The 56,399-nt window shown below is 65.2% G+C and carries 49 protein-coding genes and 2 pseudogenes (1 of these 51 running past the window's edge); 21 read left to right on the top strand and 30 right to left on the bottom strand.

Annotated elements, in window-relative coordinates; translation table 11 throughout:
- Positions 1-682, bottom strand: the 5' portion of a protein-coding gene (locus tag AC0QTX_RS16715; RefSeq protein WP_474604943.1) for an N-formylglutamate amidohydrolase. 107 nt of this gene lie to the left of the window's left edge; the window shows 682 of its 789 coding nt (coding positions 1-682); its start codon is at positions 680-682; its stop codon lies off the left edge, out of view.
- Between the two features lie 125 nt (positions 683-807).
- Between AC0QTX_RS16715 and AC0QTX_RS16710 the strand changes: the two genes are divergently transcribed.
- Positions 808-1,695: a MurR/RpiR family transcriptional regulator gene (locus tag AC0QTX_RS16710; RefSeq protein ID WP_474604942.1), complete on the top strand. Its 888-nt coding sequence runs from the start codon at positions 808-810 to the stop codon at positions 1,693-1,695.
- Positions 1,696-1,698: 3 nt separating this feature from the next.
- Here the strand turns inward: AC0QTX_RS16710 and AC0QTX_RS16705 are convergent, their stop codons facing one another.
- The 5 genes from AC0QTX_RS16705 to AC0QTX_RS16685 form a co-directional block, all read right to left on the bottom strand.
- A complete protein-coding gene (locus AC0QTX_RS16705; RefSeq protein WP_474604941.1) occupies positions 1,699-2,763 on the bottom strand; it encodes an AbrB family transcriptional regulator in 1,065 nt (354 codons plus the stop codon).
- A 248-nt stretch (positions 2,764-3,011) separates the two neighbouring features.
- The gene (locus tag AC0QTX_RS16700) at positions 3,012-4,214 is read right to left on the bottom strand and encodes a pyridoxal phosphate-dependent aminotransferase (RefSeq protein ID WP_474604940.1); all 1,203 of its coding nucleotides are present in this window, start codon (positions 4,212-4,214) and stop codon (positions 3,012-3,014) included.
- Between the two features lie 115 nt (positions 4,215-4,329).
- On the bottom strand, positions 4,330-4,764 hold the full coding sequence (mscL, locus tag AC0QTX_RS16695; RefSeq protein ID WP_474604939.1) for a large conductance mechanosensitive channel protein MscL: 435 nt from the start codon (positions 4,762-4,764) through the stop codon (positions 4,330-4,332).
- A 58-nt stretch (positions 4,765-4,822) separates the two neighbouring features.
- A complete protein-coding gene (locus tag AC0QTX_RS16690; RefSeq protein ID WP_474604938.1) occupies positions 4,823-5,350 on the bottom strand; it encodes a VOC family protein in 528 nt (175 codons plus the stop codon).
- A gap of 11 nt (positions 5,351-5,361) precedes the next feature.
- On the bottom strand, positions 5,362-5,796 hold the full coding sequence (locus tag AC0QTX_RS16685) for a DoxX family protein (RefSeq protein ID WP_474604937.1): 435 nt from the start codon (positions 5,794-5,796) through the stop codon (positions 5,362-5,364).
- A gap of 101 nt (positions 5,797-5,897) precedes the next feature.
- Between AC0QTX_RS16685 and AC0QTX_RS16680 the strand changes: the two genes are divergently transcribed.
- A complete protein-coding gene (locus AC0QTX_RS16680) occupies positions 5,898-6,812 on the top strand; it encodes a LysR family transcriptional regulator (protein WP_474604936.1) in 915 nt (304 codons plus the stop codon).
- A gap of 80 nt (positions 6,813-6,892) precedes the next feature.
- The gene (locus AC0QTX_RS16675) at positions 6,893-10,402 is read left to right on the top strand and encodes a PAS domain-containing hybrid sensor histidine kinase/response regulator (RefSeq protein ID WP_474604935.1); all 3,510 of its coding nucleotides are present in this window, start codon (positions 6,893-6,895) and stop codon (positions 10,400-10,402) included.
- 106 nt (positions 10,403-10,508) lie between these two features.
- Here AC0QTX_RS16675 and AC0QTX_RS16670 read toward each other — a convergent pair whose 3' ends face one another.
- The 8 genes and pseudogenes from AC0QTX_RS16670 to AC0QTX_RS16635 form a co-directional block, all read right to left on the bottom strand.
- Complete coding sequence (locus AC0QTX_RS16670) at positions 10,509-11,207, bottom strand: aspartate/glutamate racemase family protein (protein WP_474604934.1); 699 nt, start codon at positions 11,205-11,207, stop codon at positions 10,509-10,511.
- A gap of 7 nt (positions 11,208-11,214) precedes the next feature.
- The gene (locus AC0QTX_RS16665; RefSeq protein WP_474604933.1) at positions 11,215-11,838 is read right to left on the bottom strand and encodes a DsbA family protein; all 624 of its coding nucleotides are present in this window, start codon (positions 11,836-11,838) and stop codon (positions 11,215-11,217) included.
- A gap of 52 nt (positions 11,839-11,890) precedes the next feature.
- Entirely contained in the window at positions 11,891-12,439 is a 549-nt protein-coding gene (locus AC0QTX_RS16660; protein ID WP_474604932.1) for an acyl-CoA thioesterase, read from the bottom strand.
- Positions 12,436-12,945, bottom strand: a complete 510-nt coding sequence (locus AC0QTX_RS16655) for a DinB family protein (RefSeq protein WP_474604931.1) — start codon at positions 12,943-12,945, stop codon at positions 12,436-12,438. The genes AC0QTX_RS16660 and AC0QTX_RS16655 overlap by 4 nt, the downstream gene beginning before the upstream one ends.
- 48 nt (positions 12,946-12,993) lie before the next feature.
- Positions 12,994-15,201: an FAD-dependent oxidoreductase gene (locus AC0QTX_RS16650; RefSeq protein ID WP_474604930.1), complete on the bottom strand. Its 2,208-nt coding sequence runs from the start codon at positions 15,199-15,201 to the stop codon at positions 12,994-12,996.
- A gap of 145 nt (positions 15,202-15,346) precedes the next feature.
- Entirely contained in the window at positions 15,347-16,555 is a 1,209-nt protein-coding gene (locus AC0QTX_RS16645) for an acetyl-CoA C-acetyltransferase (RefSeq protein ID WP_474604929.1), read from the bottom strand.
- A 129-nt stretch (positions 16,556-16,684) separates the two neighbouring features.
- Positions 16,685-18,478, bottom strand: a complete 1,794-nt coding sequence (locus AC0QTX_RS16640) for an acyl-CoA dehydrogenase C-terminal domain-containing protein (protein ID WP_474604966.1) — start codon at positions 18,476-18,478, stop codon at positions 16,685-16,687.
- A 292-nt stretch (positions 18,479-18,770) separates the two neighbouring features.
- Positions 18,771-19,180, bottom strand: a pseudogene (locus tag AC0QTX_RS16635) (MerR family transcriptional regulator).
- Between the two features lie 360 nt (positions 19,181-19,540).
- On the opposite strand from AC0QTX_RS16635, the gene AC0QTX_RS16630 reads away from it, so the two are divergent.
- The 4 genes from AC0QTX_RS16630 (at position 19,541) to AC0QTX_RS16615 (ending at position 25,584) form a co-directional block, all read left to right on the top strand.
- Positions 19,541-22,735, top strand: coding sequence for a hypothetical protein (locus tag AC0QTX_RS16630; protein WP_474604928.1), 3,195 nt, complete (start codon positions 19,541-19,543; stop codon positions 22,733-22,735).
- 102 nt (positions 22,736-22,837) lie between these two features.
- Complete coding sequence (locus tag AC0QTX_RS16625) at positions 22,838-23,767, top strand: sulfite exporter TauE/SafE family protein (protein ID WP_474604927.1); 930 nt, start codon at positions 22,838-22,840, stop codon at positions 23,765-23,767.
- On the top strand, positions 23,764-24,525 hold the full coding sequence (locus AC0QTX_RS16620; protein WP_474604926.1) for a TIGR02186 family protein: 762 nt from the start codon (positions 23,764-23,766) through the stop codon (positions 24,523-24,525). The genes AC0QTX_RS16625 and AC0QTX_RS16620 overlap by 4 nt, the downstream gene beginning before the upstream one ends.
- Positions 24,526-24,606: 81 nt before the next feature.
- Positions 24,607-25,584: a nitrilase family protein gene (locus tag AC0QTX_RS16615; RefSeq protein ID WP_474604925.1), complete on the top strand. Its 978-nt coding sequence runs from the start codon at positions 24,607-24,609 to the stop codon at positions 25,582-25,584.
- A gap of 203 nt (positions 25,585-25,787) precedes the next feature.
- Here AC0QTX_RS16615 and pdeM read toward each other — a convergent pair whose 3' ends face one another.
- Positions 25,788-26,489 carry a ligase-associated DNA damage response endonuclease PdeM gene (pdeM, locus tag AC0QTX_RS16610; RefSeq protein ID WP_474604924.1) on the bottom strand — a complete coding sequence of 234 codons (702 nt, stop codon included), beginning with the start codon at positions 26,487-26,489 and terminating at the stop codon, positions 25,788-25,790.
- Complete coding sequence (locus AC0QTX_RS16605; protein ID WP_474604923.1) at positions 26,486-29,161, bottom strand: ligase-associated DNA damage response DEXH box helicase; 2,676 nt, start codon at positions 29,159-29,161, stop codon at positions 26,486-26,488. The genes pdeM and AC0QTX_RS16605 overlap by 4 nt, the downstream gene beginning before the upstream one ends.
- 284 nt (positions 29,162-29,445) lie before the next feature.
- Between AC0QTX_RS16605 and AC0QTX_RS16600 the strand changes: the two genes are divergently transcribed.
- Positions 29,446-30,264, top strand: a complete 819-nt coding sequence (locus tag AC0QTX_RS16600) for an SDR family oxidoreductase (RefSeq protein ID WP_474604922.1) — start codon at positions 29,446-29,448, stop codon at positions 30,262-30,264.
- A gap of 182 nt (positions 30,265-30,446) precedes the next feature.
- Here the strand turns inward: AC0QTX_RS16600 and AC0QTX_RS16595 are convergent, their stop codons facing one another.
- On the bottom strand, positions 30,447-31,376 hold the full coding sequence (locus AC0QTX_RS16595; RefSeq protein WP_474604921.1) for a class I SAM-dependent DNA methyltransferase: 930 nt from the start codon (positions 31,374-31,376) through the stop codon (positions 30,447-30,449).
- Between the two features lie 685 nt (positions 31,377-32,061).
- Between AC0QTX_RS16595 and AC0QTX_RS16590 the strand changes: the two genes are divergently transcribed.
- The 4 genes from AC0QTX_RS16590 to AC0QTX_RS16575 all read left to right on the top strand — a co-directional run bounded on the left by AC0QTX_RS16590 (position 32,062) and on the right by AC0QTX_RS16575 (position 36,201).
- Positions 32,062-33,117, top strand: coding sequence for a ligase-associated DNA damage response exonuclease (locus AC0QTX_RS16590; RefSeq protein ID WP_474604920.1), 1,056 nt, complete (start codon positions 32,062-32,064; stop codon positions 33,115-33,117).
- Positions 33,114-34,832 (top strand): cisplatin damage response ATP-dependent DNA ligase, encoded by a 1,719-nt coding sequence (locus AC0QTX_RS16585; protein ID WP_474604919.1) that lies wholly within the window; start codon positions 33,114-33,116, stop codon positions 34,830-34,832. The genes AC0QTX_RS16590 and AC0QTX_RS16585 overlap by 4 nt, the downstream gene beginning before the upstream one ends.
- Before the next feature lie 2 nt (positions 34,833-34,834).
- Positions 34,835-35,287 (top strand): secondary thiamine-phosphate synthase enzyme YjbQ, encoded by a 453-nt coding sequence (locus tag AC0QTX_RS16580; protein WP_474604918.1) that lies wholly within the window; start codon positions 34,835-34,837, stop codon positions 35,285-35,287.
- Positions 35,288-35,529: 242 nt separating this feature from the next.
- The gene (locus AC0QTX_RS16575; RefSeq protein WP_474604917.1) at positions 35,530-36,201 is read left to right on the top strand and encodes a response regulator; all 672 of its coding nucleotides are present in this window, start codon (positions 35,530-35,532) and stop codon (positions 36,199-36,201) included.
- Here the strand turns inward: AC0QTX_RS16575 and AC0QTX_RS16570 are convergent.
- A complete protein-coding gene (locus tag AC0QTX_RS16570; protein WP_474604965.1) occupies positions 36,198-37,139 on the bottom strand; it encodes an alpha/beta hydrolase in 942 nt (313 codons plus the stop codon). The two genes, AC0QTX_RS16575 and AC0QTX_RS16570, sit on opposite strands and share 4 nt — an antisense overlap.
- Positions 37,140-37,234: 95 nt before the next feature.
- Here AC0QTX_RS16570 and AC0QTX_RS16565 point away from each other — a divergent pair, with 95 nt between their 5' ends.
- Together AC0QTX_RS16565 and AC0QTX_RS16560 are read left to right on the top strand one after the other, a co-directional pair.
- Positions 37,235-37,498 carry a DUF6460 domain-containing protein gene (locus AC0QTX_RS16565; RefSeq protein WP_474604916.1) on the top strand — a complete coding sequence of 88 codons (264 nt, stop codon included), beginning with the start codon at positions 37,235-37,237 and terminating at the stop codon, positions 37,496-37,498.
- An 8-nt stretch (positions 37,499-37,506) separates the two neighbouring features.
- A complete protein-coding gene (locus tag AC0QTX_RS16560; RefSeq protein WP_474604915.1) occupies positions 37,507-38,844 on the top strand; it encodes an MATE family efflux transporter in 1,338 nt (445 codons plus the stop codon).
- A 9-nt stretch (positions 38,845-38,853) separates the two neighbouring features.
- Here the strand turns inward: AC0QTX_RS16560 and AC0QTX_RS16555 are convergent, their stop codons facing one another.
- Together AC0QTX_RS16555 and AC0QTX_RS16550 are read right to left on the bottom strand one after the other, a co-directional pair.
- Complete coding sequence (locus tag AC0QTX_RS16555; protein WP_474604914.1) at positions 38,854-39,939, bottom strand: quinone-dependent dihydroorotate dehydrogenase; 1,086 nt, start codon at positions 39,937-39,939, stop codon at positions 38,854-38,856.
- Entirely contained in the window at positions 39,936-40,280 is a 345-nt protein-coding gene (locus AC0QTX_RS16550; RefSeq protein WP_474604913.1) for a DUF952 domain-containing protein, read from the bottom strand. The genes AC0QTX_RS16555 and AC0QTX_RS16550 overlap by 4 nt, the downstream gene beginning before the upstream one ends.
- 155 nt (positions 40,281-40,435) lie before the next feature.
- Here AC0QTX_RS16550 and AC0QTX_RS16545 point away from each other — a divergent pair, with 155 nt between their 5' ends.
- The gene (locus AC0QTX_RS16545; RefSeq protein WP_474604912.1) at positions 40,436-41,068 is read left to right on the top strand and encodes a S24 family peptidase; all 633 of its coding nucleotides are present in this window, start codon (positions 40,436-40,438) and stop codon (positions 41,066-41,068) included.
- 3 nt (positions 41,069-41,071) lie between these two features.
- Here AC0QTX_RS16545 and AC0QTX_RS16540 read toward each other — a convergent pair whose 3' ends face one another.
- On the bottom strand, positions 41,072-42,793 hold the full coding sequence (locus tag AC0QTX_RS16540; protein WP_474604911.1) for a lysine--tRNA ligase: 1,722 nt from the start codon (positions 42,791-42,793) through the stop codon (positions 41,072-41,074).
- A gap of 178 nt (positions 42,794-42,971) precedes the next feature.
- Entirely contained in the window at positions 42,972-43,787 is an 816-nt protein-coding gene (locus AC0QTX_RS16535; protein WP_474604964.1) for a transporter substrate-binding domain-containing protein, read from the bottom strand.
- Positions 43,788-43,924: 137 nt separating this feature from the next.
- Between AC0QTX_RS16535 and AC0QTX_RS16530 the strand changes: the two genes are divergently transcribed.
- The gene (locus AC0QTX_RS16530; RefSeq protein WP_474604910.1) at positions 43,925-45,808 is read left to right on the top strand and encodes a glycosyltransferase family 2 protein; all 1,884 of its coding nucleotides are present in this window, start codon (positions 43,925-43,927) and stop codon (positions 45,806-45,808) included.
- Here AC0QTX_RS16530 and AC0QTX_RS16525 read toward each other — a convergent pair.
- From AC0QTX_RS16525 to AC0QTX_RS16515, 3 genes are all read right to left on the bottom strand, one after another.
- On the bottom strand, positions 45,751-45,918 hold the full coding sequence (locus tag AC0QTX_RS16525) for a hypothetical protein (protein ID WP_474604909.1): 168 nt from the start codon (positions 45,916-45,918) through the stop codon (positions 45,751-45,753). The genes AC0QTX_RS16530 and AC0QTX_RS16525 overlap by 58 nt on opposite strands.
- Positions 45,919-45,983: 65 nt before the next feature.
- Positions 45,984-48,173 (bottom strand): SF1B family DNA helicase RecD2, encoded by a 2,190-nt coding sequence (gene recD2, locus AC0QTX_RS16520; protein ID WP_474604908.1) that lies wholly within the window; start codon positions 48,171-48,173, stop codon positions 45,984-45,986.
- A gap of 93 nt (positions 48,174-48,266) precedes the next feature.
- Positions 48,267-48,938, bottom strand: coding sequence for a trna delta -isopentenylpyrophosphate transferase (locus tag AC0QTX_RS16515; protein WP_474604907.1), 672 nt, complete (start codon positions 48,936-48,938; stop codon positions 48,267-48,269).
- A 362-nt stretch (positions 48,939-49,300) separates the two neighbouring features.
- On the opposite strand from AC0QTX_RS16515, the gene AC0QTX_RS16510 reads away from it, so the two are divergent.
- Positions 49,301-49,951, top strand: coding sequence for a hypothetical protein (locus AC0QTX_RS16510; RefSeq protein WP_474604906.1), 651 nt, complete (start codon positions 49,301-49,303; stop codon positions 49,949-49,951).
- Between the two features lie 58 nt (positions 49,952-50,009).
- Here AC0QTX_RS16510 and AC0QTX_RS16505 read toward each other — a convergent pair whose 3' ends face one another.
- The 4 genes from AC0QTX_RS16505 to AC0QTX_RS16490 all read right to left on the bottom strand — a co-directional run bounded on the left by AC0QTX_RS16505 (position 50,010) and on the right by AC0QTX_RS16490 (position 53,636).
- Positions 50,010-50,402 (bottom strand): GFA family protein, encoded by a 393-nt coding sequence (locus AC0QTX_RS16505; protein ID WP_474604905.1) that lies wholly within the window; start codon positions 50,400-50,402, stop codon positions 50,010-50,012.
- Positions 50,403-50,518: 116 nt separating this feature from the next.
- A complete protein-coding gene (locus tag AC0QTX_RS16500) occupies positions 50,519-51,520 on the bottom strand; it encodes a metallophosphoesterase family protein (protein ID WP_474604904.1) in 1,002 nt (333 codons plus the stop codon).
- On the bottom strand, positions 51,517-53,343 hold the full coding sequence (locus AC0QTX_RS16495; RefSeq protein ID WP_474604903.1) for an AAA family ATPase: 1,827 nt from the start codon (positions 53,341-53,343) through the stop codon (positions 51,517-51,519). The genes AC0QTX_RS16500 and AC0QTX_RS16495 overlap by 4 nt, the downstream gene beginning before the upstream one ends.
- Positions 53,340-53,636 (bottom strand): hypothetical protein, encoded by a 297-nt coding sequence (locus AC0QTX_RS16490; RefSeq protein ID WP_474604902.1) that lies wholly within the window; start codon positions 53,634-53,636, stop codon positions 53,340-53,342. The genes AC0QTX_RS16495 and AC0QTX_RS16490 overlap by 4 nt, the downstream gene beginning before the upstream one ends.
- A gap of 292 nt (positions 53,637-53,928) precedes the next feature.
- Between AC0QTX_RS16490 and AC0QTX_RS16485 the strand changes: the two genes are divergently transcribed.
- From AC0QTX_RS16485 to AC0QTX_RS16475, 3 genes are read left to right on the top strand one after another with little or no spacing between them, the layout of a single operon-like run.
- Positions 53,929-54,531 (top strand): hypothetical protein, encoded by a 603-nt coding sequence (locus tag AC0QTX_RS16485; RefSeq protein WP_474604901.1) that lies wholly within the window; start codon positions 53,929-53,931, stop codon positions 54,529-54,531.
- Between the two features lie 5 nt (positions 54,532-54,536).
- Positions 54,537-54,950, top strand: coding sequence for a hypothetical protein (locus AC0QTX_RS16480; protein WP_474604900.1), 414 nt, complete (start codon positions 54,537-54,539; stop codon positions 54,948-54,950).
- A 29-nt stretch (positions 54,951-54,979) separates the two neighbouring features.
- Positions 54,980-55,255 (top strand): hypothetical protein, encoded by a 276-nt coding sequence (locus AC0QTX_RS16475; RefSeq protein WP_474604899.1) that lies wholly within the window; start codon positions 54,980-54,982, stop codon positions 55,253-55,255.
- A gap of 54 nt (positions 55,256-55,309) precedes the next feature.
- On the opposite strand, the gene AC0QTX_RS16470 is transcribed toward AC0QTX_RS16475, so the two are convergent.
- Positions 55,310-56,119 (bottom strand): class I SAM-dependent methyltransferase, encoded by an 810-nt coding sequence (locus tag AC0QTX_RS16470; protein WP_474604898.1) that lies wholly within the window; start codon positions 56,117-56,119, stop codon positions 55,310-55,312.
- Positions 56,120-56,334: 215 nt separating this feature from the next.
- Between AC0QTX_RS16470 and AC0QTX_RS16465 the strand changes: the two are divergent.
- Positions 56,335-56,399, top strand: a pseudogene (locus AC0QTX_RS16465) (single-stranded DNA-binding protein); the annotation flags it as partial.

The raw sequence follows: 56,399 nt of genomic DNA, 5'->3' as shown, positions 1-56,399 counted from the left end.
GAGGCAGGCCACGCTTCTCGGCGTGGCGCTCCAGGGTGTGGAACACCCGGTCCGCCGGCGAATAGGGTTCGTTCATGCCGACGGTGAGCGTCGGATCCTGCTTCAGGCCGTCCTCCACATGGCGGGCATAACGCTCGTCGCGGTTGAAGATGAGGCCGATCTGCCAGGGCCGCTTCACATCCCGATACACGGGGGTGAAGGAATGGATGGACACGACGGCGGCGAGCTGGCCTGCCGCCATGCGCGGATTCGCGTAAGCATCTACCGCATCGTGGAAGGCATCGTAGACCTCGCGCACGCGGATTGCCCGCTCCGCCTCGTCGAGGTCGAGATTGCCGGGGATCGTGGTGCGCTCGCTCAGGGTCCAGATCGAATCCGGCGCGGATGGATCGCGGTTGAGGTCGAGCACGAGACGCGAGACGGTGGCGTGGATCAGTGGCGCATCGAGCAGCCGCGAGAGTTCCCGGGCAACGCCGAGCGCGCCGGGGTCCCAGGCGATGTGGCTTTCAAGCTCCGACGGTCCCAGCCCCAGGGCGCCGTAGCGGGCGGGAAGATGATTTGACGCATGTTCGCAGATGAGCAGAATCGGCGAGCGCCCCTGCGGGTTCTCGATGGCGGCAACCGGCTGCCCTGCCGTTGCGGCAGAGGATCGATCGGCTGCGGCCCGACTCGCCTGCGTCATGCGGTTCTCCGTCAACCTGCCCTAAAGCAGGGATTGCCCCCGATTGAACGCTTGATACGTTTCTTGTGGAATTATCAGGTTCTGAAATTTCTGATACAGGTTTTGAGAAGCGTCAAGGAGGGGGTGTGAATCAATCCGGTATGCGTGGCGACCGTCGCCTCCCTCCAGCAGACCCGCCGAGCCTTGCCGAACGCATCAGGCTCGAGATGGAATCCTTCACGCCCAGCGAGAAGCGCGCGGCCCACCTGCTCCTGAGCCATTACCCCTTCGCAGGCCTCGATACGGTGGCGGAATTCGCCTCGCGGGCCGGCATCTCCGCCCCATCCGTGCTGCGCTTCGTCACCCGGCTCGGCTTCAGCGGATTCCCGGATTTTCAGAAGCACCTGCGGGAGGAGCTGGAGGCCCAGCTGCTCTCGCCCCTCGCCAAGGCCGGCCCGTCCGACAAAGGCCAGGGCGCCCCGGCTCTTGCGTCATTCGCGGAAGCGGTGATCGGGAACCTGAAGGCGACTGTAGAGAACATCGCGCCGGCCGAGTTCGACGCGGTCGTGGCCCTCCTCTCCGATCCGCGCCGGCACGTCCATTTCACCGGCGGGCGCTTCACCGGCGCGCTCGCGCGCTACGCGGAAAGCCATTTCCGCATCGTGCGCAGCCATGTGGACTTCATCGAGGGCCAGCCTGCCCTCTGGCGCGACCGGATGATCGAGATCGGCCGGAAGGACGTGATCGTCGCCTACGACATCCGCCGCTACCAGGGGGATGTCACGGCGTTCTGCGAAACGGCCGCACGGCAGGGCGCGACGGTGGTCCTGCTCACCGATCCCTGGCTCTCCCCGATCGCCCGCGTGGCGCGGCACGTGCTGCCCGCCCACATCGTCGCTCCATCCAACTGGGATTCCTCGGCGGGCCTTCTGCTGCTGACGGAGGCTCTCGTCGCGGCCGTCACCAAGCGCCTGTGGGACACCGCCAAGCCGCGCATGGAGGCGGTGGAGCGGCTTAGAAACGAGAGATCCTAGGTCTTATTCCGCAGCCGCGGCCTTGTCCCGCTGCAGCCAGCCGATCAGGAACGGCAGCACCAGGCCGATGCCGAGGAACCGGACGAGGTGGTGGATGCCCACATAGAGCGGATCGAGCCCGAGGACGAGGGCGAGCACGGTCATGGCTTCGAGCCCGCCCGGCGCGAAGGCGATCAGGCTGTTGGCGAAGCTCACGCCTGCCAGCCAGGCGGCCAGGCCTGCGAAGATCGTCGCGACCACCATGGCGACGGCGAAGGAGCCGAGCGCCGCCAGGAGGGACTTCTTTAAGGTCGAGCGCTGGATGTTGCGGAACCGTTCGGCGATGAAGAGGCCGATCAGCAGGAGACCGCCCGTTGCGATGACCGGAGGAACGACCCCGGTCACGAACCCGGTGCCGTGGCTCACCGAACTCATGATCGTCGCGCCCAAGAGGACCGGAGCCGCCACCTTCAGCTGTTTGAAGACGGCGCCGAGGACGAGACCTCCCAGGAGAATGACGGCCATGCCTCTCGGGCTCTGGATCGGGAGCCCCTCCCCGACCAGTGCGTTCGAGTGTTCGACGCCACCGATGAAGACCACGATGCTCGGGAGGAGCGCAATCAGGACGAAGAGCCGAAGGTTCTGCGCGATGGCGATGGAAGCGACGTCCGCCTTCCGGTCGATCGCCACGGCAATGACCGTCGAGAGCGCTCCCGGCGCGGAGGCCAGCAGGGCATCGAGCCTGCGCCAGCCGGAGACGCGAACGAGCCAGAAGGAGGAGGCATAGGAGATCGCAAAAACCGCGATCACCAGCACGATCAGGCTGCCGGGATAGCGCCCCATGGCCGAGATGGCGGCAGGCGTCACGGCCGCGCCCATGGCGGCGCCTGAAATCATCATGGCGGCGTCGGCCAGGGCACGGGGCATGGGCACGGCCCAGCCGGTCAGTCCCCACAGGGCAGCTGCGACGGCAGCCCCCGACAGCCACGCGGCCGGGACGCCGAGCCAATGAAAGACAAGGCCGCCGAGAGCCGCAACCAGAACCTGGGCGAGATGGGCAAGGACGAGACGCATCACGGTTCTGGTCAATGGACGCCCTTTCCCCTGCCGTCAAATGCCGATGGCGTGCACAGGCCATGCGTTCAGCGCCTGTCGATGCACAGGCCATGTTCGAAGACGATGGTGCAGGAAAGCGTGCGGGCCTTAGAGCATCGTGCGGACCCGAAGGGCCGCGTCAGCGAAAAGAGGACCCGCCTTCCGCAAGAACGTTGCTCTCACTTATGGAAGAAGCATCGGATGGGTCCCAAAAGTGCAAATCGACTTTTGGGTCCGATGCTTTAGCCCACGAGCCGCGGCAGCGCTTCGCCGATGCGGCGGACGGCCTCTTCCACATCCTCGGGCTTGCGCAGGTAGCACAGGCGCAGATATCCCTCGCCCGCATCGCCGAAGGCCGAGCCCGGCGCCAAGCCCACATTCGCCTCGTCGATGAGGCGGAAAGCGATGTCCTTGGAGCTGGTGGCGCCTTTGATCTTCAGGAAGGCGTAGAACGCGCCGCTCGGCGGCGGCAGTTCGACGAGACCGGTCTCAGAAAGCCGCGCGACGATCTCCCGGCCACGCCGGGCGCGAACGATCTGATCGGCCAGGAAGCTCTCGCCCTGCTCGATGGCCGCCACGCCCGCACGCTGGATGAAGGTCGGCGTACCCGAGGTCTGATACTGAATCAGATTTTCGATGACCTGGCCGAGGGCAGGCGGAGCCTCCAGCCAGCCGAGCCGCCAGCCTGTCATGGCCCAGTTCTTGGAAAAGGTCTGGACGAAGAGGATCTTGTCCTCGGGCTCCATCAGATCCCGGAAGGACGGCGAGCGTCCGTCGATTGTCAGAGCCGGATCGTGGATGAAGCGGCTGTAGATCTCGTCCGCCACAATCCAGAGGCCGTGACGGCGGGCGAGATCGAGCGCCGCGCGCAGGTCGTCGTGGCTTGCGACCCAGCCCGTGGGGTTCGACGGCGAATTGACGACGAGTACCCTGGTGCGCGGCGTGATCGCCTTCTCGAGACGCTCGAAATCGAGGTGCCAGCCCTTGCTGTCGATGGCCATCGGCACGGGCACGGGACGCGCCCCGGCGATGGTGATGGCGCCGGCAAAGTTCGGCCATGCGGGCGTGGGGACCAGCACCTCGTCGCCGTTGCCCGCGAGCATGCGGAAGGCAAGCTGCATGGCCGGCATGCCGCCGGAGGTGACGAAGAAGCGCTCAGGGTCGAAAGCCTTGCGGTAGACCTGCTCGTGGTAGCGCGCAATGGCTTGGCGCAGCTCAGGAATGCCGCGCTGGTAGGTGTAGAAGGTCTCGCCCTTCGCGAGGGATTGCGCCGCCGCCTCGCAGATGAAGGGCGGCGTCGGCAGATCGCCCTCGCCCACCCAGAGCGGAATGATGCCGGACTTCAGGCGGCCGTAGCTGAACACGTCGACGATGCCGCTTGTCGGCGCCTGCTCCGCCTCGGGGCGCAGGTTGAAAACGGACGGCATCGAGACGGACGCATTCATGGGAGGGTTTCCTTGAGAAGCCGGCGAACAGGGATGGCCCGTTCGGCCCCTCAAGGCAAGCCTCGAATGCGTCGCATGACAAAAGACGAACGATCCGATCGAAACCGGTGATGATTCAGAGCGTCCGCCCTGTCTTCATCAGGTCGCGGATTTCCGTCAGCAGCTTCACGTCGGCGGGAAGTTCCGCAGGCTTGTCGGCCGTGCCGGTCTTGGCATCCTCCTTGCGGCGCAGGCGGTTCATGCCCTTGACCAGGAGGAACAGGATCCAGGCGATGATGAGGAAGTTGATGGCGGCCGTGATGAAGCTGCCCCAGGCGAGCACGGCCCCCTGGTTCTTGGCCTCCGCCAGAGCCGGCGCCGTGACGGCCTCCGACAGGGGCGTGAAGTAGTTTGTGAAGTCGAGACCGCCGGTGACGGCCCCGATGACAGGCATGAAGATGTCGCCGACCAGCGAATCCACGATCTTGCTGAAGGCGGCACCGATGATGATGCCGATGGCCAGATCGACCACGTTGCCGCGAAGCGCAAACTGCTTGAACTCGTTCCACATGGCCGGACCTCCTGCTGCTTGTCTGCCAAGCTTCAGGCTGCCCGAGTTGAGAATTTCGTCAAGCCTCCCGGCTGGCGAGCAGATCCTGCAGGTCGAGCCGCTGCGTGACCATCTGGAGTTCGCCGTCGGGCGTTCTCGGCCACTGGTCCTGAGGGCGATCCACATAGAGCTCGATGCCGTTGCCGTCGGGATCGCTCAGGTACAGCGCCTCGCTCACCCCGTGATCGCTCGCCCCCTGCAGCGGGATGCCGGCCTCCGCGAGGCGGTACAGAGCGTCGCCGAGCGCCGCCCGCGTGGGGTAGAGAATCGCCACGTGATAGAGCCCCGTGGTGCCGGGAGTCGGCGGGGAGCCTCCTTTACTCTCCCAGGTGTTGAGGCCGATGTGGTGGTGATAGCCCCCGGCCGACACGAAGGCGGCCTGGGTGCCGTAGCGCTGCATCAGCTCAAACCCGAGCACGCCGCAATAGAAGGCAAGCGAGCGCTCGAGATCCGCCACCTTGAGATGCACATGGCCGATCCTGACGCCAGGATCGATGGGCCGCGCCACCGGCTGTCCGGTGGCATCATGGGAAGTGGTCTTCAACATGGCTTCGCCTCTCAAGCAGACCGTGTGGACAACGCGGGAGCACCCTTGGCCGATCCGGCCTGAAGGGCAAATGCGCCATTGCCGAGCAGAGCCTGAGCTGCGAGGGCCGCGATCCAGAAGGCGAGGAATTCCCAGCCGCCGTTCGGGTTGCTGAAGAAGAAGCCAGCCGAGCCATGCACGAACACGATGGCGCCGAGCAGGATCGGGATCAGGGCCAGCGACACCCAGCGGGTGAAGAGGCCGAGGATCAGGGCAAAGCCGCCGGCCACTTCGGCCGCGATGGTCAAATAGGCGAGAGCCGGCGGCAGGCCGAGGCTGCCGAAGAACTGGGCGGCGCCGGCAGGCGTGAACACGAAGAGCTTCAAGCCGGCATGGGCCAGGAACAGGACCCCGAGGGTGATGCGCAGGATCAGGGCGGCATAGGGGGCTGTACGGGTATCGATCATCGAAGATTCTCCAGGGTGCGGCCTTCATATGATTTCAAACCAGAGGCATGATAATCTTGATCCTGGAATATCAGTTCACACCCGTAGAGTGAGGCTATCCCATGCTCGACCGCGTCACCAGCATGCAGGTCTTCGTTCGCGTGGCGGCTCTCGGCAGCTTCTCCGCGGCCGCGCGGGCGCTCAACCTTTCGCAGACCATGGTGACGAAGCATGTGAGTGCCCTCGAGGAGAGGCTCGGGGTCAAGCTGCTGAACCGCTCCACCCGCAGGCTCGTGCTGACCGAGGGCGGGCGGAGCTATCTTACGGCCTGCGAGCGCATCCTGGCCGAGATCGAGGAGGCGGAGGCCTCCGCCAGCCTCGACCGGATCGAGCCGCGGGGGACGTTGCGGCTCAATGTGCCCCTCACCTTCGGGATCCGGCACATCGCTCCCGCCCTGCCCGAGTTCAACCGCCTCCACCCGGCCGTATCCTTCGATCTCGGCCTCGCCGATCGCTATGTGGACCTGATCGAGGAGGGGTGGGACCTGGCTGTCCGGATCGGGCGGCTGAAGGATTCGAGCCTTGTCGCCCGGCGCCTTGCCCCCTGCCGCACCGTCGTCTGCGCCGCTCCCTCATACCTGAAGGAGCGCGGCACGCCGGAAGCCCTGGACGATCTGGTTCACCACAACTGCCTCGGCTACACCTTGCCGAGCGCCATCGGGGCGAACCGCTGGACCTTCGGCCCCGATGGCGAGATCATCGTGCCGGTTCAGGGGAATCTTCGCGCCAACAACGGCGATGCGCTGCTGGCGGCGGCCGTCGCCGGACAGGGGCTGATCTATCAGCCCACCTTCATCGTGGGCGAGAGCCTGCGCGACGGGAGCCTCGTGCCGGTGCTCGGCGGCTACCCGACCTACCAGCCGGGCATCCATGCGGTCCTGCCCTCCGGTCGCCAAGCTCCGGCGAAGGTGCGTGCCTTCATCGCGTTCCTGGCGCAGCGCTTTGGACCAGAGCCGGCTTGGGACCGGGGCCTGTGACCGGCTGATGCGCCGGCAGTGGCCTTCGCACCCTTAAAGGGCTAAAGCTGATCGACGTCTGTTTTCGAGGGTTCACGCCTATGGTCGCCACCTGGGCCGTCGTGTTGTCGGCACTGGTCTATCTCTGCTTCCTGTTCACCGTTGCCTATTGGGGCGACAACTGGGGGCGGCGCTTCGTTCAGGGGCCGGCCCGCTCCACCATCGCGGCCCTCGCGCTCGCCGTGTACTGCACCTCCTGGACCTTCTTCGGATCGGTCGGGCTCGCCAGCCGCTCGGGCTTCGACTTCCTTGCCATCTATATCGGCCCCATCCTGGTGATCGGTTTGGGGTTCCCGCTAGTCGCCCGGATCGTGCGGATCGCAAAAACCCAGAACATCTCGTCCATCGCCGACTTCGTGGCCGCCCGCTACGGCAAGAGCGAGCGCGTAGCGGCCCTCGTCAGCCTGATTGCCCTCGTGGGCTCGATTCCCTACATCGCCCTGCAGCTCAAGGCCGTCTCGTCGTCCCTCGACGTGTTCCTGTCCGATGCGGACGGGGCATCCCTGTCGCAGCTGCCGTTCCTCGGCGATCTGGCCCTCGTCGTTGCCCTCGTGCTGGCGGGCTTCGCCGTCGCGTTCGGCACGCGACACACCGATGCCACCGCGCACCAGAATGGCCTGCTAGTCGCCATCTCGCTCGAGTCGCTGGTGAAGCTCATCGCCTTCCTCATCGTCGGCGGCTACATCACCTTCGTGATGTTCGACGGCTATGATGGCATCCTCGAACGGCTCAACGCGCAAGGCACCAGTTCCGACCTGATGGGTCTGACGTCCGGCTTCGGCAGCTACATTACCCTCATCCTGCTCTCGGCCTGCGCCACCATTCTCCTGCCGCGCCAGTTTCATGTGACGGTGGTCGAGAACCACGACATCGCAGATCTGAAGCGTGCCGCCTGGCTGTTCCCGGTCTACCTCCTGCTCATCAATCTCTTCGTCATTCCGGTCGCGCTGGCAGGCCTTGCCACGTTCCCGGAGGGCGCTGTCGACCGGGACATGACGGTGCTTGCCCTGCCCCTGATGGACAAGGCCGGCACCCTGGCCGTGATCGCGTTCCTCGGCGGCTTCTCGGCCGCAACCGCCATGGTCATCGTCGACTCCGTTGCCGTGGCCGTGATGATCTCGAACCACCTGGTGATGCCCATCGTGCTGCGCCGGCGGGCTTTCGCGGGCATCGATCCCGGCAGCTTCGTCATCGGCGTGAGGCGCATCTCCATCGTCGTGGTGATCCTGCTGGGCTATGTCTATTACCGCGCCTCAGGCGACGCGGCGCTCGCAGCCATCGGCCTTCTCTCCTTTGCCGCCATCGCCCAGGTCGCTCCGGCCTTCCTCGGGGGCCTCATCTGGTCCCGCGGCACGGCGCTGGGCGCCAGCGTCGGCCTCGTGGTCGGCTTCACCACCTGGGCTTACACGCTCCTTCTGCCGAGCCTCGTCTGGGACGGGGTGTTCTGGTCGGACGTGGTGGTCACGGGCCCCTTCGGCATCACGGCACTCAAGCCCACCTCCCTGTTCGGGGTCGACCTGCCCCAGCTGACACACGGGGTCGTCTGGAGCCTGACGCTCAACATCCTGAGCTACATCGCCTTCTCCCTGTGGCGGCCGGTCACGGCCATGGAGCAGATCCAGGCCAATGTCTTCCTCGGCGAGGCTGCCGCTTCCGCCACCCCGAGCTTCCGCCTGTTCCGCGCCAGCGTGAGCGTCGGCGAGCTGCGCGCCACCGTCGCCCGCTATCTCGGCGAGGAGCGGACGGCCCGCTCCTTCGAAGGCTTCGCCCACAGCCGCGGACAGAATCTGGAACTGCGCGCCGAGGCGGACATCCACCTCCTGCGCTACGCGGAGCACCTTCTGGCCTCGGCCATCGGCACCGCGTCCTCCCGTCTTGCCCTGTCGCTGCTGCTGCGCCGCCGCACCGTCTCGACGGAAGCGGCCCTCAAGCTCCTCGACGATGCATCGGCCGCGATCCAGCACAGCCGCGACCTTCTCCAGCACGCTCTCAACTACGCCAAGCAGGGCATCACGGTGATCGACGGAGACCTGCGGCTGCTCGCCTGGAACCAGGCTTTTCTCGACCTCTACGACATGCCGCCCAATTTCGTGCAGGTGGGGATCGGCATGGAGCAGATCGTACGGTACAACGCATCGCGCGGCTCCTATGGCCCCGGCAAGATCGAGGATCTCGTGGCGGCCCGCCTCCACTCCTTCAGGCACGATGTGGAGCCTGTGCGCCTTAAGCTCCATCCCTCGGGCAAGGTGATCGAGATCCGCTCGAACCTCCTGCCCGACGGCGGCCACGTGACCACTTACACGGATGTGACCGAAACCGTTCTGGCCGAAGAAGCGAGCCGCCGCGCCAACGAGACCCTGGAGCAGCGTGTTCGCGAGAGAACCGAGGAGCTCACGCGCCTCAACGAAGCCCTCAGGAACGCCAAGGCCGAGGCTGATGAGGCCAACATCTCCAAGACGCGCTTCCTCGCCGCCGCCTCGCACGACATCCTGCAGCCGCTCAACGCGGCCCGCCTTTATGCCACTTCGCTCGTGGAGCGGGACCGCGAGGCAGGCGATGTGACGCTGGCCGAAAACATCGACGCCTCTCTCGATGCGGTCGAGGAAATCCTCACCGCCATTCTCGACATCTCGCGACTCGACACGGGCGCCATGAAGCCGCAATGGTCGAGCTTCCGCATCGATGAAATGTTCCGCCAGCTGCAGCGGGAGTTCGAGCCGATCGCCAAGAATAAGGGCCTGACGCTCACCTTCATCCCCTCCTCCCTGACGGTTCGCTCGGACCGGCGTCTCATGCGGCGCTTGCTGCAGAACCTGATCTCCAACGCGATCAAGTACACGCCCTCTGGACGCGTGCTCGTCGGCAGCCGCCGGCGCGGCGGACATCTCGCGCTCGAGGTATGGGATACGGGTCTCGGCATTCCCGCGTCCAAGCAGCGCGTCGTCTTCCGGGAATTCCAGCGCCTCGACCAGGGGATGAAGGCTGCGCGGGGTCTGGGGCTAGGTCTTTCCATCGTCGAGCGCATCGGCCGCGTGCTGAAGCATCCGATCACGCTGAACTCGGAGGTCGGACGGGGCTCCGTGTTCCGTGTCGAAGTGCCCGTGGTCGCCGCTCTTCCGGCAACGGCCGCAGTTCCCGAGCCGCCGAAGGCCCCTGCGACCGTGCTGTCGGGCCTTCGTGTGCTCGTCATCGACAACGAGCCGGCGATCCTGGAGGGCATGCGCCTTCTGCTCTCGGGATGGGGATGCGAGGTCTGGACGGCCTCCGACCTGGAAAGCGCCCATCAGGCCCTGCGCACGAGCAGGGGCCTGCCCGAGGTCATCATCGCCGATTATCATCTGGACGAAACCGACGGGCTCGAGGTCATCAAGGCCCTGCGCTGGAAGACCCAGGTCGACATGCCGGCCCTCCTCGTTACCGCCGACCGCACGCCTGCCGTACGGGATGCGGCGGCCGCGATGAACATCCACGTCCTCAACAAGCCGCTGAAGCCCGCAGCCCTCCGCGCATTGTTGACGCAGTGGCGCGCCACGAAGGTGGCGGCGGAGTAGAGACCCTCATGTCATCACCGGCCGTGTGCCGGTGATCTCGATCATGTGGAGCGCAGCGCTTCTCCGCATCGGGATGGCCGGGACAAGCCCGGCCATGACGAACGTGTTAAACAGACCTCAACGCACGATCCACAGCCGCGACCGCATGGATCGTCGTGGTGTCGAACAGCGGCACGGCACTGTCTTCATCCTTCACCAGCAGCATGATCTCGGTGCAGCCGAGAATGACGCATTGGGCGCCGCGCTCGATCAGGCGGGCGATAATCGCGCGATAGGCCTGGCGGGATTCCGGCTTGACCTGACCGAGCACGAGCTCCCTGTAGATGATCTCATGGACGATCCGGCGGTCGTCCTCGTCCGGCACCATGACGTCGAGGCCGTGGCGCTGCTGCAGGCGGCCCTTGTAGAAATCCTGCTCCATGGTGAAGGCCGTGCCGAGCAGGCCGACGCGGGTGAAGCCTGCGGCCTTGATCTTTTCGGCCGTGGGATCGGCGATGTGGAGCAGCGGGATACCGACGGCCGCTGTGACCGCATCGGCTAGGCGATGCATGGTGTTGGTACACAGAACGATGAATTCCGCCCCGCCGCGCTCCAGCCGGAGCGCCGCCTCCTTCATCGCCTCGGCCAAGCGCTCCCAGTCGCCTTCGTGCTGAAGCCGCTTGATCTCTTCGAAATCGACGGACCACATCAGGCATTGTGCCGAGTGCACGCCGCCGAGCCGCCGGTTCGCCTCCTGATTGATGACGCGGTAATACTCGGCCGAGCTTTCCCAGCTCATGCCGCCAATGAGACCTATGGTTTGCATGGATGATCTATAGGTTCGATGTGTAAGGGCCGCGGCCGCTCGCCAGCGCGTCGGCGAGAAGATCGAGCCTGTCCTGGCCCCAGAACACCTCGCCGTCGAGTATGTAGGCCGGGGAGCCGAAGACGTCGGCAGCGACCGCGTTCTCCAGATTCAGGGCATAGATGGCCTCGGTTGTGCTGCCGGTGGCCACATCCATCAGCGTGGACGAATCGAAACCGGCCTGCTCCGCCAGTTCCGTGAGAACGAGCGGATCGCCCAGGTTGCGCTCCTCCTCCCAGACCGCCGCGAAGGCCCGGCGCAGGAACGCATCCGGGCTCCTTCCGGTGGCATTGATGGCGATCACGAAGCGATCGGCGAGGTTCACGTCGAAAGGCCAATGCTTCGGGGTGATGTTGAAGGACAGGCCGCGCTTCTCGCGCCAGCGCTGGAGTTCCAGGATCCGGTACCGCTGCCGGGCCGGGTGGCGCTGGGCCAGCGGCAGACCCCCGGTTTCGGCGAAGACGCGGCCCAGGAAGACCGGCTTGTAGTTGACCTCGACCCCATGCCTCTGGACGATGTCCATGAAGGGCGCGTGGCCGATATAGGCCCAGGGGCTCACGAGGGAGAAGTAATAGTCGATGATGCGGGGCATGCGTCCGATTCGCGATTGATGGGCCGGAGCGGCGATGCCCCAGCTTGAACCATCAGGCCGCGCTCTTCAACGTCTCTTCCGCCAGGAGGAAAGCCTCGACCTCCGGCGCCGCCAGCGGTGCCTCTGCCTGAAGGCCGATCTCCTTCAGCAGCCGTCCCATCGACACGAAGCTTCGCTCCTTGCGGTCGTAGAGCCCTGCCCTGACCAGGGCGATGGCATTGAGAATCGTGCTGCCATCCTTGGACCGGGAGACCAGCCTGTGCTCCATCACCACATGAGTGTCGGACCAGGTGAGGATGCGGGTCTCGAGAGTGAAGGTGCGAAACGGCCGGAGCTCCCGCCGGAACCGGATCTGCCCGGCGCCCACCACGGGCACCCACCCATGCTTGAGGATGGGCCGCCACAGACCGGACCTTATCATGATGTCGGTGCGCCCGAGATCCATCAGCGTCCAGTAGCGCCCGTTGTTCAGGTGCAGAGAGGTATCGAGATCATGCGGCCAGACCCGGAAATCCAGGCGCGACACGTCCCGCACCGCATCGAGCTTGGGCCGGACGAAGGAGGCGATGATCAGGTGCAGCAGGCGCAGCCAGAGATTCATGCCCGGCCCATCCCGGTCTGACGCTGGAACAAGACGAGATCGAGAGACGGCGCGTCGAGGCCGAAGCCCGTCAGCAGGCAATGGACCTGCCCGCGGTGGTGGGTCTGATGGTTGAAGAAGTGGATCAGCGCCGGCCCCAGAGGCTGCTCGACATCGGCGGGGTTGACGATCGTCCGATAACGGAAGCGCCCTGCGAGGTCAGTGTCAGACAGGTGGTCGACATAGGAGACGATCCGCTCGTCCTCCTGCTTCCGCGCGGCACGCAGCTCGGTAAAGTTCTCGAAGAGAATGGCATCAAGGCGGTTCGGCGCCTCTCCTTCCCCCGTGAACCGCCGCATCCAGATGCGGTCGGCGACGAGGAGGTGGTTGAGGGTGCCGTGAACCGACTTGAAGAACGCTCCACGATCGGCGCGATAATCAGAATCCGGCAATTGCGCGGCGGCATCGTAGACGCGCTCGTTGCACCAGGCATTGTAGCCCGCCATCATGGCAAAGTGCTGTTTCATGGGAACATCCTTTTCCCTCTCCCCTCTGCGGGGGAGGGTTGAGGCGGCTTACGCCGCCTTCTTCGCCGCGGCGCGCCCGTAGAAGGTCTCGCCGCTGGATGCCATGTCGAGGAGAAGCTTCGGCGGCACGAAGCGGTCGCCGTGCTTCTCCTGCAGATTCTGGCACAATTCCACGAAGGCTTTAGCCCCCATGAAGTCGATATAGGACAACGCACCGCCCGTATAGGGCGCGAAGCCGAAGCCGAGGATCGAGCCCACATCCGCCTCGCGCGGATCGGTCACGACGCCTTCTTCCACAGTACGGGCTGCCTCCAGCGCCTGCGTGACCAGGAGGCGCTGCTTCAACTGGTCCATGTCGATGAGTTCGGCCGCCGCCGGATTCACCTGCAGGTCCTTCAGGCCGGGCCAGAGCCGCTTCTGTCCGCCTTCCGGATAATCGTAGAAGCCTTTGCGGTTCTTGCGCCCAAAGCGACCTTCCTTCTCCACGAGCGTGGTGAGCAGTTCTTCCTGCTCCGGAATGATCGCGGCATCGCCCAGCTGCGCCTTGGTGGCGCGCAGGATCTTGAGGCCGAGATCGACGCCCACCTCATCGTTGAGCGAGAGCGGCCCGACGGGCATGCCCGCCTGCTTGCCGGCCTGCTCGATCATCGTGGCCGGCACGCCCTCGGTGAGCATGAGGTGGCCTTCGAGGATGTAGGCGAGCACGCAGCGATTGGCGAAGAACCCGCGCGAGTCGTTGACGACGATCGGCGTCTTCTTGATCAGGCGCACGTAGTCGAGCGCCGTGGCGAGCGCCTTGTCGCCCGTCTCCTTGCCCATGATGATCTCCACCAGCATCATCTTCTCGACCGGCGAGAAGAAATGGATGCCGATGAACTGCCCAGCATTCTTCGATTGCTTGGCAAGCCCCGTGATCGGCAGGGTCGATGTGTTGGAGGCGAAGATGCAATCGGGACGGATCGCGGCCTCGACTTGTCGGATCACCTCGGCCTTCACCTTGGGATCCTCGAACACAGCCTCGATGACGAGATCGCAGTCCTTCAGGTCGTCGTAGTCGGCCGACGGGGTGATCCGGGCGAGCAGTGCATGGCGGTCCGCCGTCTTGGCGCGTCCCTTCATGACCTGGTCGGACATGAGCTTGTGCGAATGCGCCTTGCCCTTTTCGGCGGCTTCCACATCGCGGTCGATGAGAACGACCTCGAGACCCGCATTGGCCGTGACGTAGGCCACGCTCGCGCCCATGAAGCCCGCGCCGATGACGCCGACCTTCTTCAGGGTTGTCGGCGGCACGTCCTTAGGCCTACGCGCGCCCTTGTTGAGATCCTGCATGGAGATGAAGAGCGTGCGGATCATTGCCGCCGCCTCCTTCGAGCGCAGGATCTTGGCGAACCAGCGCGACTCCACCTTCAAGGCGAGATCCATCGGCAGCTGGAGACCCTGGTAGACGGATTCGAGAATCGCCCGGATCGCCGGGTAATTGTCCTGCGTCTCACGGCGGTAGATGGCGTTCGCCGGCGGCCAGATCTGCATGCCGGCGGCGGAGAAGACCTTGTTGGAAGGCAGCTTGAAGCCCTTCTGGTCCCACGGCGCGACGGCCGATCCGCCGCTCTTGATCCAGTCTTTTGCCGCCTGGACGATTCCATCACGCGGCGCGACGGCGTGGACGAGGCCCATGTTGCGCGCCATCAGGGGGCGGATCTGCTCGCCCTTGAACAGCATCTGCAGGGCATCGCCCGTCTGCATGAGGCGCGCCACGCGCTGCGTGCCGCCGGCGCCGGGGAAGAGCCCCACCTTCACCTCCGGGAGACCGACGCGGGTGGAATCCACATCCGACAGAACGCGGAAATGACAGGAGAGCGCCAGTTCGAAGGCGCCGCCGAGGCACACGCCGTGCACGGCCGCCGCGAACGGCTTGCCGCAGGTCTCGAGGCGGCGATAGAGCAGCGAGAGCTTGCGCGACTCGTCGAAGAAGAACTGCATGGCAGCCTCTTCGCCCTTCTCCTTGGCAAGGCGCGCATATTCCGCGCCGAGCCCCTGGAGCATGGTGAGGTCCGCGCCGCCCGAGAAGGCTTCCTTGCCGGAGGTGATGACGCAGCCCTTGATGGCCTCGTCCGCGGCAACCGTCTCGATGATCCGCTCCAGTTCGCCCATCACCTCGGGCGTAATCACGTTCATGGAGCGGCCGGGCATGTCCCAGGTGGCGAGCGCGATGCCGTCGGCATCGGTTTCGAAGCGGAAATTGGTGAAGTTCGTCATGGTGTCCTCCCAGATCCTTCTCCCCTCCCCCTTGCGGGGAGGGGTCGGGGGTGGGGGTGGTGCAGAAGGCACCGGGGCGCTCGATCCTGCACGACCCCCACCCGACCCCTTCGGGCCACCCTCCCCGCAAGGGGGAGGGCTAAACTCAAACCCGCTCGATGATCGCGGCCGTGCCCATGCCGGCGGCGACGCACAGCGTCACGAGAGCCGTCTGCTTGTTCGTGCGCTCCAGTTCGTCGAGCACCGTGCCGAGGATCATGGCGCCGGTGGCGCCGAGCGGATGGCCCATGGCGATGGCGCCGCCGTTCACGTTGACCTTCGCGGGATCGAGGTCCATGGCCTGGATGTAGCGCAGCACCACGGACGAGAAGGCCTCGTTGATCTCGAAGAGGTCGATGTCATCCTTCGTCATGCCGGCCTTGCGCAGGGCCAGTTCCGACACGTCGATGGGGCCGGTGAGCATGAGGGCGAGATCGGACCCGATGGACGCGAAGCCCTTGATGCGCGCGCGGGGCTTCAAGCCGGCCTTCTCGCCGCCCTCCCTGTTGCCGACGAGCACGGCGGCGGCGCCATCGACAATGCCCGAGGAGTTGCCCGCGTGATGGACGTGGTTGACGAACTCCACGTCCGGGTGCGCGGCGATCGCCACGGCATCGAAGCCGCCCATCTCGCCCATCTGCACGAAGGCGGCCTTGAGCTGGCCGAGCGACTGCATGTCGGTCTGCGGCCGCATGTGCTCGTCACGGTTAAGGATGGTGAGGCCGTTGATGTCCTTCACCGGCACGACCGACTTGGAAAAGCGTCCCTCGTCCCAGGCCTTCGCGGCGCGCTTCTGCGACTCGACCGCATAGGCGTCCACATCGTCGCGCGAGAAGCCGTATTTCGTAGCGATGAGATCCGCCGAGATGCCCTGCGGCAGGAAGTAGTTGTCGATGGCGATGCCGGGATCGACCGGCCATGCGCCGCCCGACGCGCCCATGCCGATGCGGCTCATGGACTCCACGCCGCCGCCGATGGTGATGTCCTTCATGCCCGACATGACCTGCGCGGCGGCGAGCGCCACCGCATCGAGGCCCGAGGCGCAGAAGCGGTTGATCTGGACGCCGGGCACCTCCTTGCCGAAGCCTGCCTTCAGGGCCGCCGCGCGCGCGATGTCGCCGCCCGCCTCGCCCACCGGGTCGACGCAGCCGAGCACCACGTCCTCCACCAGCTTGGGATCGAGATCGTTGCGGCGGCGGATCGCGTCGAGGGTCGTGACGGCGAGGTCCACCGCCGGAACCTCGTGCAGCGAACCATCCGGCTTGCCGCGCCCGCGCGGGGTGCGAACGGCATCGTAGATATAGGCTTCAGCCATGGAGGCCTCCTGGTCGTGCTGTCATCCCGGACGCTGAAAGCGATCCGGGATCGTCATCAGAATAGAGTGCTTTACCCGTCGCGCGATCCCGGCTCTGCGCTGCGCTCCGGCCGGGATGACGATTGTTGCTTAGAATGCCTCAACCGGCATCGCCATGGTCGTGTCGGCGCCCGTTGTGATGAGGGCAAGGCGCGTGGCGGTCTCGGGCATCATGCGCTCCATGAAGAAGCGCCCGGTCAGGAGCTTGGCGTCCATCTTCTCGGCGACGCCGTTGCCTTCGGCCTTCTTCACCTGCGCAGCCTTCGCCATCCTGGCCCACATATAGCCCAGAACCACGAGGCCGAAGAGGTGCATGTAGTCGGTCGCCCCGGCGCCGGCGTTATCGGGCTTGGCCATGGCGTTCTGCATGAACCACATGGTGGCCTGCTGCAGATGGCTTAAACCCTGCTGCAGCGGCGCGATGTAGGCCTTGAGGTTCTCGTCGCCTGCGTTCTCCTGGCAGAAGGTGCCGACCTCGTTGAAGAAGGTCATGACGGCGCGCCCGCCGTCCTTGCCGAGTTTGCGGCCGACGAGGTCCATGGCCTGGATGCCGTTGGCGCCCTCGTAGATCATGGCGATGCGGGCATCGCGCACGAACTGCGACATGCCCCATTCCTCGATATAGCCGTGGCCGCCGAACATCTGCTGCGCCTTGACGGCGTTGTCGAAGCCGAGATCGGTGAGCGCGCCCTTCGCCACGGGGGTCATGAGGCCCATGTAGTCCTCGGCCACCTGGCGCTGCGCCTCGTCGGAGGAGCGGTGCGCGATGTCGCTGTTCAGCCCCGTCCAGACGATGAAGGCGCGGCCTGCCTCGTTGAAGGCCTTGATGGACAGGAGCGTGCGGCGCACGTCCGGATGAACGATGATCGGATCGGCGGGCTTGTCGGGGAACTTCGCGCCGGTGAGCGAGCGGCCCTGGAGCCGGTCCTTGGCGTAAGCAACCGCGTTCTGGTAGGCGACCTCGGACTGGGCCAGCCCCTGCACGCCGACCGCAAGGCGCGCCTCGTTCATCATCACGAACATGGCGTTGAGCCCGCGATTCTCCTGGCCCACGAGCCAGCCCCTGGCGCCGTCGTAGTTCATGACGGCCGTAGCGTTGCCGTGGATGCCCATCTTGTGCTCGAGGGAGCCGCAGGAGACGCCGTTGCGCTCACCCACGGAGCCGTCCTCCTTGACGAGGAACTTCGGCACCACGAAGAGCGAGATGCCCTTGGTGCCCTGAGGAGCGCCCTCGATGCGGGCGAGCACCAGGTGGACGATGTTTTCCGCCATGTCGTGCTCGCCGGCGGAGATGAAGATCTTGGTGCCGGAAATGGCGTAGGAGCCGTCGCCGTTCGGCACGGCCTTGGTCTTGAGCATGCCGAGATCCGTGCCGCAATGGGGCTCGGTCAGGTTCATGGTGCCCGTCCATGTGCCCTCGATCATCTTCGGCAGGTAGATGTTCTTCTGCTCCTCGGTGCCGTGCTCGATGAGCGCCGCGATGGCCCCTTGGGTCAGGCCGGGATACATGCCGAGCGCCAGGTTCGACGCGGAGACGAATTCCTGCATAATCGTGTTGAGGACGGACGGCAGCCCCTGGCCGCCGAATTCCTCCGGCGCGGCAAGCCCCATCCAACCGCCGGCGGAATAAGCCTCATAGGCCTGCTTGAAGCCCTTGGGGGTGGTGACCGATCCGTCCGGATTGCGGGTGCAGCCCTCCTGGTCGCCGGAGAGGTTCAGGGGCGCGAAGACCTCCTCGCAGAGCTTGGCGCCCTCTTCGAGGATCGCCTCCACCGTATCGGGCGTAGCATCGGCAAAGCCGGGCAGGTTGTTGTAGCGCTCAATCGGAAATACGTCTTTCAGGAGGAACATGACGTCTTCGACGGGGGCCTTGTAGACCGGCATTCGGATGTCTCCCAGATCGGTTGCCGGCACGTATCTCTCCATGGGGAAGGGTGCCGGCCAAGCAGATAGTTCACATATAAACTATCTGCACGCATTTGGAAGAGGCAGAGAACTAAATCTTTCGAGGCATCGCCAAAGCCGGGAGTTCAACGGGATGAGGTCCAGGCTGCTCCCGGATCATGGCTCCGCTTTCACGCTTTCCACCCCCAGAAGCAAAAACCCTCCGGCACCGAGGCGCACAGCCCGATGCCGGAGGGTTTGCGTTGGCGGGTCGCGCAGTAAGGCGCGAGGATCAGGCAGCTGCAGCCAGACCGGCGCGGCGGGCCTGGAGTTCGGCCAATGCCTCCTCGATTTCTTTCTTCTGCTGCTCGAGGTGCTGGATCTGGTCCTCGACCTGGTCGAGCGACAGCTTGAGGTTCATGGCCGCCCCGTTGCCGGACCGTTCCTCGGCGAGCATGGCGCGGATCTCGGTTAGGGTGAAGCCGAGCTGCTTGCCCTTCAGAATCACGGAGAGGCGGTCACGGTCGCGAGCGTCGTAGATGCGGGCCGTTCCGTCCCGGCGGGGGACAGAAGGCCCCTGTCCTCGTAGAACCTGAGGGTGCGGAGGGTCACCCCGAACTCCCGCGCCAAGTCTCCGATGGTGTAGAATTTCGCGCCCTCTCCGGTTCCACCGGCACCTGCGCTGACTGCATATTGATCCATAGAATGCCCCGTCGTGTTCCATTCTCAGGTCAGCGCTTGATGCACATCCCCTTAGTAATGAAATGATAGAACATATGCTTCAGCATTTGCAAGAGTATTACAGCCATCATATGCCGCTGGGGCAGATTAACTTCCCTTGAGACGGGTGCCTGAGGGGAAGTTTCCTGCCGGTATCAGCCTATTTGACCCTAAATCCCCTCCGTTTAACGGGTTTTTTACCACGCTCGACGAAAGCTGCACCGTCCGAGGAAGGGTCTGAAGGCGTCGTGATTCGCCTGCTCTCAGCGCCCTTTGCCCGGCAGGCGGCAACGGCACGGGGCCCTGTCCGCCTCTAGGTCCTGCGTACCCCGCGAGCCCAGCATGAGACGACACGTCCTCTCAAGACTTGACGACCTCGACCTCGACGCCCGCGAATTGGCCATGGCCGCGGCGCGCCGGGCAGGCTTGAGCCTTGAGGAATGGGCTGCGGCCATACTTGCCGAGCAGGACCACGAGCCTGCCCCTTCCCTTCGCCCCACCGCCCGACGGACCACGGGCAGCGATCTCGACAACCTGATTGCACGGATGTCCTCCGCGTCCCGCCCGCGACCGAAGACGGACTATGAAACCCTCATGTCCGCCATCGCAGCCGAGAGCGAGCGGCAGGCCCAGGATCAGGCCTCGCGGACGGCCATCGCCCTGGAGTCCATGGCAAGCTGGATCGAGCAGGCCGAGACCCGCCTCGATACCGCCGCCCGCGCCTCCGCGGATCAGCAGGAGCGCATCGCCGCGATCCTGTCCCAGGCACTGTCTTCCCTGAAGGATCGCCTCGACACGGTCGAGCGCCGGGTCGCCACCGAGCGGGCCGCTCCGCCGCGCATCGAATTCCCGATGGAGCAGGCGCTCAAGGCGCTCGCCCCCGTGTCTGAAACCCTGTCCGGCCTGCGGGCCGACATGTCCCGGCTCGCCACTCGCCTGGAGCAGCCGAGCCCGGACTTTGCGCCAGCCGTCGAGACGATCCGCACCGAGATCGACACCCTCCGCTTCGGCATGGAGCATCTGGCGACCCGCAACGAAATTGCTGCTCTCGGCGCATCCCTCGCCTCCATGGCCAAGGATCTCGAGCAGGGGCCGACCGCCAAGGATCTGCACACCCTCGCCGGCTCGATGACCGTTCTCTACGAACAGGTCCAGACACTCTCAGAGCGGGTCAATCATGAGCTGCATCGGCACCTCGGCCTCGGGATCGATCGTATAACGGATAAGATTGATCACATGGCCGAGGCGGGGATCGACCGCTCGGTGATCGACTTCCTCAGCGGCCAGATCGTGGACCTGCGCCAGGATCTGGCGAGCCGGGCCGAGCCGCAGCAGATGGCCCGCCTCTCGGGCGACATGGAAACCCTCGGCCGGCAGATCGCCGAGATCCGCCTCCATCAGGTGAGCAAAAGCGATTTCACCGCCCTGAAGCGGTCCCTCGACGATGTCTGCTCGGCTCTCTACGTGACTGCCACGGCCCAGGACACGAGCAAGGTTCCGGAACTGCTGGAAAGCGTGGACCGCCGCCTCGATCTCCTCGTCCGCCGCCCGGACCCGAAGCCGGCCGATCTCGTGCCGATCAGCGAGCAGCTGGCGCTCCTGGCCGAGCGCATGGCCGTCCTGTCCGGCAGCCGCTCCCCCGACGGGGATGCCGTCAGCGGCATGGAGGATCGGCTGTCGTCCCAGATCAGGGCCGTGGCCGAGCGGGAAGCGCCTTCCCACGAACCTCTTCTGCAGCGGTTTGATCGGATCGAGCAGGAGCTGCAGCAGCTCGGCCGGCAGGCTGATACCGCCGGCGTGGCGCAGATGCTCCGCTCTATCGACGAGAAGCTTGAACGCACCCCCTCGCAGCCGGCGGGCTTCGATGCCCTGGAGCGGCAAGTCGCGGCGCTTGCCGAGCGGCTCGGGTCCGTCCCGGGCGAACCGCTGCACAAGGCCCTGGAGGAGGCGACAGGCCACCTGAAGAACCTGCACAGCGAGGCTGCCGGGATCGCCGAGCGAGCGGTCAGGGCCGCGCTGAACGACATCCGGCCAACCCTGCCTGATGCAGGCGATCTGGACACCCTCAAACATGGCTTCGTCGAGCTGAAGGCTCTTCATACCCGCTCGGACTGGAAGACCCAGGAGACCTTGAAGTCGGTTCACGAGGCCCTGGAGGCGCTGGCGTCCCGCCTGCCGAGCCAGGCTGGGCCGGCGACGCGCAGCCCGACCGTACCGCCGTCAGAGCCGCCCGCATCGCTTCCGCCGGCAGATCGTCTCGAGGCGGCCGTGCGCAAGCTGCATACGGTGACCCTGTCCCGGATCGAGGAGCCCGCGCCCCGAACCCCCGACGCACCCGTGCTCGACCCGAGAGCCGCGGAGATCACGCCTCCTGCAGCCCCGGATGAAGACCGCGGCCATGTGCGCGCGAGCTTCATCGCGGCGGCGCGAAGGGCTGCGCAGAATGCAGTGCCGGAATTCGCGGAGCCCTCCCACCTGCCGCCGGCCCAAGCTGCGGGGCTCGCGAGCGAAGGGGAGGACGGGGCAACCGGTGCAGCCGCGCCGCACTTGTCGTCGCTCTTCGAGCGCCTGCGCCGGACACTCGACAGCCACCGCCGCCCCCTTCTTCTGGGGCTCGCCTTTCTGGTCCTGGCTGCCGGCACCACCCAGATCCTGTCCGGAGGACACAGCGTCTCAGCCGTTGCCGCCGCCTCGGCAAGCGCCCCCCAGGAGGCTCAAGCTCCCGAGACACAGACCCACGGCACGGCAAGCGCTCCTGCGGCAAGGCAGGATCTCAATCCTTTCCAGACCTCGAGTCTTGCTGCGCAACCCTCGACCCCGGCCCCTCTCGCCGCAGGCAGGTTTCTCGTGGATCCGGCAACGGTCGGAGGCGTCCCGGCCGAGGTTCCCGCAGGCTTACGCCTGGCGGCCCAATCCGGGGATGCGGCGGCGCTCTACGAGATCGGCGCTCGCCTGGCCGAAGGGCGCGGTGTGGTCGAGGACCTGGCAGCAGCCGTCCGCCTCTTCGAGCGCGCCTCCCAGGCGGGTCTCCCGCCGGCCCAGGAGCGGCTTGCCGCGATGTTCGAGAAAGGCCTCGGGGTCGGGCGCGATCTCAGGCAGGCCGTCTTCTGGTATGAGCGGGCGGCCCTGGGCGGCCATGTCCGTGCCATGCATAACCTCGCATCCCTGCTCGCCTCCGGCGCCAGCGGCAGGCCGGACTATGTCACGGCCCTGCGCTGGTACACCGAGGCCGCAGAGGCCGGGTTCCGCGACAGCCAGTTCAACACGGGTCTTCTTCTCACCCGGGGCATCGGCTCGAAGCCCAATCTGCCCAGGGCCTTCCAGTGGTTTTCCCTCGCGGCCGCCCAGGGCGATGCGGAGGCGGCCCGGAAACGCGACGAACTGGCCGCCCGCCTCAATCCTGCGGATCTGAAGAATGCCAGGGCCGCCGTCGACCAATGGCGCCCGCGCGCCGTGGACCCGATCGCGAACGAGCCCCCGGCAGCCGCCCCGGAATGGACGGCTGATCTGGATCGATCTACGCCTGACAGGAGTTGAAGGCAGGCAGGCTCTGTCATCTTCCGTTCAGAACGTGACCGTTACATCGCCTGCATGATGCTGTAACAACGACGTGGCTGCACCGGCCATAGGGGAACCGGGTTGCAAATCTATTTGCCTATCGCTGAAATGCCTGTGAGCGTTCTTCTCATCCTCGGGATGGGTGCAGCGGTGGGCTTCATTTCCGGCCTCTTCGGGATCGGCGGCGGCTTCCTGATGACGCCGCTCCTGATCTTCCTCGGCATCCCTCCGGCGGTGGCCGTGGCGACCCAATCGGCCCAGATCGTCGCCTCCTCCACCACCAGCGTGCTCGGGGCGCTGAGACGCAATGCCCTCGATCACAAGCTCGGCGCCATCCTGGTGGCGGGCGGCTTCGTCGGATCCGTTCTCGGCGTCTGGTTCTTTGCGGCCGCGCGCCGGGCCGGGCAACTCGATCTCGTGATCGTCATCTCCTACGTGACGCTCTTCACCATCGTCGGAAGCCTGATGCTGAAGGAGAGCATCCGGGAATTCTGGCACAGGCGGAAGGGAGGGATGGTGCGCCTGCGGCGCAAGGCCGGCGAGCATGCGCCCTATCTCGGCTGGCCCCTGCGCATGCGCTTCTACCGCTCCAAGCTCTATGTCAGCGTCATTCCGATCCTCGGGCTCTCGCTCTTCATCGGCTTCGCCGGCGCGCTGCTGGGAATCGGCGGCGGCTTCATCGTGGTGCCGGCGCTTCTCTACATCTTCCGCGTGCCCACCACCGTGGTCGTCGGCACCTCCCAGTTCCAGATCGTCTGCACCACCCTCGTTGCCCTCATTCTCCACGCCATCACGAACCAGGCGGTGGACATGGTGCTGGCGATCCTCCTCATCGTCGGCGGCGTCTTCGGCGCTCAGTTCGGCGCCCGGATGGGACGCCATCTCCGGGCGGAGCTGTTCCGCTTCCTGCTCGCGCTCCTGCTGCTGGCCGTGGGCTTGCGCTTCGGGCTCGAACTCGTGCTGCAGCCGGAGGAGCCTTTCTCCATCTCGGTGCAGGAGGTACGTCCGTGAGGGCGCTCGGCCTCCTCCTGCTCCTGTGGGCCGGCCTCGCTCCCGCCAGCGCCGAGACTCTGATCACGTCCCTGTCGAACCATCGGGTCCTGATCAACTCCAACTATACAGGAACGGAGATCGCCGTGTTCGGCGCCATCGAGCGCGATGCCCAGACGGTGGCCCGCGCCACGACCTATGACGTGGTGGTGACCGTGCGAGGCCCGCGCCAATTCCTGACCGTGCGCGAGAAGGAGCGGCTCGGCCCCGTCTGGATCAACCAGGAACAGCAGAAGTTTCCATCGGTCCCGGCCTATATCTCCGTGATGACCTCCCGGCCCATCACGGAGATCACGAGCGACCAGTTGCGCCAAAGGCAGAAGATCGGCCTCGAGGCCATCATCAACGCCAACGATCTCACGTATGGCCGCGGCGGCACGGACAAGCCCTTCCGCGAGGCGCTGCACCGCCTGAAGGCCCAGGAAGGTCTCTACCTCGAGGACGAGCGCGGCGTGACCTTCCTGACCTCGGACATCTTCCGCGCGGGCATTCCGCTGCCGGCAACGGCGCCGCCCGGCAATTACGATGTGGATGTGACGCTCTTTGCCGACACCGTGATCCTGGCCCGCACGACCACCAATTTCGAGCTGGTCAAGACGGGATTCGAGGAGCAGGTCGGCGTTGTCGCCCGCGACTGGTCGCTGTTCTATGGCCTTGCGACGGCCGTGATCGCCATCTTCTTCGGCTGGCTCGCCAACGTCATCTTCCGCCGCGACTAGGCGAAGCCTGCCGCCCTTCACTCTTTACGGACGAGGCTCTTCAGGTGATCCTGCCTGCTGCCTCAACCAGGGGATTGCTTCATGATGCTCCGATGCGCGACGGTCCAGTTTCACCACCGGGCCAACGACAAAGCCTACAACATGTCGGTGGTGGAGCGCTTCTGCCGTGAAGCTGCCGGGCAGGGCGTCAAGATCGTCGCCTTCCCGGAAATGTGCCTGACCGGATACTGGCATGTCCGCACCCTCGGACGGGCGCAGCTGGAGGCGCTTGCGGAGCCGGTGCCGTCGGGCCCCTCCACGCAGGCGATCGCGCGGCTCTCGGCCCGGTACCATATGGCCATCGGGGTGGGGCTGATCGAGCGGGCCGACGACGGACGGCTGTTCAATACCTATGTGGTCTGCCTCCCCGACGGACAGGTCCACCGCCACCGCAAGCTCCATGCTTTCGAGAGCGACGATATCGTGAGCGGCGACAGCTACACGGTCTTCGACACGCCCTGGGGCGTCAAGGTCGGCGTCTTGATCTGCTGGGACAACAATCTTGTCGAGAACGCGCGCGCGACAGCCCTGCTCGGCGCCGACATCGTCATGGCGCCGCACCAGACCGGAGGATGCCATTCGCGCAGCCCGCAGGCCATGGGGTTGATCGACCCTGCCCTCTGGGAGAACCGCCATGCCGATCCGGAGGCCATCGAAGCGGAGTTCCGCGGCCCCAAGGGACGCGAGTGGCTGATGCGCTGGCTGCCAGCCCGGGCTCATGACAACGGCTATTTCCTGCTGTTTGCCAACGGCGTCGGCGAGGATGACGGCGAGGTGCGCACGGGCAACGCCATGATCATCGACTGCTATGGCCGGATCATCGCGGAAACCTGGAAAGCGGAGGATGTGCTGGTCGTGGCCGATCTCAACCTCGACCTCCTGCCGCTCGCCACCGGCCGCCGCTGGATCCGCGGTCGAAGGCCGGATCTCTACGGGCTCCTCACGGAGGCCCAGGGGCACGAGCTTGCGCCGAGACAGGCACGGTTTTCGGAGGCTCCAGTGGTGAAGACAGCGGGGTAAATCCGGTTACCCATTGTCATTCCGGGGCGAGCGGTAGCGAGAGCCCGGAATCCATATCTGCTAACGGCGCAGAAATGGATGCGAAGAAAGCCGTAGCGCCTCTTCTGTCAGGCATCGTGTTTATGGATTTCCACGCCTGCGGCGCGGCCCTTCGGGTCGGGCTCCGCTGCGCGGCCCCGGAATGACAGGAGCGATCCGGGTGTTCAATCCCGGCAGAGCATCGACTTCGCGATGGCGAAAATCCGCTCCGTGCCGATGAGGTGCGCCGTGAAGCCGTTGGCGAAGAGCGGTTTGAAGGCGGCGTCGCAGGCATTCAAGCCGCCCGCATAGGCGCCCAGCGCCGGCATCACGCAGCGGCTGCCGTCGGTGAGAAAGCAGCGCCGCCGGGTGGAGCGGCCGCGCATCACCACCTTGCCGACCGGATGGAGATGGCCGGCGACCTCCGCCTGCTCTCCGGCTATCGGCTCATGCCGCAGGGTAAGGGAGCCGAGCGCCATCTCCTCCACCACCTGCCCGCCGATGCTCTCCGGCAGGATGCGGTCATGGTTGCCCGTGACCCAGATCCAGTCGCGGCCCTGCTGCACTTGCATGAGCGTCGTACGCTCCTCGTCACCGAGGCGATCCGGGCCGCCGATATCGTGGAAGCTGTCGCCCAGCGCGATCACGGTCTTCGGAGCGAAGCGGAACACCGCGTCGGAGAGGGCAAGAAGCGTCTCGCGGGTGTCGTAGGGCGGCAGCATCATGCCGCGCCGGGCAAAGGACGAGCCCTTCTCGAAATGGAGGTCGGCTACGAGCAGGGCGTCGTGCGCGGGCAGATACATCGCCCCCGTCAGGTCGAGCAGCGCCAGCTGCCCCTTGAGCTCGATTTCGTGCGTTGTCTGTTTGTTCTTCTGCAATGCCGTCACGCCAAAGCCTCGTCGAGAAGCGCTGCCTCCGCCTCGGCCAGGATCTCGTCCGCATTGTCGCTATAGACGCGCTCGCGGCCGATCTCCAGCATGACGGACACGCTCAAAGGAGAAACCCGGTCGAGCGGCTTGTGGATGATTCGCCCCCGGATGCGCTCAAGCATCATGCCGAGGCGCCTCACGTCGAGGAGTCCCGTTGCCGCATCCGCCCGCGCGGCGCGCAACAGAACGTGATCGGGCTCGTGCTTGCGCAGCACGTCGTAGACGAGATCGGTGGAGATCGTGACCTGCCGGCCCGTCTTCTTCTCCCCGGGGAACCGGCGCTCGATGAGGCCGGCGATGACGGCGCATTGGCGGAAGGTGCGCTTCATGAGGGACGATTCCGCCAGCCAAGCCTCCAGGTCGTCGCCCAGCATGTCCTCGGAGAACAGTTCGTCCATGAAGCCCGGATCGCGCGCGGCGCGGGCTGCGATGTCGCCCGAGGCATAGACCGCGATGCCGTAATCGTTGGCCACGAACCCGAGCGGCTTGAGCTTCGCCCGCTCCAGCCGGCGGGTGAGCAGCATGCCCAGCGTCTGGTGCGCGAGCCTGCCCTCGAACGGGAAGCAGGTCATGTAGAAGCGGTTGGCCCTGGGAAAGGTCTCGACCAGCAGGTCGCGCGGCCCCGGCACGACGGAGCGGCGGCGCTGCTGCAGCAGCCATTCGGTCATCTGCGGCGGCAGGCGGTCCCACTCGAACGGGTCGGCGAGGATCTCGCGCACGCGGGCGGCAAGAAAGGTGGAGAGCGGGAACTTGCCGCCCTCGTAGGACGGGATCATCGGATCCGTGCCGGCGCCGGCGCGGGTGGCTAGAACCTCGTCCTCGGAGATGCCCTCGAAGCGCAGCACCTCGCCGGCGAAGAGGAAGGTGTCGCCCGACGTCAGCGTCTCGGCAAACGACTCCTCGATCTCGCCGAGAATCCGGCCGCGCGGCAGCACGGTGCCGGGGCGTGAGCGCAGGGACTTGCCGAGCCGCACCTTGATCATGCTCGACTCGACGATGGTACCCACATTCATGCGGTATTGCTGCGCGACCCTCGCATCGCGCACGCGCCACAGACCATCATTGCCCTTCACGATCTTGGCGAAGCGCTCATAGGCGCGAAGGGCGTAGCCGCCCGTGGCGACGAAGGCCACGCAGGCTTCGAAATCCTCCCAGGACAACCCCGCATAGGGCGCGGCCGAGCGGACCTCCTCGTACAACTCCGCCAGGTCGAAGGGCCCGGCGCAGGCCATGCCGAGGATGTGCTGGCAGAGCACGTCCAGCGCGCCGATGCGGGCATCCGGCGTGTCCTGAGCGGCCTCGTGCACCGCATCCAAGGCCGCGCGGCATTCGAGGATCTCGAAGCGGTTTGCCGGCACGAGATAGGCTTCCGATGGCTCGTCCATGCGGTGGTTCGAGCGGCCGATGCGCTGCATGATGCGCGACGCCCCCTTCGGCGCGCCCACATTCACCACGAGGTCCACGTCGCCCCAGTCGATGCCGAGATCCAGCGTCGCCGTGCACACGACGGCCTTGAGCTTTCCCGCCGCCATCGCCTCCTCGACGCGGCGGCGCTGCGACACGTCGAGTGAGCCGTGGTGGAGCGCGATGGCGAGATTGTCGTCGTTGAGCTTCCACAGCTCCTGGAACGTGTATTCCGCCTGCAGGCGCGTGTTGACGAACACGAGCGTGGTCTTGTGCGTGCGGATGAGCCCGTAGATCGCCGGCATCGACAGAGACGCGGTATGACCTGCGAGCGGCAGGCGCTCGTCGAGGTCGAGCATGCGGATGTCGGGCTGCGCGCCGCCCTGCACCACGACGAGGTCGGCGAGGCGGCTTTCCCCTCCCCCTTGCGGGGAGGGGCTAGGGGTGGGGGTGGTGCGACCGGGTGAGCGCAAGGTCAGGTCAGGCGCTGTATCAGTGCTGCTGCTAGCTGAATGAAGCTCAGCATCTCGACTTTCCGACCCCCACCCTTCATCCCTCCCCGCAAGGGGGAGGGAATCTCCGGCACGCTGCGGAGCCAGATAGCGCCTGAGATCGTCCGGTTCGCGCACCGTCGCCGACAACCCCACGGCCGTCGTCTGCGGGGCGATCGTCATCAGCCGTGCGAGCCCGAGCGACAGCAGGTCGCCGCGCTTCGACGTGACGAGCGAGTGCAGTTCGTCCAGCACCACGCGGCGCAGATCCTTGAAAAACTCCTGCGCCTCCGCGTGCGCCAGCAGGAGCGCCAGCTGCTCCGGCGTGGTGAGCAGGATGTCCGGCGGCCTCTCGATCTGCCGGGCGCGCTTGTGGGAGGGCGTGTCGCCGGTGCGGGTCTCGACGCGGATGGGAAGCGCCATCTCGGCCACCGGAATCTCGAGGTTCCGCGCCACGTCGGTGGCGAGCGCCTTCAGGGGCGAGATGTAGAGGGTGTGGAGCCCGCGCCGGTCCTTGGCCGTACCGCGGCCCGGTCCCCTCTCGGCCAGCTCGACGAGGCTCGGCAGGAAGCCGGCGAGCGTCTTGCCGGCCCCTGTCGGGGCCACGAGCAGCACGGAGCGGCCTTGCCCAGCCTTGGCGAGCAGGTCCAGCTGGTGCGCCCTCGGCTTCCAGCCGCGGCTCTTGAACCAGTCACGAAATGTCTTCGGGAGAAGGGTGACGGAGACTCGAGACATGAATGCTCAAGATAAGGCTGCCGGAATGGTTCCGCCATGGCCAAGGTTCAAGAGCATCTCCCCTCTCATCCCGCCAGGCGGGGATCCAAGCGGCACGGCCAACGCGGCTCCTCACCCTTTACCGTCAGCGGTTATGGATCCCGGGCTCTCGCTGCGCTCGCCCCGGGATGACTCTGTGCTGGCAAGAGAACATGTGAACCCTTCTCTTTGCCGGCTTGCTATCCGGCTCAAGTTCCTTTCAGCTCGCCCCAACGCCAAACAGCCAAAACCATAGGGCAAACGCCATGCCGCACGAGACCCAGTTCCAGAACGCCGTCGCCGTCGTCACCGGAGGCACGCAAGGCGTGGGGGAGGCCATCGCCCGCACGCTCGCAGAGCGGGGCGCCAAGGGCATCGTGATCTGCGGCCGCAACGAGGAGCGCGGGCATGCGGTGGCGCGGGAGATCTCCAATCAGGGCTGCCACACGGAATTCGTGCGCGCCGATCTTGAGCACGTCGAGGAGGCACGCCAGGTCACCGCGCGGGCCGACAGCGTCTTCGGGCGCGTCGATGCGCTGGTGAACGCCGCCGGCATCACCGACCGCGGCACGATCTTCGACACCACCCCGGAACTCTTCGACCGCATGTTCGCGGTCAATGTCCGCGCGCCGTTCTTCCTGATGCAGGAAGCCGCCAAGATCATGCGGCGTGAAAAGATCGAGGGCACCATGGTCAACATCCTGTCCATGTCGGCCCATGGCGGGCAGCCCTTCATCTCGGCCTATTGCGGCTCCAAGGGCGCGCTTGCCACACTGACCAAGAACGCCGCCTTCAGCCTCATGCCCTGGCGCATCCGCGTGAACGGCCTCAACATCGGCTGGATGAACACGCCCGGCGAGGACCGGATCATGAAGACCTATCACGGGGCGCAGGACGGCTGGCTGGAGAAGGCCGAGAAGGAACAGCCCTTCGGGCGCCTGCTCGATCCGCGCGAGGTCGCCCGCGCCGTAGCCTTCCTCGCGTCCGGGGAGTCCGGCATGATGACCGGCTCGATCATCGACTTCGACCAGTCGGTGCTGGGCTGCTACGAGAGCGCGCCGCATCCTTCGATGCCGGCGCAGTAAGCCGCTCCTACAAGCACAAACGCATTCTGATATTGTTTGGAAGCTCACTCTCTTCGCCATCACCGGCCTTGTGCCGGTGATCTCGATTGATTGAAGTACAGAGCCTCACAACATCGGGATGGCCAGGACCGATCCCAGGATCAAGTCCGGGGACGGCCATGACGGCTGAAGTTATCGGCTGCTCAACGCTGCAGCACCGTCAGGAATCCGGGAACCGGCACGCCGCGATCCTCCCGGGTCGACACCCGCTCAAGGATCACCACCTTAAAGCCCGCCGCCTCCGCGAGCCCACGCACGTAAGTCTCGCTGTGGGCGTAGCGCGCGTCCTCGCCCAGGAGGAAGCCTTCGCCCCCATGCGCCTGCACCGTGAAGGCGAAGAGCCCTTGGCGCTTCAATACCCGGTGCGCCTCGCGGAACGCCGAATCGAGCGCCGCCATGTAGACGAACACGTCGGCCGCCACAACGAGGTCCGCCTCTTCACCGGTACGGCGCGAGAGAAACGACACGAGCTCACCTTCGTGGAGAGCATCGTAGAGCCCCGTCTTGCCAGCTTTTTCCAGCATGCCGGGGGAGAGGTCCACGCCTTCCATGGAGGAGCACAGCCCCTCGAGCGCCTGCGCCATCAGCCCCGTGCCGCAGCCCAGATCGAGGGTCGGGCCGAAGCGGTACTCCCGGCCTCGCTCGGAGCAGGCGCGGCGAAGCGCATCGGCGATCAGCTCCGGCCCGCGATAGGCGAGGCTCTTGGTCAGGTGCTGGTCGAATTTCGGCGCGTAATCGTCGAAGAGCGCCCGCACATAGCCGTCCGTGATCGCCTCGTCGGGTGGAAGCGCCTCAAGCCTTGCGAGATCGAGGCGCACGCCCAGTTCATCGACAGGCTCAAGAGCAAGAGCCTGGCGCAGGGCATCCACCGCCTCCTCGCGCGCCCCCAGCTCGGCCAGCGAGCGCCCCAGCATGGCATGAGCGGCGGGGAAATCCGGTGCGAGCTCCAGCACCTGCCGGGCGAGATCGGCGGCAGCCTCGAAATCGCGCTCGCCGAAGGCCGCGCGGGCATATTCGTAGCGGCGGTCGGCACGAAAATCGCCGGTGGAGCGGGCGGTCGAGGACGGTGGCATGGCTTGTGGATGCGGGAGAGTGGAAGGGCTGTCAATGGCGTGTTCCGCTTGACGCTCCTCCCCTGGCATCCCCGGCAGCCGCGAGGCCGGGAAGAGGATCCATGGTGCTGCGCTCCAGCAGGGAATGACACCCCCACTGCCACCCTCCACGTCATCCCCGGGCTCGTCCCGGGGATCTGTGTCTTCACACACTCTGACCTCATCCTGAGGAGCAGCCGTGAGGCTGCGTCTCGAAGGAGGTTCCAGGGCTCTCTGGACAATCCTTCGAGACGGTCGCTTAAGCGACCTCCTCAGGATGAGGACGGAGGAGAGAGGGGAGCGGTGTAACGTTCTCACTTTGTTCTTGACAGTTCTGCTAAGCTCAGCTATATCATTGCCCATCCTCGCCCGACGAGGGGCGCGCTCGCGAGGCGTCGCAGGAACGGGGCAAGGAGCGGTCCCGCCGCAGGTCTCGCAACCCTGTGCTCGCGGGAGGTCGATTCTGGCTTCGTCAGGTCTACCTGAAAAGAACCGCGCGTGACGAGCAGCTTGGCTCTCACTTACACCACACATCATCGAGCCGGGCTGCGCGACACGCCACCCTCGATCACCCTGAAGGCTCGCAGCTCAGGCTGCGGGCCCGAAGGCGCTGGCTCGGCGTTATCCCTTGGCCTGACATCACCAAGCCGGACCCTATATTCCCACCATGGCGCTGCGTTTCACCGACATCCTCACCCAGACCCCGCAGGGGCTCTACTGCCCCCTTGGCGACTTCCACATCGATCCGGTCAGGCCCGTGAAGCGGGCGCTGATCACCCATGGCCACTCGGATCATGCGCGCTCGGGGCACCGATCCGTCATGGCGACCCGGGAAACCCTGCGCATCATGGGGGTGCGCTACGGCGAGGACTTCGCCGGCTCGACGCAGGAGGCCCCTTTGAGGGAAAGCCTGCGCGTCGGGGACGTGACCGTGCGCTTTTCCCCTGCCGGCCACGTGCTGGGCTCGGCGCAAATCGCCATCGAGGCCGGCGGTACAAGGATCGTGGTGTCGGGGGACTACAAGCGGGCGGAGGACCCGACCTGCTTAGCCTACGAGGTGGTGCCCTGCGATGTCTTCATCACCGAGGCGACGTTCGGCCTGCCCGTTTTCCGCCATCCGGACACGCGGGCGGAGGTGCGCAAGCTCCTCGACTCCGTCGCTCTCTTTCCCGAGCGCGCCCATATCGTCGGCACCTATGCGCTCGGCAAGGCACAGCGGGTCATGGCGCTCCTGCGCGAGGAGGGCTACGACCGGCCGATCCATCTTCACGGGGCCATGGAGCGCCTGACCGAACTCTACAAGTCCGAAGGCATTCCCCTAGGCGAGACGCCGAAGGTCGTGGCCGCCGAGCGGCCCAAGCTTGCCGGGGCCATCGTGATCTGCCCGCCCTCCTCCATCCAGGACCTGTGGTCCCGCCGCTTTCCCGATCCGGTCACCTGTTTCGCCTCCGGCTGGATGCGGGTGCGGGCGCGGGCCCGCCAGAAGGGCGTGGAGCTGCCCCTGGTGATCTCCGACCATTCCGACTGGGACGACCTCTGCCGCACGATTCAGGAGACCGGCGCCGGCGAGGTCTGGGTCACGCACGGGCAGGAGGACGCCCTGGTCCACTGGTGCACCACCCATGGCATCAAGGCGCGGCCCCTGCACATGCTGGGCTATGGCGACGAGGGCGAGGCGGAGGAAGCCTCCGCAGCCTCGCCGGAAACGGGAGGCGCCCCATGAACCGCTTCGCCGCCCTCCTCGACCGACTGGGCTACGAGCCGCGCCGCAACGCGAAGCTGCGGCTGCTCACGGATTATTTCCGCCATACCCCGGATCCGGACCGGGGCTATGCGCTCGCCGCCATGACCGGCGCGCTCATGTTCAAGGAGGCCAAGCCCGGCCTGATCCGCGGCCTCGTGGAGGAGCGGACCGATCCGGAGCTGTTCCGGATGTCCTATCACTATGTGGGCGACCTCGCCGAGACGGTGGCCCTGATCTGGCCCGCGCCGGGCCATGAAAGCGTGGCGCCAGCCGACGGCACACCCACCATCGGCCACAACAACCCGCCGCCCCATGTCCCGACCCTCACCGAGGTGATCGAAACGCTGGCGACCACGAGCAAGAGCGACCTGCCCGCCCGGGTCGCCGGGTGGATGGATGCGCTGGACGAGACCGGGCGCTGGGCGCTGATCAAGCTGATCACCCGGGAGCTGCGGGTCGGCGTCTCGGCCCGTCTGGCCAAGACCGCGGTCGCCCAGTTCGGGCAGATCGAGCCCGACGAGGTCGAGCTGGTCTGGCACGGGCTTGAGGCGCCTTACGAGGATCTCTTCGCCTGGGTCGAAGGCCGGGGCGAGAAGCCGGAATCCGGCAACCCCGCCCCGTTCCGCCCGTCGATGCTCTCGCATCCCCTGGAGGACGAGGACTTTGCGAAGCTCGAGGCTGGCGATTTCCTGGCCGAGTGGAAATGGGACGGCATCCGCCTCCAGGCCGCCGCGGGCCATGGCGGCGACGGGCGCCCGGTGCGGCGGATCTATTCCCGTACCGGCGAGGACGTGTCCCGCGCCTTTCCCGACCTCGTGGAGGCGCTCGATTTCGAGGGCGCCATCGACGGCGAGCTGCTGATCGTGCGCGAAGGACGGGTGCAGACCTTCAACGTGCTGCAGCAGCGCCTGAACCGGAAGGCCGCGACCCCGAAGCTCATCGCCGAGTTTCCTGCTCACCTGCGCGTCTACGACATCCTGTTCGAGGGCGAGGAGGACCTGCGCGCCCTGCCCTTCGCCGAGCGGCGCCGGCGCCTGGAGGCCCTCGTCGCCCGGCTCGATGACCCGCGCATCGACCTCTCGCCCATGGTGCCCTTCGAGACCTGGGAGGAGCTTGCCGCCGCCCGCGCCGACCCGGCTTCCGTCGGGGCCGGACCCGATGCGGATGCCATCGAGGGCTGCATGATCAAGCGGGCCAGCAGCCCCTATCTCCCCGGCCGGCCCAAGGGCTATTGGTACAAGTGGAAGCGCGATCCCTATCTGGTCGACGCCGTGATGATGTACGGCCAGCGCGGGCACGGAAAGCGCTCGTCGTTCTATTCCGACTACACCTTCGGCGTCTGGCGCGACGGCCCGAACGGCGAGGAGCTGGTGCCGGTGGGCAAGGCCTATCACGGCTTCACCGACGAGGAGCTGGTGAAGCTCGACCGCTTTGTCCGCAACCACACGGTCAAGCGCTTCGGCCCGGTCAGGGAGGTGGAATACGGCAAGGACAAGGGTCTCGTGCTGGAGGTGGCCTTCGAGGGCCTGCAGCGCTCGACCCGGCACAAATCCGGCGTGGCCATGCGTTTTCCCCGCATCAACCGCATCCGCTGGGACAAGCCCGCAGCCGAGGCCGACCGGATCGAGACCTTGGAGAAGATCCTGGAGCGGGGCGAACAGGAGGTTCATCCGTTGAAGGATCAGGAGGCGTGACGATGCTCGAGGTAGAAACCCTGTCCGAGGCGAGCGTGACCCAGCAGGTGAACGGCCGGCTCGTGGTGGAGACCGACGGCCAGGGCTTCATCGAGATCACGGAGGCCCTGTCGCGCTGGGTGTTCGGCACCGGGGTTCTGAACGGCCTCCTGACCGTCTTCTGCCGCCACACCTCGGCCTCGCTGCTCATTCAGGAGAACGCCGATCCGGACGTGCGCCGGGATCTGCTCACCGCCCTCGACCGCCTGGCGCCCCGAGATGCCGGCTACGTTCACGCTGCGGAAGGACCGGACGACATGCCGGCCCATATCAGGACCATGCTGTCCGAGGTATCCTTGAGCATTCCCGTCATAGACGGCCAGATGGTCTTAGGCACCTGGCAGGGGGTTTATCTGGCCGAGCATCGGGACCGGCCGCATGCCCGCGACCTGATCGTGCATCTGATCGGGGCGTAATCCACATGATTGGATGTGACGCCTCCGTAGTTTCCCGTAGAATAACCGAGAAAAGCGTTTGCCGCCTTGCCATTCCATCAGGGATGCGGCTAAAGCATCGGACCCAAAAGTGGACTTGCACTTTTGGGATCGATCCGATGCTTTATCTTTGGATAAGAGCATCGTTCCTGCGGAAAACCGGGTCCACTTTTCCGCACGATGCTCTAGGGCACAGGGCAAGCGTCTCGTGGGAGTAGGCACACGTGCAAAGTCAGTCCACCACGATCATCATTGCCGATGACCATCCGCTGTTTCGCGGTGCGCTGAGGCAGGCCGTTTCCTCCATCATGCCCGGAGCCCGCGTGATGGAAGCGAGCGGCATGGATGACCTGAACGCCACCCTCTCCCAGGAACGCGACGTCGACCTGATCCTGCTCGACCTGACCATGCCGGGCGTCCAGGGCTTTTCCGGCCTGATGTCCCTCAGGGCGCAGTATCCCGAGCTGCCCGTGGTGATCGTTTCCGCAACGGAAGAACCGACCGTGATCCGCCGGGCCATGGATTTCGGCGCCTCTGGGTTCATCCCCAAATCCATCGACATCGACAGCATCGGCGGCGCCATCCAGGCGGTGCTGGCGGGCGACACCTGGACACCGCCAGACGTGGACCTCTCGGCCGCCGAGGACGCGGAGACCGCCGATCTCGTGCGCCGTCTCGGCACGCTGACACCGCAGCAGGTGCGCGTGCTGACCATGCTGTCCGAGGGCCTGCTCAACAAGCAGATCGCCTACGAGCTCGGGGTCTCGGAGGCCACCGTGAAGGCCCACGTCTCGGCGATCCTCGACAAGCTCGGGGTCGACAGCCGCACGCAGGCGGTCATCGCCGCGTCCAAGATCGGCGTGACCCAGCGCCCCTCCCCGGCCGGAGCGGATTAGAGCCCCTCGATAAAAGCGTCGATCCGCGACAGGGCCTGCTCGGCGAGCGCGCTGTCGAAGCGGATGAACACGTGGCTGCCGCCCGGCCAGAGGGCGAGGTCCGCCTTGCTGCCGGCCGCAACCCAGCGGGATGCCATGAAGAGGGTGTCGTCGAGGAGCAGGTCGCGGGTGCCCACCGAGAACAGTGCGGGCGGCAGCCCCTTCAGATCGGCATAAAGCGGCGAGACCGCCGGATCGCGCCGGTCGAGATCCCGGCCGCAGAAGTTGTCGGCGAAAACCTTGACCCCGGGGGTGTTCAGGATGAGCGGTTCGTCGCCCCAGTTGGCCGCGCTCGGGGTCAGGCTGACGTCGTAGCAGCCGGCGAAGAGGTTTGCGCCCCTGAAGGGATTGAGGCCGTGCCTGTCGCGCAGGCGCAGCAGGACCAGGGCCGAAAGATGCGCGCCGGCGGACTCGCCGCCGATGAACAGGCGCGAGGTGCCGAAGCGCTCTTGCGCCTCGCGGATCAGCCAGAGGGCGGCCGCCTCGCAATCGTCGGGACCGGCCGGAAAAGGGTGTTCGGGCGCAAGCCGATACTCCACCGACACCACTGCCAGGCCGCATTTGTCGGCCAGGCGGTCGAGCCAGGGGTCCTGCTCGTCGGCGGTGCCGATGGTCCATCCGCCGCCGTGGATGTGGAGATAGACCCCGCGCGGGTTCTCCGGGGCGATGATCCGCAGCGGAAGCGGCCCGCCCGGCCCGTCGATGGTGATGACCTTTGCCCTGCTGCTCAGGGGCATCAGCGGGAAGGCCCCCTTGCCCTTACGGCGATTCTCTCGGATCAGAGCAGGAGGCGCCTCCCAGTAGCGGCCAAGCGGCGAGAGCCTCGCCACGATATCGGCATTCTGGGCACGGATCTCCTCGCCGATGGCGGAGGGATCGAAAAGAGCGGGGTCGATCATGCGGAACTCGGGTTGGGTTGCGTTCATCGCCGGCCCCTGCGATGAAGCACACGCAAAGCTCAAGGTCCATTACGCTTTCTGACGAGATGAGAAGCATGTCCAATCTGAACCGTTTTCTCGGCGGCTCTCCCGGCTCGGTGCTGGCGAAGCTGATCTTCCTGTCGCTCCTCGTCGGTGCCTTCCTGGCCTTTCTGGGCATCACGCCCATCGGTCTGATCGAGGGCCTGTTCAACTGGATCGCCTCGGTTCTCGATCTCAGCTTCGAGACCGTGCAGGAGGTAGGGCTCTGGATCCTCTACGGTGCCGTCATCGTGGTCCCGCTCTGGCTCATCTCCCGCCTGTTCGGCAGCCGGCGCTGAGCCCCGCCATGGACGGCGCATCGACAGCACAGCGGCTGGAGATCTCCCACTGGCGCATCCTGGCGCTCGCCCTGCCGATGACCCTGTCGCATGTGACGACACCCCTTCTGGGGCTCGTCGACGCGACAGTGATCGGGCGGCTCGGTGAGGCGCATCTCCTCGGCGCGGTGGCGCTCGGCGCCGTCATCTTCGACTTCGTGTTCTGGAGCTTCGGATCGCTGCGCATGGCGACCGCCGGCCTCACGGCCCAGGCGACGGGCGCCGGCAACCGGCACGAAGTCGACGTGACGCTCGCCCGCGCATTTCTGGTGGCGGCGGTCACGGGTCTCCTGCTGATCCTGCTGCAATGGCCGATTGCGGCTTTCGCCTTTTCCATGGCGGGCGCGAGCGAGGCGGTGACCGAGGCGCTCTCGACTTATTTCTTCATCCGCATCTGGGCGGCGCCCTTCACCCTGGCGAACTACGTCATCCTGGGCTCCACGCTGGGACGCGGACGCACGGATCTCGGCCTGCTGCTGCAGGTGGCGATCAACGTGGCCAACATCGTGCTGACCATGGCGCTGGTGCTGGGCCTCGACCTCGGCATCGCGGGTGCGGCCGTCGGCACGGCGCTGGCCGAGGTGCTGGGCGCAGGCCTTGGCATCGTGGTGCTGCGGCGTCTCGGCTCTAACCCGTTCGCCGTCACCTGGCCGGAGGTGCTGAACCGGGCGGCGATGCTGCAGACGCTCGCCATGAACCGGGACATCATGATCCGCAACGTGGCGCTGATCCTGGCGTTTTCGATCTTCAGCGCCATGGGGGCGCGCTCCGGCGACGTGACGCTCGCGGCGAATGCGGTGCTCTACAACATGTTCCTGATCGGTGGCTATTTTCTCGACGGCTTTGCCACCGCGGCCGAGACCCTGTGCGGGCAGAGCATCGGCGCCCGCGACGAGCGCGGCTTCCGCCGGGCTATCCGTTTAAGCCTTGGATGGAGCCTCGGCTTCGGGCTGGCGGTCTCCGCCCTCTTCCTTGTCGGCGGCGGGCCGTTCATCGACTTCGTGTCCACCAACGCGGAGGTGCGGACTTATGCGCGGGATTATCTCGTCTTCGCAGCCCTGACACCATTCTTCGGCGCTGCGGCCTTCGCTTTCGACGGCATCTACACGGGAGCGACATGGACCCGGTCCATGCGCGACCTGATGGTCATCGCCTTCGTGGTCTATGCCGGCATCCTTCTCGCCGCCGGCAGTCTCGGCAACACGGCTCTCTGGATTGCGCTTCTCGTCTTCCTGAGCGCGAGAGGCCTGGGCCAGTTCATCCTCTATCCCAGACTGGCAAGGAAGACCTTCGCCAGTCTGGGATAAACCCGGACTTCAGAACTCTCCCCTGGCCATCGCTGGCGCGTCCCGGCCGATCGCCTGCGCCAGCGATGTCTTTTCGCGCGCAAGTGTCTGCACCAGACCGCTCTTGATGTCGCCGACGAGGCTCGGCCCCTTGTAGACCATCGCCGAGTAGAACTGCACCAGACTGGCACCTGCGCGGATCTTCGCCCAGGCGGCCTCTGCGGAATCGACGCCGCCGACCCCGATGAGCGGGATCTTGCGCTCCACGCGCAGGAAGGTCTCGGCGAGGAGCTTCGTGGAGGGCACGAACAAGGGCCTGCCCGAAAGACCTCCAGTCTCCGAAGCCAAGGCCTTTTCCTTCAGGCTGTCGGGCCGGGCGATCGTGGTATTGGAAACGGTGAGCCCGTCGATTCCGCGCTTGAGCGACGTAGCCACGATGGCATCGAGGGTGTCGAGCGAGATGTCGGGCGCGATCTTCAGGAGCATGATCGTCTTGCGTCTGCCCTGTTCGCTTCTGTCCCGTGCCTCGATGCTGCGGGCGAGAAGATCGTCGAGAAACGCCTCGCCCTGCAGGTCGCGCAGGCCCGGCGTATTGGGCGAGGACACGTTGATGGTCAGGAAATCGGCAAGCCCGCACAGGCGCTGAATGCACTGCACGTAATCGGCACTGCGGTCGACGGAATCCTTGTTCGCCCCGATGTTGACGCCGACGATGCCGGGACGGCCCCGGCGCTGCGCAAGGCGCCGGCATGCGGCATCAAGCCCGTCGCTGTTGAGCCCGAAGCGGTTGATCACCGCTTCGTCGCGGGTGAGCCGGAAGACGCGCGGACGCGGATTGCCCGCTTGCGGTTTCGGCACCACGCCCCCGAGCTCGACGAAACCGAACCCGAGACCGAGAAGCTGATCCGGCACTTCGCATTGCTTGTCGAAACCGGGTGCAAGCCCGACTGGGTTGGGAAAGGTTTTGCCGAACACATTGACGGAAAGGCCGGGATCGTCGGCAGGGGCCGGCATCAGCGGCATCAGCGAAAGCCCCCTGATCGTCAGCTGATGCGCGGTCTCGGCATCGAGCGCATGCAGCGCCGGCTTCGCAAGGGAAAACAGCGCGCCGATCATGCGTGAAGATCCGGAAAGACGTGATGGCCGTCCGCGCCGAGCGGCAGCGGCTTCACCCATTGGACAGATGATAAAGGCAGGTGAGCGTAGAGATGGGGGAAGAGATCTCCGCCACGGGACGGCTCATACCGCAGAGCCTCGCCGAGTGAGTCGCCATCGATGGCGATCAGCAGGAGATCGCTTTGGCCGGCAAAGTGTCTGACGGCCGTCTCTCGGACCTGATCGGCATCTGAAAAGTGGAGGTACCCATCTTGGATGTCGATGGGCGCTCCCGCGAAGAAACCGGCCTTTTCGGCCTCACGCCAGAGCAATGCCGGGCAGATTTTGTAGATAATGCGCATGAAAAACCGCTTAATCGTGCGTCGCTTCAGGAGCAACCCTGATTAGACATATTGTCTCAAGAGGCAGGAGCCCGTTGTCTATGCCTTAGAACAATCTAAATTCCTATTTATAGGTTCGCTTTCAGTTCATTCGCTTCTAGCGAAGGTTTTTTGCGATGTTGTCCCACGAACGCGTTTGGGCTGCTATCGATGCGTTGGCATCACGTCATGGCATGACCGCTTCGGGCCTCGCCCGCAAGGCCGGTCTCGATGCAACAAGCTTCAACCGGTCGAAACGCGTCAGCCCCGAGGGCCGGGAACGATGGCCATCGACGGAATCGATTTCGAAGATCCTGAAGGCGACCGGGGCGACCCTCGAGGATTTCCTGCGCCTCGTCGAACCCACCGGCTCCCTGCGCCGTTCCATGATCCCTCTGATCGGCATGGAGGAAGCAGCCTCGGCGAAAATCCTCAACGAGGACGGCACCCCCGCGGAAGGCTCCGGCTGGGACGAACTCGAATTCCCCGACTTCGGCCAGGAGAGGGTTTTTGCCCTCGAGGTCACCGGCGACACTCTGGCACCGCTCTACCGGGATGGAGACGTGCTCATCGTCTCGCCCACCGCCAGCACCCGCAAGGGAGACCGGATCGTGGTGTGCACCACGAACGGACAGATCCTGGCCAAGGAGCTCAAGCGCCGCTCGGCCAAGACCCTTGAGATGACCTCTCTTGCGAAGGACCAGGAGGATCATGTGATCCCCACCGAGGATATCGCCTGGTCTGCCCGGATCATGTGGGCGCGGCAGTAAGGTTCAAGCCGCGCGCTGCCTCAGAAAGGCCTCGTGCTCGCGCACGAGGTCGCCGTTGATCGCTTTCCGGATCAGCGCCCGCGTCTCCTTCACGCCGTAAAGAGCCACGAAGGAACCGAAGCGCGGACCGCGCGGCTCCCCAAGCAACACCTGATAGATCGTATTGAACCACTCGATGGACACGCCCGGGCGTTCGGGTGTGGCACCCTTGGCCTTGAAGTCCTGGTAGCGCGGCTCGGCGCGGCCGACATTGTAGATCTCGTCCTGGATCGCCTCCGCCGTTGCCGGACGCTCCCCTGACTCGAAGGATCCGAGCACCTCGTCGAGACGCCGAAGCGATGCGGCTTCGACCTCGTCCGCCAGGCGGTAGGTCTTCTGCGGCTTCACGAAATCCTCGAAGTAGCGCACGGCGCGTTTGACGAGGCTGTCGAGGCGCGGGTGGGTCTCCGGCGACACGCCCGGCGCATAGCGGCGGATGAAGCCCCAGAGCACCGACGGATCCTCGGAATTCGCCACGGCCACGAGGTTGAGCAGCATGGAGAAGGAGATCGTCGTGCCCGGCTGGTTGGAGCCCTCCGACGATACCAGCTCGGGCGCCGGCGGCGCCCCCGCGTGCAGATGCCAGACCGGGTTCATCAGGCGCGCCTTGGAATCCTGCGCCGGATACTTCTCCAGGAAGGTCAGATAGTCGTCCACCTGCCGCGGGATCACGTCGAAATAGAGCTTCTTCGCCTCGCGCGGCTTGTTGAACATGAACAGCCTCAGGCTGTCCGGCGTGCCGTAGGTGAGCCACTCGTCGATGGTCAGGCCATTGCCCTTCGACTTCGAGATCTTCTGACCCCTGTCGTCGAGGAAGAGCTCGTAGTTGAAGCCCTCCGGCGGCAGGCCGCCGATGGCCTTGGCGATCTCGCCCGAGAGCTTCACGCTGTCGATCAGATCCTTGCCGGCCATCTCGTAATCGACGCCGAGCGCCACCCAGCGCATGGCCCAATCGGGCTTCCATTGCAGCTTGGCATGACCACCGGTCACCGGTGTCTCGAAGCGCTCGCCCGTCTCAGGATCGCGCCACACGATGGTGCCGGCATCGAGCTTGCGCTCGTCGATGGGCACCTGCATCACGATGCCTGTCTTCGGATGAATCGGCAGGAAAGGCGAGTAGGATTGCCGGCGCTCCTCGCGCAGGGACGGCAGCATGATCGCCATCACCGCATCGTAGCGCTCGAGCACGGTGAGCAGCGTCTTGTCGAAACGACCGGCCTTGTAGCACTCGGTCGCGGACATGAATTCATAGTCGAAGCCGAAGGCATCGAGGAATTCGCGCAGGCGCGCATTGTTGTTGTGCGCGAAGCTCTCATGGGTTCCGAACGGGTCCGGCACCAGGGTCAGGGGCTTCCCGAGGGAGGCTGCCACCATCTCCTTGTTGGGGATGTTGTCCGGCACCTTGCGCAGGCCGTCCATGTCGTCCGAGAACGCGACGAGGCGGGTCGGAATGCTGTCGCCGGTCAGCACCCGGAAGGCATGCCGCACCATGCTGGTGCGGGCCACCTCGCCGAAGGTGCCGATATGCGGCAGGCCCGAGGGACCGTAGCCCGTCTCGAACAGGGCCTCCGTCTTGCCCGTTTTCTTGAGTCGCTCGACAAGCTTGCGGGCCTCCTCGAAAGGCCAAGCGGTGGCGGTCTGGGCGGCTTCAATCAGGGCAGGATCGAGGGACAGGGATCGGGACATGGGCCTGGTGCTTAACGGAAAATGCTTTCAGAAGCGCGGCACACTAGAGCATCGAACCCAAAAGTGGAATGCACTTTTGGGACCCATCCGATGCGCCTTTACCCAAGGAGCGCATCCTGCGGATCAGACCCCGAGGGTCAATCCGGCATGAATCCGGCTGCTCTTGTCCCGCGGGTCCTCAATAAGGGCTCACCGGAAAGAAGCGCAGGTAGAGCTCGGCGTATTTGCCCTCGCGCCAGAGTTGCTGGAGGGCGAAGTCGAGGGCCCGCCGCAAGGCCTCGTCCTCGGTGCGGGCGATGAAGCCGATGCCTTCGCCGAAGAAGCGGCTCTCCAGGTAGGGTCCGCCCGAGAAGTCGCAGCATCCCGCCGCCTCCTCGCCGCCGATCCATAGAGCCAGTCCGAGGCCATCAGCGAACAGGTAATCGATCTCACCGGCCTTCAGGGCGGTCTGGGCCGCCGCCAGTTCCGGATAGGGCTTGAGGGAGGCTCCTCCCATGAAAGTCCTTGCATAAGCCTCATGAGCCGTGCCGCCGACCACGCCCATGGTCTTGCCCTGCAGCGCCTTCGCGTCGGGTGCCGGCAGGCTCTTGTCCCTTCGCACGGCAAAACGGGCCGGGATCTTGAAGTAGGGTCCGGTCACGGCAAAGCGCTGGCGCAGATCCGCCGTGATGGGAATGGCTGCCGCCACCACATCGCCCTGCTTCTCGCTCAGGGCATTCAGAAGCATGTCGAAGCGGCGCACCTGAACCGTACAGGTCAGGACGAGGCGTTCGCAGGCAGCCCGGGCGAGCTCCACCGACAGGCCGGTCGGGTTGCCATCGAGGCCCGGGAAATGGAGCGGGGGGAAATCGTCGTCGACCAAGAAGCGGATCGTGCGTGTGGCCGGCAGTTCCGGTCGTTCAAGCTGCGTTCTGGGGTCCCAGAAATTCGGGATGGTCACCCCTTGGGCCTGAGCCGCACCGGCCGTGAGCGCCAGAACCAGGGGCAGGATCATCCCGGTCCACCCAAGGGGCTTGATCTTGCGGGAAAGGCAGGCGACCAATGTAATGATATTTAGAACCATCGAGGCGACATTCTCTTGCTCTTGCCTATGCGCTGCTCAGGAATGCCCAGGGAAAGCACCCGATGCTCATGAGGCAGGGTCTAGCGGACAGGGCTCCACAGTCAACAGCGCTGCCGATCGAGATCGGATTTCTGGCCCGGCATGGTCATGCGCCCGAGACCCTGCGGGACGCCGCCATCTTCGCCCAGATGGCCGGCGTGCCGGCCGATGAGTTCCTCGTCAGGGAGGGATTGATCCCGGAGGATGACTTCTACCGGGCTCTCGCGGCCGAGCTCGGCCTGGCGTTCGTTGCAGCCCCGCGCCTTTCACCGAACGTCCGCTATCCAGACAGCATTGTGGCAGGCTTGGCACCTCTGACAGGAACGGAAGTCAGGTTCGTGGCGGCGCCCCATGGAGCCGCCCTCACCCATCTTCTCAAGACCCGCGCCTTCGTCCGACCGCTGGCCATCACTACGCCCTCCCGGCTGAGAGAAGCCGTGTTCCGGTCTCAGGCTCGGCTGATCGCACGCAAGGCAGCTTACGATTTGATCGAAAGGACTCCCCTCCTTGCGCTCGATATCAGCTATGGGCAGATCGCCTTCCTCTTCGCTGTTCTCACACTCGTCACGTTCGGTCTCGGCCATGCTCCTGGGCTGACCGTGGGGGCTCTGGGCGCAGCCATGGGTCCTGTGTTTCTCGGCATGATCGTGCTCCGGATCGCGACGGCATTCCTGGGCAATCGGATCGAGCCCTCTGCCCAGCCCTCGCGCATCGCCGACGCAGACCTGCCGGTCTATACGGTGATTGCAGCCCTCTACCGGGAACAGCGCGTCATCGCGGGCTTTCTCGATGCCCTGGCAAGGCTCGACTATCCGGCCGCCAAGCTCGACATCAAGCTCGTGCTCGAAGCCGATGATCAGGAGACGCCGGAGGCTCTTCGCTCCATCGGTGTTCCGGGCAACGTCCAAATCCTGATCGCCCCTGCGGGCAAGCCGCGCACCAAACCTCGTGCGCTCAATGTGGCTCTCCCCTTGGCGCGGGGCCTCTATACCGTGATCTACGATGCCGAGGATGTGCCCGATCCGGGACAGCTGCGCCTGGCGGTGTCGCATTTTGCCGAGGCGCCACCGCGCGTCGCCTGCCTGCAGGCGCGACTGACCATCGACAATACCGACGACACCTGGCTCACGCGCCTCTTCACCATCGAATACGCGGCCCTGTTCGATGTGCTCAATCCTGGGCTGGCGGACATCGGCAGCCCCATCACCCTGGGCGGCACCTCGAACCATTTCCGCACCTCCGTGCTGCGGAAGGTCTATGGCTGGGACGCCTGGAACGTCACCGAGGACGCCGACCTCGGCATCCGCCTGGCGCGGCTTGGCTTTGAGGTGAGGGATCTCCCCTCCTCCACCCTCGAGGAGGCGCCGGGCAAGCTGGGGCTCTGGATGCGGCAGCGGACGCGATGGATGAAAGGCTACGTACAGACCGCCACGGGCCATACCCGCAGGCCCTTTACCACGCTGCGCCAACTCGGACTCTGGCGCTTCTCCGGCGCTCTTGCCTTGACCTGGGGAACCGTGCTCAGCGCTCTCGTCTACCCGCTGTTCACCGGGCTCTATGTGGCATCATGGCTTGCGGGGCCAGAACAGGTTCTCGGTCTGGGCTGGCCGACGGCATTCAAAGCCTATGCCCTGACGCTTTTCCTGTCCGGCGCACTCTCGATTGTCATGCCCGCCTGCGTGGCCCTGCACCGGCGCAGGCTCTGGCGCCTCATGCCCTGGGTTCTCCTGCTGCCGCTCTATTACGGGCTCGTCAGCTTCGCGGCTTGGAGAGGTTTATGGGAACTGGCCATTGCGCCGTTCCGCTGGAACAAGACGAGCCACGGTCTTGCCCGCACTTCGCGGGCCGGGCTGTTTCAGAAGCACCAGGCCAGGGTGGAGGTCACCAGATCGTTGAACACGGCGCCGCCATAGCGCCACCACAGAATTCCGCCGGAGACCACCAGGCACAGAACCGCTGCCGCAACGAGACCGACGCGCGCCCGCTGCTCCTGCCGATCGGTGTGTTCGGTCTCCGTGCTCATGCTCTTCTCCAGAGAACGCCTCTGCAGGTGCAGATATAGAGCGCTTTGGACTTCCGCGGAAGGGATCACCCCTGAAGCCAGTTCCTGAGCCGTGAGAGGCGCGGCTCCTCCTCGGAGGCTACGGCCTGGATGAGGGCGGCGCGGCTGCCGACGAGGATCACCAGACGGCTTGCCCGCGTCACCCCCGTATAGAGAAGCTTGCGCCGCAGCATCGAGGCCTGCTGAAGGGCGACCGGGATGACCACGGCCGGGTACTCGGAGCCTTGCGCCTTGTGGATCGTTACGGCGTAGGCCAGAGCCAGCTCGTCGAGCTCCTGGAGTGAATAGACGACCAGCCTGTCGTCGAAAGCGACGGTGAGTTCGCCGTGATCGCGGCGCACCTCGCGTACGATGCCAACCTCGCCGTTATAGACGTCGCGCTCGTAATCGTTGCGAACCTGCATGACCTTGTCGCCGGGCCCGTAGCCCCAGCCAGCCCGGTGCAGGCTCTCAAGCCCGGGAGGATTGAAGAGCTGCTGCAGTTCCCCGTTCAGCATATGCGTGCCGAGGCGCCCGCGATTCATGGCGCACAGCACCTGCACGTCCCGCACCGGATCGAGCCCGAACCGCCGCGGGATTCGGTCGCGGATCAGGATGGTCATCTTGGCCATGGCCTCGGACGGCGTATCGGCCTCGACGAAGTAAAAGTCGGAATCCGGCTGATGTCCCAAGTCGGGCACGAGGCCGCGGTTGATCGCATGGGCCACGGTGATGATGCGGCTCTCCCGCTCCTGCCGGAACACCTCCTTGAGATGCACGACAGGGATCGCGTCTGACGCGATGATGTCGGACAGGATCTGTCCCGGACCAATGGAGGGCAGCTGGTCCACGTCGCCTACGAGGACGAGCGACGCTTCATCCGGGAGCGCGCGCAGCAAAGCCGCCATCAGGCGGATGTCGAGCATCGAGGTCTCGTCCACCACGAGGAGGTTGCAGTCGAGCGGCATCTTGGCATTGCGCCGGAAGCCGCCCTCGGAAGCCTCCAGCAGCCGGTGGACGGTCTTGGCCGGAAACCCCGTGCTTTCCGACAGCCGCTTCGCTGCCCGCCCGGTCGGCGCGCAAAGAGCGATCGTCAATTCATGCCGCGCGCACAGATGGGTCAGGGTCCTGATCAGCGTCGTCTTGCCCACGCCTGGCCCGCCGGTGACGACGAGCACCTTGGACCGGAAGGCCTTGGCCAGCGCCTCGCGCTGACTCGGCGAGTAGGATACGCCGATGGCGGCTTCGGCCTCAGCGATTACGGACTCGCTGTCGAACCCGTTCCAGGGGTGCAGCCCCTGCGCGATCTCCTTCAGGCGCTGCCCAATGAAGAGTTCCGCGCCGTAGAGGCCTTTCAGGAAGATGCTGCGGCGGCCGTCGAGTTCGTCGGCTACGAGCTGGCCTGCCGCACATTGCGCATCGAGCACGGGCTTTAGTTCGGCGTCGGGAACGTCGAGCAGGCGACTGGCCTGTCGCAGCAATTCGCTCGCCGGCAGGCCGGAATGTCCTTCCTTCACGGCTTCCGCGAGAACATGTGCGAGGCCGGCCTGAAGCCTGATCGCGGCAGTGGGTTCCACCTCGAGCTGCAGCGCCACCTGGTCGGCGAGCGCGAACTCGAAGCCTGGAATATCGAGGACGAGCCGGTACGGATTGGCCTTGACGATGTCGATGGCGCCGACGCCATAGGCGCGGTAGACTCGCGTGAGCAGAAAACCCCCGATGCCATGAGCATTGAGGAAAGCCGCGATATCCTTCAACGCGCGGTGCTCGGCCCAAGCCTCGCCGATGGTCAGGGCCTTGGCCATCGCGATGCCATGTACGCGCGTCAGTTCATGCGGCTTCGTCTCGATCACGTCGAGAATGCGCGCTCCGAACGATGCGATCAGCCTCTGGGCAAGGGAAGGCCCGACACCTTTCAAGAGACCGGAGCCGAGAAAGCGCTGCAGGTCCTCCGCGGTGGTCGGCGCCGAGGTTGTCAGCTCGCTTGCGCGGAACTGAACCCCGTGATTGCGGTCATGCAGCCAGCCGCCATTCGCCTCGACAACCTCGCCGATGGCCACCGACGGAGCATGGCCCACGACGACAATGGGCTTGCGGTGCCCGCGCGCTTTCACGCGCAGCACGCAGAAGCCAGTTTCATCGTTGTGAAAAGTCACCCGCTCGATGGAGCCGACGAGATGTTCTGAGAAGGACAGCGCCTCCTGATCGGAGGCAGCCAAGGCGGAGGATTTCGGCATCGATCAGCGAGACCACAAGCGCCGGGACGCCACTCGAGACATGAAAAAGGGCGAGACGGCATTGCCCCGTCTCGCCCATGATCGCAGCAAAATTTAGGCTGCCTTCTTGGTTGGCCAGCCGAGTTCCACGAGCCGCGCCTTGGCGTAGTCGCGGATCTCGTCGCGAATGCCCTCCGGCAGATCGGAGAGAACCTTCTGCGTATCGGCATGGAGCATCAGGTCCGTGACCGCATTGATGGTCTTGGCCTTCTTGATCTTCGCCTTCAGGTCGTCTTCGACCTTGCCGTCGGAGGCAGCGGCCTCGACCCTACCCTTCTGCGGCTGGGACTCGGTCTTCTCGATCTCCACATGCGGATCGGCAAAGCCCGGTCGGCCCTGCTTGAACTCGTCTGCCTCTTCCTCAGAGTACACGTAGCCGTGCAGTTCGATGAGCTTGAGGATCACGCGATCCTTCGCCCTCTTCTCGGCCATGGCATAGACATAGGCCGCCTGCTTGCCCGAGACGCGGTAGTTCACGCCGATCAGCGCCTCGCCGATCGACCATTCGATACGCTCGCCCATGCGGCCGGTGACTTGGATCACCGCCTCGTCGCGCTCGGCGCGAATGATCTTGGGCTCGTCGAAGACCACCTTGGCCTGGGCTGCAATGCGCTCAAGCGTCTTGTGGTAGATCACGGCCGTGCCCTGAACCCGCCAGACATTGCCGGCCATCGGCTCACCAAACTTGGCCAGCACCTCAGAGATTTTCGTGTCGGTCGTATTCATCCTCGATCCTAACTTTCATAAGGCCCGTACATCGGCTCACGCTCTTCCCGGCATCGTCTTCCGCAGTAGGCGTGTTCGTTTTTTGTTCTATACCAAATTTAGGCCTCCGGGTCCAGTTTTGACGCAGGCAGGAGGGACGATTATCCATGTCCGAACAATAACTTAACTGGTGTGCCATTTTGTCTCAACCTCTGCCCGCAAGCCTTCGAATCATGAGCATGCTTCAAGGGTTCGGATCAGGCGTCATGATTTGACCATAACTCACTTGTTCTATATATGTTCTCACCAGTCAGGATACTATGAGGCGCCCTGCTTCCGAGGCGACCTGACTGCTCGCCGCAACCGCCAACCTGGAGGAACGGATGTCCGCGCAAGCGATCCTCGACCTTTCGGATCGACGCCCCGCCCGCCGCGGCGGCACCCGCCGGGCCGCCAAGCGCCCGACCACGCCGCTCACGCGCAACGCGCTGATTGCAGATTTCCTGGCGATCTGCGAACTCGACGCGGATCTGGAATCCCTGTGCGCGCCGGCTGATCCTGCCACCTTCGCCATCGGCGACGAGATGGTCGAGCATGTGGCCGATTTCGAGATCGTCCGCGACGGCTCGGCCTACCTGGTTGACGTGGCGACGGACGACGACCTGCTAAACCATTCCCTGCGCGCTGCTGCAATCCACGGCATCACCTCCGCCGATGGACGCCCTTTCGTAATCGAGACGGCGGCCAGCATCCGGGCGGAGCCGCGCTTTACCACCATGCGCCTGATCATGGCCTGCAAGCGCACGCCCGTGACGGCGGGCGACCGGGTGCGCATTCTGCACCAGCTCGACGAAGTCGGCACCATGCGGCTCGTCGATTGCGCGAGCGCCGTCATGAACACGCAGGATGGGGTTGCGGCCGTTCTGGCATTGGCCTGCGAGGGCCTGGTTGCGGTCGACACCAGCCGCCCGATTCTGCCCGAGACGCAGGTGCGCCGGCGCCGCCTGCCCTTCGCCGATCCTTTCACGTTCTAGGCGATAGGGCACACATCTCTGTCACCTCGCAACCGCGCTCTCCTGCCGTCTGTGCGCCCTACTCCTCAAGGCGGCTCGTGGCATCACGATCACGGTCGTATCGTCTCGTGAGCGGAAACGGGGGCAGCCAGGACTCGCGACGGATTGTCCAAAGTTCGTAGGTTGGCGTCAGCTGGTCAGGGGCATCCAGGGATCCCAGGTTCACCTCGATCTCGTCTGCGGTGCGAGCGAAAACCGATGACCCGCAACGGGGACAGAAGAATCGCCCGGCGTAATCGCGTGTCTCACCATCGATCGTCACCGCATCCCGAGGGAATATCGCAGAAGCGTGAAAAAGGGCTCCATGATGCTTGCGGCAGTCGAGACAGTGACAAAGGCCGACCCGGTATGGGAGGCCCGACGCCACAATCCGGACGCTGCCGCACAGACACCCGCCCGTTAAGCGGTTCATGCTGCGTCTCCTCCAAATTCAAGCGGGCGGAACGTTACAGTGAACGGCGCTGTCGGGGCAATTGCCCGTTGCGGGCGGGACCGGTTCGCTCTTCCGTCGGATCTTGCCCGCACCGCTTAAGATTGCGCAGCGTGGCGCTCCACCGCCTCGCCGAGCAGGGAACGCACGATGGCACGCACCGCGTCCGAGGTGCTGTCGGCTGTGAACTTGGCCTCGATCTCGTCCCGGATGATCGAGCCGTCACCGCTGCGCTTGAGCTCGGTCGAGGACTCCGCCTGAAGCAGAGTGACGAAGGCGCTCTCCACCTCCCGCGCCACCAGCGCCTCGTCGGCCGCATCGACCACGCGCCCCGTAAGATCGAAGACGTTGCTCTCGAAAGGCAGCGCCTGCGCCTCCAGTTCGCCATGGCCATCGAGGATCCAGGCGCGCGGCACGTGATCCATGAGGTCGACGGATTGGCGCGTGATGTTGCCGGGGTTGAGCCAGCGTGTCCGCCCCGCAAGAACGGACTTCTGCGTCTTGTGGATGTGCCCGTTGATCAGGACATCGCAGCCTTCGACGGCAAAAGGCGGAACGGCACCAGGATAACCGCCGTCGAAGGCGATGTCGTGATGCGTGAACCAGGCTTGGACGTCGGCGCCGGAAAAGGAGCCGCGCGCATCGGTCGGGATGGCCTGGCCGTAGGGCGTCATTCCGACGCCGACCCGCCTCGTGCCGATCTGGAAATCGGCCACGGGAGCGGATGTGGCCACCACGTCGACCACATCGCAGAGACCGAGAAGCGCCAGCGAGTCGCTGTCGGTGAGCGTCGTGTGCTGAATGTCGTGATTGCCCACATTGACGATGGGCCGGTGGCGGAAGCCCTTCAGGATGCGGATGAGCTGGTTCTTGAGCGCCATGTCGGTCTCGACCGGGCGGTCGAAGAGATCGCCGAGGATCACCACGGCGAGTTGCCGCTCATTCGCGATGGAAACGCAGCGCTCCAGCTTGCCCAGAACGGCCTGAGGCCACACCGCATCCTTGCGCCGTCCTGGACGCCGCGAGCCCACATGCGGATCCCCGATGACGAGAATGCCGTTGCAGGAAACGGGGGGAAGACGATCTCCGGTCAGGATCATGCGGTGAGCCGCTCCGAGGGCGCAGATGAATGGGTGTGGTGGTTCAGCAGGGTCTCAGGCTCTACGGGCGAGCCGCAGGTCGGGCACAGACCGCCGGTCTCCTCGACGAGGCGCGCCATCTCGGCCTGCAGGGATTTAAGCCCCTCATCGACCTGCGCCAGACGGCCTCTGGCAATCTGCGAAGCCGCACGAAGGTCGTTCATTCGCTTCAGGATGTTTTGTGCCGACGCGGTGTTTTCAAGGGTCGGCACGGCTTCCGGCAGTTGGAGCAGCGCATTCATCCGTGCTCTGCTGCGCGTCACATCACGGCTCAGCTGCAGCACCTGGCGCCCGATGCGCTCGCGTTCGCGGGCACGCTCGGCCGCACGGATGAGATCGGCGAGTTGCTCGGCTGGGGGAAGCGCCTCGGTGATGCGGGCGCGCGCCTCCGCGGCCGTCAGCCTCCGCCGGAACGTGGCAAGCTGCGCCGCATGGCTCTGCAGCCGTTCGAGCTTGGCGGCTTCCATTGTCAAACGCTCCGCTTGACGACGCGCAGCGCAAAGCTTCCCCTTCAGTTGCTCGAGTTCGGTGAGCCCGTCGAGCGTCTCGCCCAACGCGATCAGCTCCCGCTCGCCGTTCCGCGCGAGATCATTGTCGCGGCGGCAGCGCTCGCGATGGATGACGAGCATGTCGCGGATATAGCCTGCCTCCTGCCCGATGGAGAGGACCGCCGAGCGTCGCGACGGCGTTTCGCCGAGCAGGAACACGGGAAACTTCTGATGCGCGACATGAACGTCGAGATCCTCGACCTTACGGATGCGGATGAGATCCGCTACCCAATCCGGCACATTGCGCCCGCCGGTCTCGTAGCGCATGCCCTGCTCCACGACGAGAGAGCCATCCGCCTCATGCAGCGACCAGATGTTGACCGGTGAACGGCGGGGCTGGCGGGTGAAGCGCAGCGTACGCTGCCCGGCGACGCCGATCTCCACCAAGGCGGATTTCGCGCCGGCGCGCACAAGACTGTCGCGTGCCTCACCGTAGAACACTGCGCGCAGGGCGCGGATGAAGGTGGACTTGCCACGGTTGTTCGGCCCGATGAGCGCGTTGACCCCCGGGCTCAGAGGCAGCGTCGCATCATTATAGGCCTGCACATTGACGAGGCGGATGAAGCGCAGACCGGGCTGGCCATCATCCCATTGGGCGCCGGTGTCGGAGGAGACCACTTCGACGCCGGTGGCCGGTTCGCCGGTGATGCGTGCGATATGGAACTTGCCGGAGAACTGCGACAGGTCATGATGCGAGACGGCAAGGCACTGCACGCCCAGACGCGCCGCGCCGTCCTCGAGCACCGTGTAGAAGGACGACACGCGATCCGGCGCGATCCAGCAATCCGCTTCATCCAACGCCAGGAAGCGGGCAACATCCGCCTTGACCACGGCGATCAGGCGCAGCGCCATCCCGATCACATTGGTGAGAGCGCCACCGTTGTCCTCCAGCACGTCTTCGAGCGTGCCGTCGGCGCGCCGCACGCATATGTCGAGGGAGGCCAGCCCCCGCTCCGTTGAAAGTTCCAGCGCCACCGGCTTTTCCCCTGGCAGCACCTCCTGCACAAGGGCCGTCAGCAGGGTCTCGAAGGCGGACAGGCTGCGGCGGCTCGCCGAGCCGTGCACCGCTTCGATGAAGGCCTCCACCTCGTCCTTGACCGCCAGGCGACCCTTGGCGAGCTCGATCTCCCGCGTGAGCTCTTCGACCCGCATGCGGATGGCGTCGCGGCGCCCTTCGAGGCGCGCGAGCAGCGCTTCCGCACTGGCGACATCGTGAGTGGCGGACGGCAGGATCAACGCTCGTCTCCAAGCTGCCTGAGGCGCGTCTCGACCTCGCGCAGGGCGACACCGAACTCCTCAGCGAGCTTGGCGTTTCGCGCCTGGGCCTCTTCGATGAGGCTTTGAATCTGCGCCTCGTCGTCGGTGCCGAGCTCAGCCTTGGCAAACGCGCGCGCCTCGTCGAGCTCGTGCATCAGGCGCTCGACCTCGCCCTCTGCCCGGATCCGCTCCGCCCGCAGCTTGTCGAAGGCCTTGCGCATCTCCTCCAGGCGTTTGAGCTGGTCTGTTTCGAGGCGTGACAGGCTGGTCATGGAATCGCGGCTCCGCTGCAGGTGAATGGTCGAGCTTTAGTTATCGTCAGCGATATTTCGTCGCAACGACTTTGCCTCTTTTTGGTCTGGATCAGGCACGATGTCTTCAATCCTGGCATCCGAACCTCCACATAGTATCCGTTACTCCAAGATTACAGTCTCAAACAGCGGACTTTGCTTGACACAGAGCCCGTTGAGGCTATGTTCTTGTTTTGTTCACATCATCTGTATGCGTCGTGGATGTGACCTCATTAGGGCAGTGCTGAACGGCCCTTGCCACAAGGATCTCGCGATGAGCGTCATGACGGAAGAACGCCGGATTTTCGAGAACGAGGAATGGCTCCTGAGCGAGAGCGGCCTCGAGCACAAGACGACCGGCTATTTCATTGACCGCGAGAGTCTTGGCCAGCGGCGCGAGGATGGCTTGTGGTCGTGGCCGCTGCACATGGCGGAGAAGAGCTGGTGCGGCATGCAGCTGTTCTCGGAGGCCTTCACCTGCGCCCTCTCCGTCTTCGGGATCGGCACAGGCGTCGAGTTGGCGCAGAGCCTGAAAGTGGCGCGCTGCGAAGTCTCGGTCTGGCCGAAGGCTGCACGGGCCCGGGCCAGCTCCGTTCCCGCGGTGCGCGCCTTGCATTCAGGGGGCTCAAACCCCATCTTAGTGAAGCCGCGCTCTTTGCATAAACCTTTGAATGGTCAAGGTTTTCAGAGCTCGGCTGATGGCTTGCGCATCCGCAGCAAAAGCGGTGCGCGCCTCGTTTTGAAGAACCCGAGTCACCGTTCCGAACGCCTGAATCCGACCCGTGAAGCCGGCCCCTCCTGGCAGGCGCCGCGCCGGATCCGTAAGACCGGAACGAAGCTCGTTCGGCTGCTTCAGGCGGCCTGGAACATACGGTGAGACCAATGCCGAGCTTTGGGCTTGAAGAACTGATGCGCAACGGCGCAAGCGCTTTTCGGGGCGACATCGCGGGAGCGGAGACTTCGGCGCCTGAAACGGCAGATGAGTTCGCGCAGCATGTGGTCGAGACGATCTGCCATGCCAGCGTGACTCCGGCCATCGGCCGCCGCACGTTCGAGCGCTGCATGCGCGCGCTGAGCTTCGGCTCCACGGCTCGCGTGGGCTTTCGCCACCCGGCGAAGGCCGAGGCCATCGACATGATCTGGCGCGAGCGTGAGCGCCTGTTCGAGGAATACACGGCAAGTCCGGACAAGCTGCGCTTCCTTGCGACGCTGCCCTGGATCGGCCCCGTGACGAAGCACTCTCTGGCCCGCCGGCTCGGCGTCTATGCCGCGCATGGGGAACGGGCCGTCGCCTGAGACGAAACAACAAGAAGAGGTATCAACCCATGGCTAAGGTCCGCGCAAGCGATGTCGGCTTCTGTGTTGTCGACGGCAACGCCAACGTCATCGCAGATAATCTCGTCCACCGCATCCGTGAAACCGCCGCGGAGATGGAGAGCCAGGTCAATCGGCTCTACAGGGGACGCAAGGCTTACGATCTCGAGGCAGGCACCAAGGACGATCTCGAGAAGGCCATCGAGCAGCTCGCCTATATGGCACGCACCCTGCGTGAGGTAAGAGACGAGCAGTCGAAGGTGATCTATCTTCAAGCGGCTGAGTAAGCTTATGTTTCTCGATAGCGGTGATCCTGTCACCGCTATTTTTGTGTCGATTGTTCATGCTTTGACAGCCAAGACGAACAGCACGAGCGGCGCATGCTGATACCAGCGGTTCAGCCAATCGTGCTTGCGTGCCATCTCTTCCGTTGGCCGCGGCTCCTCGATCTTCACGAGACGAAATCCTGCTTCGCCGATGGCGTTGATGTAGTCTGAGAGAGTGCGTGGAAATCGCGGCACCTCGAAAGGCTCTGCATAAGCCTGCAGCTCCTGCATGTGCGGACGCCTCCCGAAGCGCCAGTACTCGACGAAGGGCTCCCGGTCGAAGTAGCGTCCGACCCGAAGGCCCAGGTGAGCCCCATCCTCATCGGTAAGCCATCGGATGGCAGGGGTAATGAAGCAGGGGTGAAGAACGCTGAAGCACAGTTTCCCGCCGGGCTTCAGAACGCGGTAGGCAGCACGCATCGCACCCGGAAAGTCAGGTCCATCCATGAGCGCCATGGTGGATACAGCACAGTCGAATTGCTGATCGTCGAAGGGTGAGAGTTCACTGAACGAGCCGATCTCGTATGTGATGCCGAGAGGCTCTTGCTCTTCTATCTGACGAGCGCGTTTGATCATCTCAGGTGAGAGGTCGACACCTGTCATTGCTCCGCCGATCTGTGCGAAGCGACGTGTGTTGGAGCCCTCTCCGCAACCCAGATCGATGACGCGCTTTCCCGCGATAGCAGGCAGGAAATCGAGGAAGGCGGGAAAGGTGTAGAGCTCACGATAGAGATCGAAGCCGGAGCGCACCTCTTCCGTCCATAGGGCGGCATTGCGGTCCCAGGCAGCTGCGACAGCCGCTTCGCTTAAGGTTTCATCAGTCATTGCAGGCTCCCAAATCTTAGCTTGGCCGTTCACCACTGGCCCTCTACCCTCCTCCTGATACGGCGAAACAACCGACTTGTCCCTTGTGTTTCACGTGGAACAAATGTAGAACAATAGGTGATGCCCTCCTTGGGCAGGAGAGTGCAACCGACCTGAAAACGTGCGGCGTGCTTGGTGCCCCAGCCGTTCAGGAGAGATGAAGTGGAGAGGCTGTCATGGCAGGCAGTGTGAACAAGGTGATATTGGTGGGCAATCTGGGGCGGGACCCTGAGGTCCGCCG

The sequence above is a fragment of the Microvirga sp. jy35 genome (assembly GCF_056148915.1).
Note: the sequence above shows the minus strand (reverse complement) of the source record. Positions and strands in the feature narration are given on the sequence as shown.

Bases quoted from the DNA above. Each gene is read 5' to 3' on its own strand.
- AC0QTX_RS16600 (WP_474604922.1), top strand. From the start codon at position 29,446: ATGCCGCACGAGACCCAGTTCCAGAACGCCGTCGCCGTCGTCACCGGA.
- AC0QTX_RS16585 (WP_474604919.1), top strand. From the start codon at position 33,114: ATGAACCGCTTCGCCGCCCTCCTCGACCGACTGGGCTACGAGCCGCGC.
- AC0QTX_RS16480 (WP_474604900.1), top strand. From the start codon at position 54,537: ATGCCGAGCTTTGGGCTTGAAGAACTGATGCGCAACGGCGCAAGCGCT.
- AC0QTX_RS16515 (WP_474604907.1), bottom strand. From the start codon at position 48,938: ATGAATACGACCGACACGAAAATCTCTGAGGTGCTGGCCAAGTTTGGT.
- AC0QTX_RS16510 (WP_474604906.1), top strand. From the start codon at position 49,301: ATGTCCGCGCAAGCGATCCTCGACCTTTCGGATCGACGCCCCGCCCGC.
- AC0QTX_RS16470 (WP_474604898.1), bottom strand. From the start codon at position 56,119: ATGACTGATGAAACCTTAAGCGAAGCGGCTGTCGCAGCTGCCTGGGAC.
- AC0QTX_RS16545 (WP_474604912.1), top strand. From the start codon at position 40,436: ATGTTGTCCCACGAACGCGTTTGGGCTGCTATCGATGCGTTGGCATCA.
- AC0QTX_RS16580 (WP_474604918.1), top strand. From the start codon at position 34,835: ATGCTCGAGGTAGAAACCCTGTCCGAGGCGAGCGTGACCCAGCAGGTG.
- AC0QTX_RS16590 (WP_474604920.1), top strand. From the start codon at position 32,062: ATGGCGCTGCGTTTCACCGACATCCTCACCCAGACCCCGCAGGGGCTC.
- AC0QTX_RS16570 (WP_474604965.1), bottom strand. From the start codon at position 37,139: ATGATCGACCCCGCTCTTTTCGATCCCTCCGCCATCGGCGAGGAGATC.
- AC0QTX_RS16655 (WP_474604931.1), bottom strand. From the start codon at position 12,945: ATGAAACAGCACTTTGCCATGATGGCGGGCTACAATGCCTGGTGCAAC.
- AC0QTX_RS16685 (WP_474604937.1), bottom strand. From the start codon at position 5,796: ATGATCGATACCCGTACAGCCCCCTATGCCGCCCTGATCCTGCGCATC.
- AC0QTX_RS16490 (WP_474604902.1), bottom strand. From the start codon at position 53,636: ATGACCAGCCTGTCACGCCTCGAAACAGACCAGCTCAAACGCCTGGAG.
- AC0QTX_RS16670 (WP_474604934.1), bottom strand. From the start codon at position 11,207: ATGCAAACCATAGGTCTCATTGGCGGCATGAGCTGGGAAAGCTCGGCC.
- AC0QTX_RS16650 (WP_474604930.1), bottom strand. From the start codon at position 15,201: ATGACGAACTTCACCAATTTCCGCTTCGAAACCGATGCCGACGGCATC.
- AC0QTX_RS16640 (WP_474604966.1), bottom strand. From the start codon at position 18,478: ATGCCGGTCTACAAGGCCCCCGTCGAAGACGTCATGTTCCTCCTGAAA.
- AC0QTX_RS16555 (WP_474604914.1), bottom strand. From the start codon at position 39,939: ATGATCGGCGCGCTGTTTTCCCTTGCGAAGCCGGCGCTGCATGCGCTC.
- AC0QTX_RS16525 (WP_474604909.1), bottom strand. From the start codon at position 45,918: ATGAGCACGGAGACCGAACACACCGATCGGCAGGAGCAGCGGGCGCGC.
- AC0QTX_RS16540 (WP_474604911.1), bottom strand. From the start codon at position 42,793: ATGTCCCGATCCCTGTCCCTCGATCCTGCCCTGATTGAAGCCGCCCAG.
- AC0QTX_RS16615 (WP_474604925.1), top strand. From the start codon at position 24,607: ATGATGCTCCGATGCGCGACGGTCCAGTTTCACCACCGGGCCAACGAC.
- mscL (WP_474604939.1), bottom strand. From the start codon at position 4,764: ATGTGGAACGAGTTCAAGCAGTTTGCGCTTCGCGGCAACGTGGTCGAT.
- AC0QTX_RS16530 (WP_474604910.1), top strand. From the start codon at position 43,925: ATGAGGCAGGGTCTAGCGGACAGGGCTCCACAGTCAACAGCGCTGCCG.
- AC0QTX_RS16630 (WP_474604928.1), top strand. From the start codon at position 19,541: ATGAGACGACACGTCCTCTCAAGACTTGACGACCTCGACCTCGACGCC.
- AC0QTX_RS16680 (WP_474604936.1), top strand. From the start codon at position 5,898: ATGCTCGACCGCGTCACCAGCATGCAGGTCTTCGTTCGCGTGGCGGCT.
- AC0QTX_RS16505 (WP_474604905.1), bottom strand. From the start codon at position 50,402: ATGAACCGCTTAACGGGCGGGTGTCTGTGCGGCAGCGTCCGGATTGTG.
- AC0QTX_RS16605 (WP_474604923.1), bottom strand. From the start codon at position 29,161: ATGTCTCGAGTCTCCGTCACCCTTCTCCCGAAGACATTTCGTGACTGG.
- AC0QTX_RS16485 (WP_474604901.1), top strand. From the start codon at position 53,929: ATGAGCGTCATGACGGAAGAACGCCGGATTTTCGAGAACGAGGAATGG.
- AC0QTX_RS16500 (WP_474604904.1), bottom strand. From the start codon at position 51,520: ATGATCCTGACCGGAGATCGTCTTCCCCCCGTTTCCTGCAACGGCATT.
- AC0QTX_RS16550 (WP_474604913.1), bottom strand. From the start codon at position 40,280: ATGCGCATTATCTACAAAATCTGCCCGGCATTGCTCTGGCGTGAGGCC.
- AC0QTX_RS16660 (WP_474604932.1), bottom strand. From the start codon at position 12,439: ATGAATCTCTGGCTGCGCCTGCTGCACCTGATCATCGCCTCCTTCGTC.
- AC0QTX_RS16700 (WP_474604940.1), bottom strand. From the start codon at position 4,214: ATGAATGCGTCCGTCTCGATGCCGTCCGTTTTCAACCTGCGCCCCGAG.
- AC0QTX_RS16560 (WP_474604915.1), top strand. From the start codon at position 37,507: ATGGACGGCGCATCGACAGCACAGCGGCTGGAGATCTCCCACTGGCGC.
- AC0QTX_RS16645 (WP_474604929.1), bottom strand. From the start codon at position 16,555: ATGGCTGAAGCCTATATCTACGATGCCGTTCGCACCCCGCGCGGGCGC.
- AC0QTX_RS16665 (WP_474604933.1), bottom strand. From the start codon at position 11,838: ATGCCCCGCATCATCGACTATTACTTCTCCCTCGTGAGCCCCTGGGCC.
- AC0QTX_RS16535 (WP_474604964.1), bottom strand. From the start codon at position 43,787: ATGATCCTGCCCCTGGTTCTGGCGCTCACGGCCGGTGCGGCTCAGGCC.
- AC0QTX_RS16675 (WP_474604935.1), top strand. From the start codon at position 6,893: ATGGTCGCCACCTGGGCCGTCGTGTTGTCGGCACTGGTCTATCTCTGC.
- AC0QTX_RS16475 (WP_474604899.1), top strand. From the start codon at position 54,980: ATGGCTAAGGTCCGCGCAAGCGATGTCGGCTTCTGTGTTGTCGACGGC.
- AC0QTX_RS16595 (WP_474604921.1), bottom strand. From the start codon at position 31,376: ATGCCACCGTCCTCGACCGCCCGCTCCACCGGCGATTTTCGTGCCGAC.
- recD2 (WP_474604908.1), bottom strand. From the start codon at position 48,173: ATGCCGAAATCCTCCGCCTTGGCTGCCTCCGATCAGGAGGCGCTGTCC.
- AC0QTX_RS16690 (WP_474604938.1), bottom strand. From the start codon at position 5,350: ATGTTGAAGACCACTTCCCATGATGCCACCGGACAGCCGGTGGCGCGG.
- AC0QTX_RS16565 (WP_474604916.1), top strand. From the start codon at position 37,235: ATGTCCAATCTGAACCGTTTTCTCGGCGGCTCTCCCGGCTCGGTGCTG.